Raw genomic sequence first — 54,421 nt, 5'->3', positions numbered from 1 at the left:
GTCTTTGTTGGTGATTTGAATAGAATTACCTTTCTTGACTGAGAGCGTATCAGGTGAATATGCTGGATTGCCTTGAGTAGAGGCACCTTGCAGAATTGTTAACTTGGCTCCTACTGGACCAGAGCTCGAAGATGAAGTGGGGGAGCTACTCGCACTGGTTGCAGCAGGTGTGCTACTCGGAGCGCTTGAACTCACGGCTGAAGCCGTACTTGGAGCACTAGAAGCTGATCCACCGGCCGTTGCAGGTAGCACGAACAGTTGAGCCCGCATGTTGTAGTGCAAGAGTCCGCAATATTCCCTGCATTGTATAAGATACTGGCCCGGCACATCAAACACGTTCCAGACTGTATTGACTCTCCCAGGAACTGCATCGGTCAATACAGCAAAATCGGGAATGTTAAAGGCATGAATGACGTCTTGAGAGACAATTTCGAACCTGTATGGGACTCCCTGTTTTAAATGCAATTGACCTACTTCACGAGTCCCATCTACGTGCTGGAATGTCCAAAACCATTGCTGACCAATTACCTTTATAACTTCGGCATTTGGAGGCACAGCTTCCAACATATGCTCTACATTCCATGAATCAGCCCCTATCCATGCCAATAAAGCAATAACTACGCCCACGTAGATCCACTCATAAATCGCATGAGAAGCCATAACTAGGTACCGCCCTCTGAAGGTCCACGAGTCGGATGAGTTTTCTTATTAGACTCTCTATATCTCCATGAGACATATACTACACTTCCTTGAACAAGAGCCCCAACCACAAAGGCGGCTACCATCCCTCTATAGAAGAGATCCCAAATAGCTACCCTTCTCAGAACGTAGTTTTGAGTAGGAGTAGTTGTTTGACCAAATGCTAGAGACAAAGTCACGCTCAGGATTGAAATAGCTAGAATAGGAAGCAAAATGATAACAACAGTACGCCAAACGTTTGAATTAGGTACCATATCCACACTATCCCTGTTTGTTCATTTAGGTTTCAGTATATAATTTAAGGTTTTTGATATTGGGTATCTATTCTAGCCATAAAACACACTGGATATTGGATCGGATCCATATTGTTATCTAACTTTTGTCATGCCATCGGCATACGGTTCGCATCGGGTTCGTATTAATATATTGAAGGTTAAATTAGCATATTATAAGATTAAATTGTACATCTCTAGAGCATCCTAATTTGGTTTGAGCTTTAGTAGTATTTCTAAAGCGACAGTGTTCTCCATAATCGCTACACATCTTTCACAAGGGTAGAGTACAGCAGCATTACCTAACTTAACTTCAAGAGCCTAGAGGCCCTCAGCATACTAACGAGACATACATATTGACAAAGTCTGGCTAAATTATGATTACGACGTGACATAGGTCGTCCTATAACAGCACCAAGAGCCATATTTGTTTGAAAGCCACATTGTTCGCCCTACGAATATTTCACGATCTGCAAGCAGATCGAATGACAATTCAGAGTTCGAGTATACCTAACTTCTAAGGGATAAAATATTTGCAAGACCTGGTGCTATATAACCATGCTATGTATAGCCAGGTTGGCTATGCAAATCGAGGAGTGGCTAAAAGTGACCATAACTAACTAATCATCTTTATCTTTTATTCAGTCAAGTATCTATGCATACTCATAATGTTAACTCCGGAAAGTGAGAATATCTTGCTTTCATGTTTTAGTATTGTAAGTGCAGCATTCCTTACGTGCCAATGATACAAAGTTTTTGGACTAAGGTCAACCAAGATAGAGATAGCGGCCTTGATTGGATCAAGATGACTTATCAAAAGAACATTTTTATCGTGATCCCTCTCAGCCACCTCATCCATTAAAGCCTTTATTCTCCGCTTTACAGCCGAAAAGCTTTCTACCCCATGCTTTGAGAGAGTTGTCTCAGTTTCTCCATAAAATTTAAGGAATAAATTTCCATACTGATTTATGACGTCGTCGTAGTTCATTCCTACGAGTTTTCCGATCTCGATTTCGTACAACCTTTCGTCTATTACATAAGGAATACCTAATATTTCACTCACAATGTTAGCCGTTTCTACGGTTCGAATAACTGGACTAACATAAATTTTATCAATTGGGATATGTTGTAGGTGCTTTGCCGTATCCTCTACTTGTTGTATTCCGAATGCGGTCAGATGCGATTCTACATGCCGTCCCACTAAGACTCTGTTAACATTATTGTCCGCCTGTCCGTGTCGCATAAAAATTAGCAGCGGCAAGTAAGATGTCAAGAGTCGAGTTGAAATGTAATATTAATTTTCGCTGGCATCAGCTGAGATTTCTGTATTCTGGGAAAGACCAGATAGTCTTAATAACTTTAATAAACAAATCCTTGTGAACCTTCTTCAATGAAAGTAGGACTGATAGGGGGAACTGGAGGCATGGGCGAAGGGTTTGCTTTAAGATGGTCGCCTAAACATGACATTTTAGTTGGGTCTAGAGACGTGCAGAAGGCAAAAGATGCTGCAAACAATTACTTTAGGACTGCTAGAAATTATTACGGAGATAAAATGAGCGGTAACATTATTGGGGATGAGAATTTATCAATAGCAAGAAAGTCTGACGTTCTCTTGCTATCCATCCATTACGAACATATCAAAGATACATGTGAACAGATTTCAAAACATCTAAGGGACGACTGTATAGTGATATCTCCCATTGTTCCTATGAAAAAGACCGAGAGCGGGTTTGTCTACACTCCTATGGAGGACTCGAAAAGATCTGCTGCAGAGGCCGTAGCAGCACATTTAGGAGACAAATTTAAAATCGTAGCGTCGTTTCATACAATTTCCGAAGCCCGCTTGAAAAGCATTCATGAGGGTCTAGATTCAGACACTTTTGTATGCGGAAATGACAAAGATGCGTTAGCAACTGTTAACAATCTTATTTCGGAAATTTCTGGGTTACGCTATATATATCTAGGTCCGCTGTCAATCGCTTATCAGGCAGAAATACTAACTCCTATGTTATTGAATTCGGCGCACAGGAACAAGATTAAGAATCCCGGCATAAGAATAGTCTAAATACATGAGATTTAGAGGAGAGGAACGAAGTAGACGTGGAAAAAATTGGATGTCAGCAATGGGTATCCTTTTTATCGTGATGGCAGTTATCATCGCATTGAGAAACCTATACCTAGTCACAAGCAACCTCTCATTTGGTTTTTACCTTGATAACTATACAAACTCACAAATAACCAACGAGAAGTTTGTGATTGGTATGCTGATTGTAGGGGGATTTTTACTTTATTGGGGTTATTTCAGAAAGAAAGAGGACTATGGTCCGCCTGACGAGCATGAGAGACGTAGGTTCGATTACAGATAACAACTAACCTGCCACCTCAAAAAGAATATGACTAAATGTAGCATACATATACATAGTGTTGCAGCCTACTCGAAATGGAGTATTGTCTGTCCCCAAGAGGATTGTAGCAATCAAGCCTAAGGAGGACATTAGTTCCGTTACGTTTCATAACAAAAATAATAATAATAATAATGGCGTAATAATTGTTGTCTTTTTGTTATCATACTTTATTATAACTACCATCATTTTAGTCTAAATTTTGGAAGAATTGAGTCCGAAATGGACTGAATCCTAGTAAAGTTAATGGCTCAGAAGATGCATAAAGAGATATATGGATATTGTATTAAGGAGTGACAAAAGGCAATCATGAAGGTTGCTAAGCGTAGAACACGGCTTTCAAAATTAGCCTCAAAGATTCAAGACCGTGCAAAAAGAGCAATGGATGGTGGAGCAGTAAATAGGCGCAGCATTAAACGTGCTGGACTCAAAGTTCTCAAAAATAACAAAAAATTTTTGTCCCGAAAAAAAGTCCAACTTAAGCCTCGATTCGCTAGTAGTACACGCACCAAAGTAGGAATTAACATAAAAGGAGTGAGCAGATCATCTGGAAAGAGCCAAATTATTGCGCGACCAGTGAGAAAGACTAGCTTCGAACGCAATAGGATCGTTAGAATTATGGGACATGGTCAATTCACGGTTAGTAGTAGGGTATTAGCTAAACTTAGTAAGGTAGATTGTGATATGGTTAGAATAGTAAGCAATGAGAGACCTAACGATGATGAATTCAGGAAAAGCTTGGCTCAACTAACTGACATAGTAAAGAAATTTGGAAAGCCTCATAATAGCAAGGAAATAGTTAGATCTGATATTATTTTGCCAAGTGTCGATCTTTCTATCGATGAAGCCAAAAGGCTCTTCAAAGGGGAAGGCGTAATACCCGTAACTTAAAGTGGCACGTCCCAAAGTGGGTACCAATTGCTCATGTCCTTCTCGAAACGCAGCTCTTGGTCCACGGCCGATAAGATTTTCATCTCTTGTTCAGTGTCCCGATTCTTTTGGCCCAATGGTACGAAGGGGTAAAAATTATTCCGCTTATAATTATAGATCAAATATTGGGAACCGGGAGTAGCGTCTAATGTGCCACTAATAAATTGAAAGACTGTAGCAAGCAGATTGTCTGCGAACCCACGTTCATAAATAATGTCTCCTACTGCTGTCATACCGGCGAGAATATCCTCCATGTTTTTGCCTTCAATAATTATCCAAAGATATCCATATGTGTCTGTTAGTATGCGATAAGTGAGGTCGAAATCTGTTCTACTGGCGTTCAAAAAATTTCGAATATCCTCCTTCATCGTCAAAAAGTACATACCGTCAACGGCCTTAAGGCTAATTGCTGACCTGCCGGTGCTTTTTAGACCCAGTTTAGTTTCTAGCGTGATATATGCGGAAGATAAAGCAAAAATGGTATCTGAGGCCGACTTTAACAATGGGCTCCTTCTAAACCTATTAAAAAAATTCAACTCATGGAAGCCTCCATCTCCATGAGTTTCTGAACTCTCTTTTCCACTGGGGGATGTGTAGAAAAGAGGTTTCCAATTGTGCTTCCTGATAGCGCAGGCACAATAAAAAACGCATTCAAACCTTCTACTTCTCTTAAATCCTTATTTGGAATGCGCTTCATATTCCCACTGATTTTTAAGAGAGCATTGGCCAACTTTACCGGCCTGCCAGTCATCTGGGCTGAGCCTCGATCCGCAGCAAACTCTCTGTATCTGGATATCGCCCTTATAATCAAAAAGCTGACTATCCAGGTAAGCATAGCTACCAGCAATATGATAAGCATTGCACCGCCACCGTTTCTGTCCCTACCGCTGTATCCATAGCCTCCTCCATAAAGGCCTCCATAAAATCCAAATTGCATAAGATACCAGGCCACCGTTGAAAACAGACTTGCAAGCGTAAGCACAAGTGCATCACGGTTTTTGATATGTGTTAGCTCATGAGCAATAACTCCTTCCAGCTCTTCTTCGTCCAAAATATCTATCAAGCCTCTCGTAACTGCAACCACCGAGCTTTTCTGCCCCCTACCCGTTGCAAAGGCATTTGGCATGGCTGTATTTACAATTGCTATCTTCGGCTTTGGAAGATTATTTCTCGCCACAATTCTTTCGATCATTTCGTGCAAATCCTTCTCTTCTTCCCTTGAAACGATTTTGGCCTTAGCGCTCCACAAAACAATCTTGTCTGAGAAGTACCACTGGGCCAAAATCATAGCCGATGCAATCAGTATGATCGGAATATAACCTATCCCTAAGTAGGATAGTACGCTCAGAAAAACTAAGTACAAGACAGTAAGGATAGCAAAGCTAAAGATCATTCTAACGGTTAGACCTGTGTCCCTCTTCTGCCATGCAGGTTTAAGCGACGACAATTGTGCTATACATTAATACGCTCTAGCCGCTTTTAATTATTTGCATGATTTAGACATAAACGTTTCTAACTTGTTCATGGCCTCTTCGAGGATTGAAATTTGTGGCAGATATACGATTCTAAAATGGCCTGCACCAAACTTCTTTCCAAATCCTGAGCCAGGAACTGTTAAGACCCCAGTAGAATGAAAGTAATTAAGCACAAATTCGTTGTCATCCCTCCACCGGCCGTGTAGGTCAACTTTAGGAAAAACATAGAATGCACCTCTTGGCAAATTACAAAAAACCCCATCTATAGCATTCAATCGCTTCACAACGTAGTCCCTTCGTTTTCGTAGCTTGTGAACCATATCTTGTATATGGTCTTGTGGTCCACGCAATGCTTGTGCAGCGGCTAGTTGAACCGGTAGATTTGAGGAGATACGGACTCGTGCAAGCTTGGCTACATTTTCTCGAAGAGAATCTAGCTTCCTAGATCGGGCATTCAGACAAAGATAACCACAGCGCCAACCCGTCATAAGGTATGCCTTAGAAAAACCATTTAGCAGAATCACTGGTGCGTCCCTGGCCACTCTCCCGATTCCAGTAAATTGCTCGTCAAAGATAATGTTGTCATATATTTCATCACAAATCACGTAAAGGTTATGTTCTGAAGCTAAATCTACAATTTGTTGAAGACCTTTACGGTCAAAAACCTCACCAGTCGGGTTATTTGGACTAATAATGCAAATTGCGCGTGATTTAGAATTGATCTTTGATGCAACATCCTCCACATCAGGACGGCCATCTGGGTATAATTTGAATTCTATGGGTCTACCGCCATAGAACTTGGTATAAGAGGCATATGGCGGATAATGAGGCCCAGGCATGAGTACTTCTGTCCCTGGATCCACAATCGAAGCCAGGATCATGTCTAGACCCTCTGAGACACCATTAGTTACCAACACGTCACCTTCACAAAGACTAAATCCCTTCTGCGATTCTTTTTCTACGATCGCTTCTCTTAATTCTGGAGCTCCTTCCGATTCAGCATAATAATTCTGGTCATTGGTTACTGCAGCTATTAGGGCTTGCTTGATATGAGGAGGTGTATTGAAACCATATCTTACGGGATCTCCAATATTCAGATACGTTATTGGTTTTCCTGTATCCTCATATTTTCGTGCATATGAAATTATATCCCGTATGACATATTCTACCCCAGATGTTCGTTCGGACACTTTCATATGCGAAACAGACAATATTCTATTTTACTCAGATAAATGGTTATGGCTCATTTTGATACAGTCTAGACATTGACTTTGATTGCTACAAGCCTAATTTAGGATAAGATAACTAATTCACTCTCGCGCACAACCATCACGCTCTTGTGCACTCCGAAAGTTAGCCGGGCCCGGAGGGCTTCGATCCCTCGATCTGCGGTTCCGAAGACCGCCGCGATATCCTGACTACGCTACGGGCCCCAGGCAAGGTTTCAGCTTGTTATCCCATATATCAATAGATAAGTCAATAGCAGGTTTACAACACAATAAGTCGGATCGGCCTACGACAAAACCCTAAAACAATTAAGACTATGAATCTGAAAAATGAATGCAGTCTACGCTTTACCTGAAAGGTACCGCCAAACTTAGCATTGTGAAGTTCCTAAAGCAAATTCTGACATTTGAATAGATTCCTAATCGTTGACGATTGCAAGTTCCTTTACTTGTTCGGATGAATGAATGTTGGAACTAGATTTCAAAAACTGTACTTTCAGAATTTGTTTCTGTGGCAGCCTTTTCTGGATTTACCTGATCTACGAGCTTAGCGAGTTCAGCCATTTTCGGATGCGATAGCAATCTATTGATTTCCTCCAGCTCCTTTGAGGATCTCACAACAATGCCTCTTTTTTTAGTGACTGCTCCTGACGCTCCAAGCGGATTTACCTCTATTGCTAGCGCTGCAGATCTTCGCTTAAAAGAGGGCAATTTCAATAAGAAAACTCCTGGTATATTGGTTGCCTTTTTCTCCCAATCTTTAGCGTCCTCCAAAAACTGGACCAGTCTGTTATCGATTGATATTGAACCTGACCTCTCTACCCAGCATGCCAATAAAGTGAAAGCGCTATTTTTAAGTATTGTTATTTGAATTAGGGTCATCTTTTCATGAATCGCTTGGCATTCGCGGGGTTCATTCACAAGTATCAAATCAAGAACCTCAAGTAAGCTGTGTGTGATTTTTGCTTCTATAATGGCAGCATTCAGCTCATAGCTCGTAGGTTTTTTGACGCTACTTCAGTTAACTTACCTGGGCTTTTGGCTCCTGCACATAGTAATGCCGTTATTGGCATGGCCTAGTACAAATACCCATTTCGACAGATACCTATTAACGTCGTTCTGCAGAGTTAGAATAGGCTAAAGCAAAATGATACCCCATCAGTACCTAAGAGTCAAAATTTTTAATAAGGGGAACAATCTGGTCCCTATATTTTGTTCTTCAGATGAAGATCTATCGTTATTCTCCAGTCTCATTAGGGAGTATGAACAGGCAGCACAAAAGCGGGAAAAAAAGGGGTTGCTGATTGATAGGATAAGAATGATTGAAGCTAATTGTGGTGACGCTAGGTTAGTTAGAGGAATTTGTAACCTACTCGACAAAAGGTGTATCTTTGCAAGTAGTCTTGAACAGAATGCAAATAAACTAAACCTAGCGCGGGATATTCCTAACGTTAGCTCCAAATTAATAAGAAAAAAATTATACGAAGAATCAGCCAAGCATCAGTTAGCACTTAGCATCGACAAGAGAGATGAGATTTTACAAACTGTGGCCTCACGCTTGGGGATGGATCGTGATCTATTGGATGAGCTAGTTTGGAATGATCTGGATGAAAATTTAGAGCTGCAGTCATTCTTTCGCCTAGAAGCTACTGACTTAATTGCATGGTATAATCTAGCTGTAGTTCAGACGCTTTTATTTAGTTGTACTAATCTAGAGTTTTCGCTTCGTGGCGGTACGCATTGGAAACGAGTGTTACGTGATGTCAAAAGACAGGGTTTAATGTATAGTATTAGGAGCCAAAAGTCTCAAGGTTATACTAACTCTCAGTACGACAAAATTGTCTGCTCTGTTGAAGGCCCTCTGAGCATTATTAGGATGACAGAGATTTATGGAACAGCTTTAGCGAAATTAGTGCCTAGCATAGTGAAGTCAGACGATTGGTCTATACAAGCATGGATTGTTAGAAAGTCATTGACCCTAGGAAAGAAAATATACGATTTCCGGCTTGATAAAAACGCGGCTCCTTTAATGTCCGTGCCATATTATTGTTCAGCCCTTAACATAGCTGGTCCTGGTTCAGTATTTGACAGCAACTTCGAGCAAAGATTTGCGACTAAATTTGAACAATGTCAATCCGGCTGGACGATGGCCAGGGAACCAGATCCTATCATATTAGAAAGTGGAAAGGTGTTCATCCCAGACTTTCTGTTTGAACGGCACGGTCAACGAGTTTACCTGGAAATAGTTGGCTTTTGGACGATCGACTATCTAAAACGGAAAATAGAGAAGCTAATAAGCATAATCTCTGGCCAAGAAAATGAAAATTGTATCTCCTGCGATATATTTATTGCCATTAATAAAGAATATCTTACAGGCTCAGCGTATAAAGATGCGGAGCCAGAGTTGCGGAGGCTAAGATCATTAATTCGAAACGATCATCTAATCCATTATGAAAGAGGAGAGGTACCATTAAAACAGATTCTATCTTACCTGAAACTTTTAGATAGAGAGTCGTTTGTTAGACTAGCAGACACTTTTTCTAAAGAAATTGTATCGGAGTTTGATCGAATCATTGATACAGAAGATGACAAAGCTGATTTAAGATCGAATGGTGTTATATCGCTCTCGGATTTGGCCGCCCGATATAATGTCCCGATTGAAACCGTGCATCTAGCTCTTCAAAGAAGGAAACCAGGAAATCTAAACAGCACGGACAGTAGCAAAGACGGCTTGCGTAATTATTTGATAGTTGGGCCTTATTTGATACGGAAAGATAAAATCGTGGATTTGCAGGCCTCTTTACTCAAAGTTAACACTTTAAATGAAGCTAATTTGGTCATTGATAAACTCAGGATACCAATATTCTATCATATTGATCTGCTCTCTGAATTAGGATATGATGTGATATGGAGGGGCCTAGATGCAAATAATGCCTCCATAAAACCACACCATGATAAATTAGTCAACTTTCCATAGATGCAATTAGTAATAATTGTTGAATATACTATTGTACAAAAGTACACACAATGAACATTAATAACATCTACGAATATTTTTAATGAAGTCTCAACAATGATTGTTCAAATCGAGGGGTCGTTGTCTAGCTTGGTATGATGCCAGCCTCGGGCGCTGGAGACCGCCGGTTCGAATCCGGCCGGCCCCATGGATAGAGGCCAGAGGCTCTCATCGAAGTCAGCCAAGCCCTAAGTAACAATTTACAAGACTTCAAGCAACTGGTGTTATCGTCCATCGTTATCTTCTTGATTTAAATTATCCCAGACCACTGAAATTGATATGTCGGAAGCACAACCGCAACAAAATCCACAGGCTCACAAAGATGGTCCACGTGACGCAGTGTATATAGGAAAGAAACCTTTAATGGCATATGTCACCTCAACTCTCATCCAACTCGCTAACCAGCCATCAGTAACTATAAAGGCTCGGGGCTTAAGTATTGGCAGGGCAGTAGATGTTTCACAAATCATATTGAAAAGGATGGAAAATGCTGGCTATAGAGTAGGCGATGTGAGGATTGGCTCAGAGACAGTGCAATCAGAAGATGGCAGAACTAGAAATGTCTCGACAATCGAAATAGAAGTAAAACGGGTATCATAAGGTCCTTTCCGACCCTTTTTGTTATCTAAGTGTAGAGTAGAGTTTGGTATAGCCAATGGAGAGAGTGGCTGCCGTCTATCTTGCTCACTTAAATCCTCTAACCATTGCTCATACAAATATTATATCGTCTCTTCTGAACAAAAATTATAATGTTTATATCTACCCTGTCAGATTTTTAAAAAATGATAAAGAGATAAACACTCGTAGCTTCCCTTTTCCTTATGAAATAAGGAAAGCGATGATTGAATCGGCGTTTGGAAGAAACGCATCTATCAACGTTTCCCCAGATTACTCACTAGAATCGCCATTCATTAGATACCTCCCTCCTTTAATTTCCCCTCTTTCATGGTTATTAAGGAATCAAATTCTGAGGAATATCAGAGAGAAAGAATTCGTATCCTACACTGGAGATATTGCAGAAAGAATCACTCTGACGTTTTTTCGGCTCAAACCCCTGAAAGCACGTAGGCAGGCCGGCTCCGCGTCCGATGTAAAAGAGTTGCTGTACAAGCAAGCCATCAATGAATTCGAAGCGTCAAGGAGCGAATTAAAACACATAGAAAACAGTTGGCAGGAGAAGGTACCAAATGGTGTAGTAGATCTCATCGAACGTCATTGGGATATAATAAAAGACTATGCAAAATCTACGGATCACACTCTAAGGGTGCTAGGGATGAAGATTCCGAAAGAAGGATTCATTTGACTTAGATTTTTATAATCGGGGGCCGACTGTGCCATGGATGAGAACAAAAGGCGGCGACTTCATCTGGTTTGATGGGCAATTTGTGAAATGGGAGGAGGCGACTGTGCCTGTTACCACCCACGCTCTGCATTATGGCACATCAGTGTTTGAGGGTATTCGTGCGTATCCATCAAAAAATAATCTCCACATTTTTAGGTTGAGAGAACACATGGAAAGACTTCGTCGATCTGCTTCGATATATTCAATCAGAGTCGATTACACCGCTTCTGAGTTAGAAGACGCAGCAATAGCACTGCTCAAGAAAAATGGAATCAAAGAATCATGCTATATCAGACCCATGGCGTTTGTAGGACAACATGGTATTGACTTAAACGTAACGACTAGATCGCCTACGCATGCAGTGATTCTAGTATTCCCATTTGCCAAATACTTTAGAGAAGAGGGAATTAATGCGTGTATATCTACCTGGAGGAGGATAAATGACTCGTCTACTCCGCCGATGGCGAAAGCGGCCGGAAACTATCTTAACTCAATCCTTGCAACCCAAGAATGCAACAGGAACGGATACCACGAGTCAGTCATGTTGGATTTATATGGCAATGTCAGCGAAGCCCCAGGCGAAAACATATTCGTTGTTAGAGATAATAAAATATACACTCCTCATGTTGGTTGCTCAGCTTTAGATGGAATTACTCGAGATACTGCAATAATTATCGCTAGGAGTTTAGGATATGATGTAATTGAACGTCCCATCTCTAGAACTGAATTATATATGGCAAATGAAATATTTCTCACCGGAACAGCAGCTGAAATCACCGCAATAGTCAATCTTGATGGCCGAGCAGTAGGCAATGGTAAAGAAGGCAATATTACCAATCAAGTTCGAGTGACTTATTCAAAAATTGTAAGTGCAGAGATTACCAAGTACAGTGGCTGGTTAACTCCTGTATGGTAGTAGCTGAAAAAGACCGAAAAATCGCGGTTGTAGGTGTCGGAGGTTGGGGAAAGAATCATGCAAGAGTTCTACACGACATGGGAGCCTTGACGGCCATCTGTGATACAGATGAATCCAAGTCGATAGCACTTGCAAAGCTGTATAATGCAAATCACTATTCCTCTCTTGATAAAATGCTTGAAAGAGAACCTTCGTTAGAGGCAGCAGTCATCTGCACTCCAACTAAAACTCACTTCAACCTAGCAAAAAAAATTATGGAAAAAAAACTTCACGTTTTCGTAGAGAAACCGTTGGCATTCTCATCGAGTGAATGTGAGCATATGATTGAGATTGCCAGGAAAATGAGTGTGATTTTGACTTCTGGTTATATAGAAAGGTTCAATCCGGCAATACAAAACGTCAAGCAGATTATAGATGCCGGTAAATATGGCGACTTGATAATGATGGAATTTCATCGAGAAAATCGAATGCCTTTACATATCCAAGACGTTGGCATAATATATGATACTTCTGTCCACGATATTGATACTGCAATGTACCTTTTTGATAGCACACCTCAAGTCGTTTTTGCGAGATCAGGCACGAAGTTTCACTCATATGAAGATTTTGCGACCATTATGCTCGGCTTCGATGGACAAAGGGTTGCAATAATTGCTTCAAATTGGATCACCCCGAACCGTGTTAGAAAGTTTAGCGCCGTTTGCACAGAGGGCATAATAGAGGGTGATTACATTACGCAAGGTGTAAAGATTGACCACGGAAAGGCAACAATAATACCCCGTCCAGACAAATTTCAAGAACCATTAACCCTCGAAATACAGAGCTTTCTGGATGTAATTTCTGGAAGAACTTTGAAGCTCGTTGTCACTCCAGAGGATGCAACAAATGTTACAAAAGTTGCTGAAGCTGCCCTCCTATCCGCGAGGACAGGTTCGCCAATATACATGGATTTGAAATCCAATTGAAGAAATCCATGATCGATATTTTGGCCTGTCCTGTCGATAAACACTATCCCTTAGAGTTATTTGAACTGGATGTCTTAGCGCAGGACAATCAGATCGACGAAGCAATTATCAATGAAGGACTGCTCTTCTGTAATGAGTGTCTCAGATACTATCCCATAATAGATGAGATCCCAATGATGCTGCCCGATGAATTGCGTGAAAGGCAGACTGATATCAATTTTTTGCAGAAATGGAAAAGTAAGATCCCTGACAAAGTTATAAGGCACGGCAACCCTTGGCACATGTAGATTATTGAGTATGAGCGACAGTCAAAAGCCCATTACTAACTATATTTCTAAAACCGCTAAAATCGGGAAAAATGTCAAGATTTGGCATTTTGCCTATATTGGAGATGATGCCATAATTGGTGATAACGTCATGATTGGATCACTAACTCACATCGATTATAAGGTGACAATCGGTGACCAATGCAGAATTGAAGGATCTGTCTATATTCCTCCCTTAACTACGATTGGGAAAGGTGTTTTTATTGGGCCAGCTGCAACGTTCACAAACGATCCATATCCGATGAGTCCAAAAATGAAAGGGGCTATTGTAGAAGATGGGGCGATTATCGGTAGTAGGGCTGTTGTTAGACCGGGAGTAATTATAGGGAAAGACAGTGTCGTTGCCATGGCGGCGGTGGTCACAAAAGATGTTCCGCCCCGAATGGTCGTAATGGGCCACCCGGCGAGAGTAATTTACACAAGAGAGGAGTATAACAAGAAACAAGCAAAATGGCTATCCTCTAATAATACAGAGTAGCCACATGCTTGATCTCAATTCGGTTAAGACACTAGCCTAACCTATTATCTCGCAGATAGGATTAGCTTTCATAATGATAAAATCCGAGTTCTCCTTACTTCTAGACGTTATTCTCATGTAATCTGTTCTAGAGCAGGCGATTACGATCCTTACTTTTTCGGTGGGGTATAGATCTAACGATGAAGAGGATTGTCTTTCAACGTCCCCAATGTAATCTTTTAATTTGGATTCAAGAGTCGATAAAAGTTCTAACTTGTCACCACGCATCTCATTAGGATCCAAGGTCCACGCAATTGCAACCTTTGTCCTGCTAGCCTTTAAGTCCCGTTTCTTCAAAAGTTCACGAACCCTATCTATTAAGTGCTTAACATAACTTTCCGTTCCTTTAATGCTCCCGTTAACTAGATACATCAATGGCCCAGCCCCCGCCAGAGAAGAGCCTATGACTCTGAGGTCATAAAGGCCATTAGCAATGTTATCGAGGTACAGGTCACTAAATGCTCGACGTATAGGTTCGCTTTTATTATTGGTGTCCCTAAAGTTTTTACAAATTTCCAAAATGCTTGCCATCTGTGCATATTGTCCTAAGATGCGAATGGAATGTAAAAATTCCGCTGATGTGATGTCGATAAAGCTAATTTTAGACTTGAGATCAGGATCGGATAACATTTTAGAGATCTCTAGATCATGCCTAGATTTTGACGATCCGACGATCAATTCTGGAGTCGTGTTTATTTCCTGACTCAATGGTACATAGTAGTAGGAGATATCTTCACCCACACTCATTCCTGTAACATGCTCGATTAGCGCTATGTTTTCACTATTTCCGCCTATGCCTGTTGGAAGAGAGAAAATTATCGACGAACCTTTTTTCATTGGTCTCATGGCATCTTTAAATTTGGATGCGACGTCGGCTTTGACCTCTTGGCCTACCTTTCGAATTTTAGGCGCAAAAAAAATATGGGAAGCCTCCCCTATTGCTACATCAACAGGTTCTAGCGCTAGTAGGGGCTCATCCTCTATTAGAGAGCTAACGTCAGGATATGTTCTGGCGATGTCAGGCTTTAACGATATAGCCATACGAGCTGCCTCATCTATTAATGAAACTTTGAAACCCTTGACTGCCATCATAGAGCCTAAGCGATAGCCCTCAGTACTAAGCCCATACACGACCACCGATACGGTGGTTAGACTTCCAGCCATCTTACCCTAATCCCCCTACTAAGACTACCACAGGAATTTTTTCACCCTCCAGGCCTATCTAAAGTGTGGTTAAAGAAAGGTTTTTCCATCCCCTTTTTACTAAACCTTGCCATATCTTGAGAATTTGGTTCGATATTCTGACACCTAAACAAGTAATGTTCTTTGGATCCGCAGCAACTCTTTTACATGATTACGGCCACGAGTTGCTCTATACTTCTAGGCATTACAGGGAGGCAGAAGGTCTAGCAAAAGTAAAAAGTCTTAAGCTTGAAATAGTTGGTAGGCACGGCGGCGCGAGTCGCTATCAAAAATTGCGAGAAAGTGCCAAGCGAATTTTTGAGCTAGCTGATCTGATAAATAAATTTGAGCCTGATTTGGCGATCACTTTTTGCTCACCTGAAGCATCACGTGTGGCGTTCGGCCTAGGAGTAAGGCATATTGCATTTAATGACTCACCCCATGCTAGCGCTGTCTCAAGGATTTCTTTACCTCTAGTTGATCATCTATTTAGTCCATGGGTCATTCCAGTCCATGAATGGCTACCCTTCGGGATTTCAAAAGCTAAAATTACTCATTACAAGGCTTTGGACCCCGCGGCTTGGCTCAAGCAGGAAAATTGGCAGTCGAAGCTACAACCGAATATCCAAGCGGCGCGAACTGACGTCTGTAGAGAGAAAAAAATTCTGATTAGGCCAGAAGAGACAAACGCCTCCTATATCGCGGACAAGAACTTCAAAAATCGCATTTCTATGATTGATTCCGTTGTAGATCGTTTTCATAAAACAAATCAGATAGTAATATTGGGAAGATACGACGAACAGGTTCGACAATTTGCGAAGCGCTATGTAGGTAAGGCAGAAATCCTAGACGAGGTCATAGACGGTATTACGCTATTATCTTCGTCTGATGTTTTTATTGGCGCAGGAGGAACCATGACTACTGAGGCGTCTCTCCTTGGAATTCCGACGATATCAATTTCACCTTTCAGATTCCATGTGGAAAGGTACCTTGTAAATTCAGGATTAGCTATGAGAGCTACAGATCAATATAATTTGGTCAGGTTAACTAATAAGATGCTCACAGATGAGGATTTCATTGTACGTCATATGAAACTGGCGAAAAGGATTCTTAACAGAATGGAACATCCGCTACATAAAATGATTTCATACCTACGTTTGAACGCGTAACATTCTAAAGATGGGATCATCTATTCAAAATACGCCCGGAAGCCCGGTAGTAGATTGAATTCTGCCGAATGTAGTGGCCAAGCATAGAGGCCTTTGGAGCCTTTGACCCCAGTTCGAATCTGGGCCGGGCTATACCTATTAATTCTCTAATGGTAGGTACAACTAACAGTTTTATTTTTATTCAAATGCTCCTTTGGGTGCTCTCTGGTAGGTAACACAGCTGAAATTGCTTCACCCATCTTACCGGACCGGAATTGCTCGGCAGAGACTTTCGAATTGTCCTTAGACAATATAATGATGAGTTACACTTGTTCCATAAGCTTTACCTTATACCACTCACATCATTTCCAGAATATTTCTTTACACGTAGCGAGAGCATCTGAAACGCTTCACTGACGGAATTTTTTCTGGCTGAAATTTGTTCTTTATACTTAAACACTCTAGCGCGGAGGAGTTTGACTCTAGTCTGTACTTGCTGCGGATTCGGCGAACCTGCTGATTGTCTAGATGAAATAGACAGGTTAGGAGTCATGCCCTTAATGTCGTTTGACACATCTTCTGCATTTACTGTACAACCAGTTTTCTCTAACACCTTTCGTACGTCCTCTTTAGAAAGCATTCTGAGTGGTTGCTTATTCTTTAGGACAGCCCTTTGCACCAGGAGACCCATAATCTTGTGCGCGGTCCTGAATGCAATTCCGTATTTAACAGACAATAATTCCGCTATGTCAAAGGAAAGAGCATAGCTGTTATTCGAAGCTTCCAACATTCTTCCCTTGTTAACAGTGATAGTCTTGACGATATACGTAAGAACTTTCAGGGACTGATTCGTAGTTGAAGCGATATGCCAAATAGTGGGTTTGAGCTCTTGTAAATCTCGACTATACCCTGACGGGATGGATTTGATGATACTTGTCATTGCGAACAGATCACCTAAAACCTGTCCAGCTTTGCCCCTCAAGAGCTCAAGAGGGTCTGGATTTTTCTTTTGAGGCATTGAGCTTGAGGAAGAGCTATATTCATCGGAGATTTCGATAAAGGCAAATTCATCACTAGACCAGATAATGAAATCTTCTGTCATCCTACTTAGGGTTAGCATAATCATGGCCAGATTGCTTGCATACTCAATGACAACATCACGGGAACTTGTAGCATCAATGGAATTTTCGATCACACTGCTAAACCCAAGGAGTTTAGCAGTTTTTACCCTATCAAGCATGATCCTTGATCCACCTACGGCACCGGCCCCCAGCGGGGATCGATTTATTCGGCCGTAACAAGTATAAAGCCTCTCCATATCTCTGAGCAGAGAATCAACGTACGATACTATGAAGTGTGAATATGAGCCAATTTGGGCCTGCCTCAAATGGGTATAAAGAGGCATAACGGTGTTTACATTTTCATCCGCTTTCTCCAGCAGTGATTGCAGTAAGATGATTAGAGAATCGCAAATTACATTAATATCATCACGAACTTTCATGAGTATGTCCAGTATAACTTGATCATTTCTTGAACGTCCGATCTGCATTTTCCCGCCAATTTCCATACCTATTTGCTTTATCACTGTGGATTCAATGGCCTCATGAATATCCTCTGCATTTTGTGTATCCAAAATGTTAGGATGGTGTTTTAATCGATCTAATGTGGTCAGAATTGCTTTTGTTTCATTGTAGGCCATCAATCCAATATCGTTTAACATCAAAACATGCGCTTGGCTACCTAGCAAATCGTATATGAATACTTCCTGATCATCTCCTATTGAAGACAAAAAGTCCAGCATATCTTTGTGCAATGAGCCCTTAGGCCTTGAACGATACATAAACTGCAATTACAGACGGAGAATATTCATATTATAACGGTTTGTGTCAAGGTTTTGTAATATCGACAGTCAATTAATGAGTAAAGCATTATTCAGCTTTTCAAATAGGTATAGTGGTTTAATATAATAGTTATATATGGATAATTACGAAATTCAACAGGGATGAGTCAAGATATTCAAGAGACCCGGAGACAGATATTTGACGAACTCACCAAAGTGGTTGATCCAGAAATAGGGGTTTCCATAATGGAATTGGAGCTCGTTGACAAGGTGGATATTCAAATGGGTAGGGTAAACATAGATTTGCATCTCACTAGTCCATTTTGTCCAGCCGTTTTTGGCTTCAAGATAGCTCAGGATGTTCGTGACAATATCTATATGCTACAAGGTATAGAAGACGTTAAGGTTAATGTTAGTAATCACTTCATGGCAGATGCAATAAATAAACAAGTAAACGACAGCAAACCTCCCATGAAGCAGTGATCTTGTAGTCATTAGTCAGTCTGCGGATTACGCGTGTGCTGCTTTAACTCGGCAATTTTCTTGTGGCGCTTAGTAATGCTCATAATATTGCCTCTAAGTAGCTGAATGCCTAAGGCTGGATCTACGCCTTTTGGACAAACCTTGCTGCATGAGCCTGAAAAATGGCATCTCCATAGGCCGTGCCTACTATCTATAGAAGTCAGACCGTATCGCGATCCTGCATCTCTAGTGTCTGCTGAGTATCGATATGCCTGTGCTAAAGCTTGAGGCCCCGGAAATTTAGTATCAGTTGCCACGGTAGGACAGGCTGAATAACACAGACCACATTTGATACAATACGAGAACTGTAGAAATTTATCTGCGTCTGTGGGGTTCTGCAAGAATTCTGATAACTGGGGGTTATCACGTAAATCGATTTCAGGATTTATTATATATGGCTTCATATTTCTATGGTGGTTTAAGAACTGAGAAAAATCAGTTACGAGGTCCCTGAGGACCGGGAAGTTTGACATTGGTTCGCAGCTGATCTCGCTAGAGTCAAGTTCCAATACATTCGTATAACAGGCAAGCCTCGGCTTGCCATTAATCTTCATCCCGCAAGACCCGCAAGAGGCCATACGGCACGAGTATCTAATTCCGATACTACTGTCTTTATATGCTTTGATGTAGAGTAATGCGTCAAGCACAGTAGTCCAGCGTTGAATAGGGATATCAAAGGAGTCAAACCTACCTTTATTGCCCTCTTCAGTTGACCTGTATATTCTCATCGTCACGCTATTCATCCCGGGACCACTCTTAGACTTGGCCCGTTTTCCATTTGTGCCTAACATGTGTATCCTCCTTATCATATCAACCAAGTAATCTTACTCCAAAAAATTGTAGGACGATTTCATAAGTGCTGATCTGGCTATTAGATTGGACCAAGATAGTACATGCAAGAGTGCATATGTTAAAAATCTGGCAATTCCGCAGCGTGGACCAAACAATTCTGAACCTTTGCAGTAAAACATCGGATGAGAGGGTGAAAAAATCATTTTCTGGCACAACCGAGAAATGACCAGTACTTACATATGAGCTTCGAGTTGAATCAAGAAAGATCTTTTTCGAGGACACTATTCTTTCTTTAGCATTCGAGGCCTTCAGAAATGTGTCTAAGTTTGGATATCGGAAATATATTCGGACCATTACTCCAGCTGTGGACATTTTTTCATACCCTTGCAGAAATTTAGCCTCCAGTGAAAAGCACATTAAAGCCATAAGCCATTGCTACTACTGCCAAGATCAACGCGATCCATATTCCGGACTTTTGCCGGTAATTTAAGGATAAAGCGTCATAAGGGTACTCTGGCCTTCCTGGCTTTCCCACTCCTTTCCCAGTTTCTGTAAAAATCAGCCTAATACCATTTATGGAATGGTATGTACTTGTGCCTATGACTAGGATGAGAAACAGATGCCCCCATGTAGTTTCTGTGAATTTGAGCATCGCATTCCATGATCCAATGCCGCCAGTAAGCGAGCTGGTTTCATATACATGCCCAACAAAATAAACCAACAAAAACAAACCTGTTAATCTCTGTAGCCAATACGATATCCGCTCCCAACCGTAGCCCGTTGGATCAAGCCAGCCTTTCAGGCCCTCACGGTTGTTTCTACTCTCATTCGAAGCACTGTATAGCCCTTTGCGACGTGCACCAATCATCAGTGTTTGGCCTCCATTAAAGAATATTTAAGCGTATTAATTGACTGCCACTCCTATCCAAATCGATTCCCGTCGTGACCCATTGTTTTGTCTTATTTTATTCATATCATAACTTTGGATATTCAGGTCATAGAAGCTATTCTGGCTTTTGAACGCCAAACATAATGTCATCACTTCACTACCGAATTGCCCTACCACCATTAACTATAGCACATTTATAAAATTAGTGTTTTGAAATGCGGAACCTAAGTATCTTAAATTATTGCCCATTCGCTGCAAACTAATGCACTAGTAATGATCGGCTAAGAATAACCTCGATTCGGTTTAGCCTATATGTTTTGGTGCCACTAATTGCTTATTGAGCAGCTCACCAAGGTTATCAATCCGGAATTTCTTTTCTGAGTGATCTCTCACGTCTTTGATGGTCACAAGACCAGTTTCCGCAAATTCTTCCGTTATCATAATTATAAGGATTGATTCCTTTGAATATGCATCCTGTACCTGTCTTCGCATAGGCCTGCCTTGCATGTCATAATCTACACTGATCCCGAATTTTCGCAAGTCTGAAATTAATTCAATAGCATATCTCTTAACATTTGGCGATGAATATGCTACATAGATTAATGGAGATTTATGAGATTGCAGGACACCCTTTTTTTTCAAAGCCAGCAATATCCGCTCAATACCTCCTGCTGCTCCGGCGGCCCCAAGATCGTCTCTCCCAAAGGCATTCATTAGTAGGTCATACCGTCCCCCTCCTACAATCGCCCCAACCTCTGCTCCAGGATCAAACGCCTCAAATACTATCCCAGAATAATAATCTAGTCCACGCACTATCCCTAAATTAATTCTCGTGTCCTTCACTTTTCTTAATCTTAGAGAATCCATTAACTCTTCAAGATTGCGCCAGCATAATTTAGAGGCTTTTTCCAATCTCCCTTTAACCTCCTCTAGTGACCCTTTAGTCCTTGTATCAGATATTAATTGGCGTAGTGCTTCGGGGTCAAGCCGTTCAGAATATTCATCAATCACATCTTCAGAGCTTTTCTTGGAGATCTTGTCCAAGGCTCTAAGCATTTCGCGGATTTTCGGTTTATCAAAAATGCCTAACACTTTCTGGATATACTCCTCTATAAGCCTTAAGTCATTTATCTCAATCACAGCATTCAGGCCGAGCTTGTCAAGAAACCTTGAAACAAATTCTATGACTTCTGCGTCTGATTCAACACTAAAAGAACCGTAAAGCTCAATATCCCATTGATGGAAATATCGGTAACGTGCGGCTTGGGGCTCGTCATATCTCCACACTCCTGCGAAGGAAGCTACTTTCATTGGCATTTTCAGATCTCGTCTAAGACTAATGAACCGCGTCATTCCTACAGTAAGATCAAATCTTAAAGCGATTTTTCTGTCGCCTTTGTCAATAAAGCTGTAAATGTCATTGGATATACTAGGCCCCGCTTTGGCCTCAAGTGTGGCCAACATTTCGATAGGAGAGGGCTCTATAGCAACAAAGTTGAATAGCTTTGCTGTCTCGTCGAACTTGTCTTTTATGAATTTAATGCCGACAAGCTCGTTTGGTTCAATGTCTCTCATTCCCCGCGGGAGCTCTAGCTTCATATTTATGAACGTCATGTGTTCGCATTTAGATTTTCCGATCAATTATTATAATTAAGAGAAAATGAGATCGCATGGTAGATTCAGGATTTCGTTATTTAGATCATGTTACCGACTTGGTGATAGAAGCAACCGGAAGTACTATTGAAAATGCCTTTGAAAACTCTGCCCGTGGCCTTGTCCATGCAATGTTCGACATCCATAGATTTTCGCCCGCCCTGAAGCTCTTGATTGAAGCCACGGGGCATGATATGGAAAATCTCTTGTATAATTGGCTCGAAAAGGTTTTGCTACTAGTGCTAGTAGAGAAAATTGTTGTTTCAAATTTTAAAGTTAAGATAATCGAAAACCAAGGAATATACTCAATTAAAGGGGAAGCAATGGGCGAAAAAATAGACTTGGATAAGCACAGCTATAAAATAGAGATTAAAGGGGTAACGTACCACGAAATGGAAATCAATCGACATTCTGGTGGCGTGACTGTTAAATTTATGTTGGACCTCTGAAGAATATTCAATGACGACATATGACAAAGTCTTAAATAGCAATTCGCTGCTTTAGTTGTCCTGAAAAAAAAATCCTGGTGTACACGCAAGCTCAAATCAAACCTTGATGGAGCTCTCTGAGAAGAACTTTTTTGGAATCGTCAATGGGAGCAAGCCAGTGTTGGTTGATTTTTGGGCTACCTGGTGTGGTCCGTGTCAATTTATGCTACCAATATTCGACAAGCTAGCCAAGAAATATGCAGACAAGGTCACCTTTGCACGCTTAAATGTAGATGACAGTCAAACTGTTGCCATGAAATTCGATGTTTACGCTATTCCTACCTTCATAATGTTCATGAATGGCAAGCCTATAGACAGAGCTGTAGGTGCGGTAGGAGAAAAGGGTCTAGAAGGACTATTACAAAAATACCAGTGACTGTCTATCTAAGACTGGAACGGGCAATAGATGCTAAATATAACCGTAAGCAGAATCCTCACTTCTTTTTAGCGTCAAAATTTTACCAAAGACCTCATCCTCTTCGGGAGTCAAGCGGGCTTTGAAGCGTTCAGCGAGCAGCTTTGCCTCTTTACTGTTTAAATCGGTGTAGAAGATGTCACCCTCATTAATCTGTCTACCGATCACCGGTCCCCTGATCGATACTGCTATCTGCATTCCTTTGGTTGCCTCATCTAGTGATTTACCATTTTCTTGCACTTGATGTATGACTCCTATTTTTTGGCCAACTTCATTCATAATTTTGACCTTCTGTCTCAATCTGCCTACTAATACTTCTGCTCCAAAAACGGCCGGATTGTTTCGCCGAAAAATGAACCCCTTTAAAAATTGAAATTTACAGACCGGCTGGATCTCGTTAAATAAAATAGAATCTTCGTGTTCTTTTTGATACTTGACCCAATCGGTATATCCTCTCACGAGATTGTAGATTATCCGATCCATTATGATCTTGACATTTCTCTCCTGCGATTCCTTGAGTGCATCTTCTAGTATCTTTGTATTGAATCCAAGAACTACTCCAACATACCTGTCCTTTTCCCTCACAGTGGAAGCTGCAATTACATCTCTCCTTGTGATTGGACCAATATCAGCACTTTGAATCGGTATATTTTCGTGTTTAAGAAGATCTGTAAGAGCTTCGACAGACCCTATAGTATCACATTTCAGAATGACACCGATAGAATTAGTGTCGATAAACGCGCTCTTAATCTCTGTCTCCACAATTGATTTGATCCTATCTTCATTATCTCCACTTTTCAATACATATACTGGGCTTCCGGCAAGAACACCATCTAGATCGTGAGCCGTTATCTTTACCCCGGCTGCAGCTATTACCTCACTTACTGGCTTGAATTTATCTCTTGGATCTCTCATCTCATCTAAAGGCCTTGGTATGAGCAAGGACTTGATTCTAGTAACTATCGCAGAATCCCTCTTCGCCAAAACTATGCTATCGCCCTGCTTCAACTCACCGTCTAGTATTATGATATTGGCCGTTGGTCCTAGACCCACCTCTTCGTTGATTTCAAGGATGATTCCCTTCGTGGAGGAAGAATGCCTTTCTAATCTGGTAGCCATAAATTGCTGAGCTAGACCAACTAAAACTGCAAGTAACTCAGGTATACCAACACCTGTTGCAGCACTTACAGGCACTATTGCAAGCTCTTTTGCAAAGTTCTTAACTCGCCAGAATGCTTCAGAGTTGTAACCTAATCTCGAAAGCGCTCCGACTACGTCATAAATTTTTTCGTCCAGCAATTCAGATACAAAGGCGTCCTGGACTTTAATTTCATCTGAAATTAGCGACACCTTATTACCTGTTTGACTACCTTTTTTCCATCCTGATATTGCGTCCACTTTATTAAGAGCTATTAAGAAAGGTACCTTTCTATTAGTAAGTATACCTATGCTTTCTATTGTTTGAGGCTCGAACCCTTTGTTAGCATCAACGACCACGATAGCAAGATCTGCTGCTGATCCTCCACGCATTCTTAGGTTAGCGAAAACTTCGTGGCCTGGAGTATCGATCATCAACAAACCTGGTATCTGCGTCTCAGACTTTTCGAGCCGTTCATATAATCTGCCAGTTATTTCCCTTATAGTTTCTATAGGAAAGATGCTTGCACCAATATGTTGGGTAATGCCACCTACCTCTCGAGCCTGAACAGCAGTTCCTCTTATCCTATCAAGCAGAGAGGTCTTGCCTGAGTCTACATGACCTAAAACCACTACAACTGGTTGCCTGAGCTTCACTTAAATAATACGATCAAAAATGACCCTTGACTCTTTTATGAAGCTTTCATAGGAATCCGAAGAGTGGATAACATTATCGGTTATACCAAGTCCGAGGTCACCTCTAATTGTTCCTGGAGCACTCTCAAAGGATCTAGTTGCACCTATCATTAACCTTATAGTAGTAATGGCGTTTGGTCCATTCAAAATACAGGCTACTACCATGCCAGAGGTAATGAAGGTCACCAGATCATCAAAAAAGGTCTTATCTTTGTGTGGAGCATAAAACTCCTTAGCCTTCTGCGACGTAAAATAAAAAGACTTGATATTATTTATATCAAATCCTTTCTGCTCAAATCGAGAAAGTATCATACCACATAGATGTCGTTTCACCCCATCAGGCTTGATAACAATTAGAGTTTGTTCTGTCATCATAGTTTCATTTTTTGACTCTGACGCCGCCTTTCACGTACTTTTCTGTCCATTTGAATCTCCTTGGGTCGCGTCTTAGCTTACGAAGATTCTTTTTACATTTATTGGAACATGTCCATTGAATAGAGCCATCATTCTTGACAAGCATCGTTCCATGTCCTGTGGGTACGTGTTTACCACAGAAGAAGCAATCACGAATTGAGGCAGTGCTCTTGCTCATATTGCATACTCACACCGATCACAATGATCACTTTATCTTTCGAGCTTCCCTCTCAGTCTCTCTTAACATCAAGATATCGTTCATCCTAATAGAACCCTTGACATTTCTAGTCAATATTCGTCCTTTATCTTTTCCTTCCAACACTCTAACCCTCACCTGAATAACCTCACCGGCTATGCCCGTTCTACCTACGATTTGAATTACTTCAGCAGGAATGACTTTTTCTTCAGATGTTTTGCTCATCTAACGACTAGCCCTTTTTTGTTTTAATGGACTCAATAGAACTCACTACCTGCTCTAGAATATGTTGTCCATCTCCTGCATCCAATATCGTGGCGGCCGCAGATCCTACTTCTATACCCAGAGACGCGCCAAGTTGCTGCTTGCTTGGCACAAATATGTATGCAGCATTTCTTTCCTCACAGAGAATCGGCAAGTGGGCAACAACTTCTGGGGGTTCAACATCCTCTGCTATTACAACCAACCTGCTGCTACCACGTTCAATTGCCTTCGTAGTCTCATTGGTCCCCTTTCTGACTTTACCACTTTGCTTTGCAGTTCGTACCGCTTCATAAACCGCATTAACTAGGTCTTTTGGTGTTTCAAATTTCACATAATAAGGCTTACTCATGTCCTAAATATCACCCATCGGGATCATCTTAGTCCTCTCTATGAGGATTAGAGGAGTATTAAAAATGTTGTCTATTTTCGAAAGGCTGGCATTTTTTGATAGTGGATTCGATCAATCTTCGATATTCTCTCACTTTCGAATCCAAGAGCATCTTATCACTAGACTCTGCGTACATCCTAACCAATGGTTCCGTACCGCTCGGTCTTACCATGATCCAGGTTTCACTATCGATCCATATCTTTGCACCATCAAGTGTTTGAAGTTCGCGGAAGCTGCCATGTTCCATGCATACTCGCACAACCTTTAAAGCAGTAGATTTATCACACTTGAACTTGGCCTTGTACTGGAATACTTTTGGCAGTGAGGCAAGTAAACCGGAGAGTGTTTGGTTCTCGGAGGCCAGCATATCAAGGACCAGGGCAGTTGTCATTACGCCATCTCTGACTTCATTTAGTTTACCATACATGAAACCACCGTTTTCTTCCAATCCAACGATTGTTTTGGTTTTGATCATCTCCCTTGAAACTTCAACACTTCCGATCTTGGTGTGAATAACCTTTGACCCGGCCTCGTCGACAACCTTTGACACAGCCATAGTGGTATTTATAGGACATACTACATTGGCTCCCCTGTGCTTAGTTCTCAATAAATAACCAACGATACTGGCAGCTGTTTTATCACCAGGATGTATCACTCCTTTTTCATCGCAAAAAATACTGCGATCTCCATCGCCATCATATGCGACTCCAATATCTGCTTTTGTACCCTTCACAATGCAGGAAAGAGTGTTGAGATTATCTAGCAAAGGTTCAGATCCCCTAGCTGGGAAGGTGCCATCTATTGTGCTATTCGCGGTGACAACCCTGCACCCTAATCTTTTGGCTAGTACCGGCGCGACAGTCGTCTGTACGCCGTTGCCTGGGTCTATGGCGATAACAAAGCGTCGTTTTTGAATCTTCTCAATATCTATGAGCTCGATGACTTTATCAATGTACGAACTTATTATACGATCATCGTGGAACTCGCTACAGGTACCGTCTATTTTCGAAAATTGCTTTGAGAAATAGATTGACTCGACTGTAGATTCGTCCTCTCTCGAAATTTCTACGCCGTCAGCAGCTGATGGTTTGATCCCATTAAACTCACCGGGGTTGTGAGAAGCAGTTATCATGATCCCTCCGTTGTACCCGAGTCGTTTCGCGGCAAACTGTAGGCAAGGAGTTGGAATAAGACCCGCATTCGCAACTTCCAGGCCCGCTGAATTCAACGATGAAATGACAACTTGTGAAACTATTTGACTAGAATTTCTACCGTCACGTCCCACGACAATAGGTCCAGTCCTATAAAAAGTGGCAAGAGAGTATGAAAGATCAATAACAAGGTCAAGAGTAAGATCCCTTCCGAAAACTCCACGTACACCATTTGTGCCAAATAACTTTGTCCCAGAAATCATAGATTCGAACAGAATATCTGAGCGGATAATTTATTATTATTGTAAATATTTTTCTAGCTTATTTCATTAGCTTCCCTTGCCGAGAAACCAGACTCTTATTTTTTGTAACGTCGGGCACTATTGACTGAAAATATGATACACTCTGAATTAGTAACAAGGTTACCTTTCCATTTGAACAAAGGGAGATTCAGCAAGCATTGGTTTTTTCAATGACTGAGAGCAAGAATAACCCAACTGATAACTGCATTTTTCAGCAGGAAAAATGGAAATTTAACGATATCATAACCATGATAGTTATATATATGAGATTTTTTGAAAAATAAATATGCTCGACAATCAATCCGAGAGGAATCAGCCTCCGAGGATAATGGTTGTCGATGATGAAAGAGACATATTACGGATTATCAAAAGGGATCTAGAAACCGGAGATCACGGAATTACTTTCAGTGTGGATGCATTTTTTGACAGTGAGACAGCTTTGGACAATTTTTGCAGTCATCCGGCTGATTACTATAAACTAGTCCTCACAGACATAAGAATGCCAAAAATGAATGGTTTTGAGTTGTATAGACGAATAAAACAGAAGAATCCATCTATGAAAATTGCATTTATAACTGCATTCGAAATTACCAAAGAAGAATTTAACAAGGTCTTGCCGTCTATTGATGTAAAACACTTCATCAAGAAACCGGTGACAATATCCAACTTAATACCAAAGCTAAGGTCGATTATTGACAATTAATTCTGTAAAGTGCGAAGTTCTCAATATGTTGTCATGGACCAGCGATTCCTAATTTATTTACATGACCGATTCTAAGAGTAAACACGTTTGAATCATGATAGGTTATTAGTATAGTATTACAGACAGACAGACAGACAGAATAATAGATAAATTGCTGGCTGTTTGTGGGGTTATTGTGCGGGGGTTGCCAAGCCTGGCCAACGGCGCAGGACTTAATACTTGAAGTGCGATGCTTAGAATGAGCAGGCTTCAAACCTTGTTCCTAGAACCCTGTTTCTTAGGAATTCGTGGGTTCAACTCCCACCCCCCGCATTTTCTTGAAGGCTCAATGCGACAGATATAATATTCCTACATGTTGATTTATGCATAGCATTCGATTTCAGCCTTACTCATTTTGTGAACAAGGTTGAAATCTGATTAATCATGAACGATACGATTGAAATATTCATTGTATTTTGCATCTCACAAAGGATCAGTCGACATACAAGAAGCCATTTCAGCCACAAACAGATTATAAATGACTAATTTAACGTTCAATCAAAACTACAACCACTCTTACCTTTGTGCGATTGAAAATGAGATTGACAAAAATCATTATTACATTCAGAACAGTGCCATCCAGAAATGGTATAGCAAATGACACATCTGGCAATAGGCTTATTATAATCGTAGTACTTGTTACTTTTTTCCCGCTGCTTCATGTATCAATTGTCCTGCGCTATTCTGAAGACCTGATCAATTTTTCAAAAGACGGTTTGTACATATTAATTAGCAGCTCCAGAAACCTGGCGTCAAATGTCACTTTTTGAGCAGTTAGAAATTTAAAGGTTTGTTTGAGAGAGAAAATTCGAGTCTGAAAATATAGCATGGTTAAACCTAGAACCCTTATCGAAGTTACAGTTGTTGGAAAAGATCGTGGAGGAGTTGTTGCGGATATTACGAATCTCATTTTTAAAACTGGGGGGAACATAGAGCAGGTTAACCAAAATGTAGTTAGAGGACTATTCGGAATGCACCTTGAGGCTTCTTATCAAACGGTTGATCGAAATGAAATTGACGGCGGAATGCGTTCTTTATCAAACAAGTTAGGAATGGAAATAAAGGTGCACTATGATGATCCAAATAGACTAAGGAATGTAGCAATTTTGGTAAGCAAACAACCAAACTGCTTAACCAAGCTTCTAGAAGCCAAAGAGCAAGGCCTAATCAGTTGTAATATTCCGGTAATCATAGGCAGTGATCAGATACTTGAAGACCAAGCAAAAGCAAGGGGAATACCTTTCTATGGTATTGATGACAAGCAAGACCCTCTATCTACCGAAGCCAAGATTTTGAAACTCACCGACCAGTATGATATAGACCTAATTATTCTGGCGCGATATATGCGAGTGCTAAGTCCAAATTTTGTATGGCGGTACCCTCACAGGATTATTAACATCCATCCATCACTTTTGCCTGCCTTCCCTGGCGCATATGCTTATGTTCAGGCTTATGAACGAGGTGCTAAAATAGTTGGATGTACCGCACACTTCGTTACAGAAGATCTGGACCAAGGACCAATCATATATCAGGATTCCTTTAGAGTGAATGAACAAGATACATTGGATACAATACGAGAAAGGGGGCAATCTTTGGAAGCAGAAACGTTGCTCAAAGCGACAAAGTTGTATCTTGAGAGGAGGTTAGAAGTGTATTGGGGTAGAGTACATGTTCTTGACAACAACAATGTGTAAGAGAAGCAACGCCACTTGACCGGTCAAGGAATACAAACATACGGCAATGCGCTTAAAGAGCTGATTCAATACGTAGTGATAGATAATGGCTATTCAAATTTACAATATTACTCACACTAAATTCACAAGCCTAATTAAGAAAATAAATAGGGCCATAGTGCCTGTTGGCTCTCTTGAACAGCACGGCGCACATCTTCCAATATCTACTGATTCTCTAATTTCTGAACGGATTGCTACACTCGTAGCTAATGAGCTTGGATGCTTTGTTTTGCCGGTCATTTCATATGCGGTATCATTTGAACACCAGCCCATGTTCAATGTATCTCTAAAGAATTCAACCCTGTCAAGAGTATTATGTGAGGTTTGCATTTCTTTATCCTCTCAAGGGATAAAAGAAATTGTATTCATAAACGGCCATCACGGGAACACTGGCGTCTTACAGTATATTTCGCAGAATGTCAACAACTCTATGCGTTCTGATACCAACATATTTGCAATTAATTACTGGAACGGAATGCACAAGAAATTGGACCATGCTGGAGAAGTAGAAACATCGTTAGTACTAGCTATATGCCCTGACCTCGTTAAAATGGAAAAGGCAGAGCCAAATTCCAGAAAGCTGTCAAAGTCCAGGATTGCATATTCTACGTTGACTAATGTGCCTGGCTCATTTCCCATATTGACTGGCAACGGAGTATGGGGCCAACCGCGGAGCGCGAGCAAAATCAAAGGTAATAGACTGCTAAGAGAGATAGTCACCAACCTTGTCCAACTAATTTCAGAATTATCCCGGCAATGAAATTTTAATATATGCCTACAATATGCCATACCATTAGGTAGACATTATTCTTGTCGGTAGACATGGCAGTAAAAGTTTTGGATGAAAGTCTTGGTAAAGTCGTGCTTATCAAATTGAAGGGCGGGAAGGTCATCCGAGGAAGCCTTCATGGATTCGATCAGCATATGAATTTGCTACTTGAAGAATCAGTTGAGATACTTGATGGTGGTCAATCCAATGACCTTGGAACGATAGTAGTTAGAGGAGACAATGTTGTAATTATATCCCCTCCTCCAACTTAATGCATTACGGGTGATCGAAGGTGACTAAAGGCACTACCTCTATGGGAAATTTCACAAGAAAAAGGACACATATCCGATGCAGAAGATGTGGTCATAATTCCTTTCATAAGCGTGGAAGGGAATGCGCCAAATGTGGGTTTCCAGATGCCAAGATGAGAAAATACAACTGGATCAAGCGGCGAGTCATATGATCTTTTGTAACTCGCTCTGAATTAGGAAAAGTAAATTTGGAAGGGCTGAATTTTAGAAAAATTTAACTATAAAGTAATTTAGATAGACTTAAGCATTTGTTCGTGGAGATCCTTGTGATAGTTTGCGTCGCTTTGGGCGGTGCAATTTTTACTTTATTTCTGCTGAGCCGTAGACTGACCTATCAAGAACAGCCACAGAATACATCTCCTAAGCAGCTAGAAACAGCCAAATCAGAAATTGAATCTTTGGAATTCGAAAAAAGTATTTTATCTCATTCAATAACGAGCGCTTATGAATTCGCACAGGGCAATGGCAGGAGCCAGGAACGCGATCATTTGGTGACCAAGTATAAATCTCAATTAGATAATATAAATAAAAGAATTGATGAGTTGCAATTATCGGTAGAATTTACTGAGCTCTCAGAGGCCCGAAATAAACTGGTTTCCCTAATTGAAGCCAAGATCACATCGTTGGATGGAAGGCTGAGCGAGATGTCACAAAAGTATGGCTTGTCCATGGATCACTCGGCCGAAGAACGACAGCGTGATTCGATCCCACAATACCAAGAAAAGAAACCCTTTTCAAAACCGATCGAAGCAAGGGACCCTATGGCCGAGTTTACTGAGAATAAATCCGAGGACACGAATGTTAAAGACGTCCAGCAAGAGATCTTACAGGCTTTAAATAGGCTTGAAAATGTGGACATAGATTATGAGCTTTTGAGCCAGTCAAGTCAGCTGGAACCAAAAACCAGTACTGAAGGTGACCGTGTGACGTCATATCCTCTAAAGACTATTCAAGATAACAAAAATGATAATAACATTACAATGGACATTCGCAGGGTTAGCAGAGACGCAGTTTCTTCAATCGTAAGATCCAACCCAAGTTAAATGGTAGAGAGCAAAAACTTAGCACAAATAGCAAGTCCAGGCGCCCAAGAAATATAAATCCATATTGTCAGTTTGTTATGGGATTTAACCTCAACAATGCCATCCAAGCCTACTATGCATGGTTGTTTAACACATGCAATAGCTCGCAATTTATCCCGAGCCAAAATTGTAGGTCTGGGCAGTGGAAGTACTATGGCAGCATTTGTGAAAGAACTAACGAATCTACCATCTAAATCGTCGATCTGTTTTGTAACAACTTCTTTACAGATTGAGATTGAAGCTGAAAATGCAGGACTCGAAACAGTCGATCTAAGCAAACTAAATGCAGTTGATGTCGTCTTCGATGGGGCAGACCAGATTGATTCGAATTTTAATATGATTAAGGGAGGTGGAGGTGCTTTACTCAGAGAGAAGTTGCTGATGTCAGCTGCAAACAAAGTAGTGATCCTAGCTGACTTTACCAAATATGTTGAGCATTTCACCCGATCGATTCCTATCGAAGTTCATAAACTTGCAAGATCAATAATCCAACAGAAATTAGAGATGCTTGGAGGAAGGCCTCTATTGCGCAAAGCAGAAAATGGATATCCCTACATTACTGAAAACGGTAACATCATTTTAGATACTTTATTTGAATCAATTGAAGATCCTATTCATACCGAAATTGAACTTAGGTCGATTCCCGGTATATCCGAAGTTGGGCTGTTCCGTAGAGCTGATGAATACTACAAGGTCAAAGAGGATGGTTCGTTTGAGTTATTCCAACCAGGAAAGAAATGAATCACCCAAATGATTAAGCATAGCATGGTTTAGCAGGCCTGGTGGATAAACTTCCCGTGCCCACAGGCATTTTTGTCTACTTGTCCATTCTCCATAATTACTCTTCCCCTGACTATTGTACAGATCGGCCAGCCTTGAAGCTCCCATCTATCATAAATCGAATAATCGGAGTACGATTGGAGAACTTCAGGCGTAACTTTTTGGGTCAAATTCAGGTCTACTATCACAAGGTCAGCATCAGCCCATCTTTCAATCGTACCCTTTCGCGGGTACAATCCGAAAATTTTCGCAGCATTATAGCTAGTCACCTCAACAACTCTTTCAAGACTTATTCTTCCTTCATTAACGCCTTTACTCAACATCACTGGAAGCAATGTGGCTGTTCCGGGGAATCCCGCTTTCGCTGACCACAAATCTCCACCACCCAGTTTGATCGATAGCTTATTTGCTACGTGATCTGAACCAACTGTATCAATAACACCGTTCACCAAACCAGACCATATAGATTGAGTATCTTCCTTAGTTCTTAGAGGAGGCACTACCTTGCCTATAAGGTGAGGAAACTCATCAGTGTGAGTCAAATAGTGCGGGCAAGTCTCAGTATATATATTCGAGTTGCCTTTTTCCCTTTCTCTCAAAATTGAGTCTAGAGCTAATCTAGATCCGATGTGCACGAAATATAGCTTTGATCCATATTTCCTAGCAAGCATACCTGTCTTATTTATGGCCCTCACTTCAGATCTAGGCGGGCGACATTCTGACCAAATCTTTAGATCAGCTTTTGTTCTGAACGGTCCAGTCAACGTCCTGTTTTTCTTTTCAATTCGAGAACAAACCTCTGGATCCTCAGCATGAATCAGTACAATAGATCCCTGAGTTGAAGCCTCTCTAATAATGTCAGAGACCATTTGATCATCAATATTTACCTGTCTTTCCACCAGGTCATGGGTGCCAGGTTCTAAGTCAACTAATATGCGGCCAACATCTTTATCCAAATTAGTGTAAATTTTAACCGAACCAATCCCAAGTTCCTTTTTTAAATACCGGATATCTTGTATTTGGTCCCTTTTAAGAATAGATGGGTGAATTGAATAATCTACAAAGTGCGAAGATCGTCCCCAATCCATTTGCTCTCTGATGTCGTGGTAAGATGTATACAGCCTGAGCATCCGCATCATAGTTGTTACACCTCCGATAGCAGCAGATCTAGATTCCGTTTTTGCTGCCTCTTCAATGGGTGTGTAAACCCCATAGTGAACATGAGGATCTATAACTCCTGGTAGAACATATTTTCCTTGAGCATTGATCCTTTTGGAGGCTTGTATACTATCGAGTGAACGCTGAAACGCTTTCACTCTCCCGCCCTCGATCATTATATTACTCTCAACTATTCCTACTTTTGGAACTACTATTTTTGCATCAGTTATTAGAAGGTCGCAGGAGTTTTGCTTCATTGTTATTATAGATGGTGGATCAAAACAAGTTCGCTACAGCAACGTCCGCTTGTCTATCTGCCTGGCTGCCTGCCTGCCTATCAGTCTAATTTCTCCATTTTATGGAGCATCCCACTGAAGGATCAAAATCTTTCTCGATCTTCTCGCCATTTAATAGTTTTCTTATATTCTTCTCCATTATATGGTCATTTGGCTGCATCTCAGGCTCAGTTGCATCATTGATTTTGCCGTGAAAAGCAAGTCTTAGCTGAGAGTCAAGAAGAAATGGATCGGGGGTGCAGCTTGCTCCGTACATTCTTGCAACTTCTTGAGTTTCGTCAATCAAATACGGAAAATTTAGCTCATTTTCACTTGCGAAAACAACCATATTGTCGAACCCTTCTCCATCATAATCTGGGTCGTTGCTATTTATTCCAATTATTTGGAGCTGTTTAGATGTAAACTTTTGTCGCAATCCATTGATATCCCTTACGCGTGCCTTTACGTAGGGGCAATGGTTGCACATGAAAACTATCAGAACACAGTCACTTCCCTTTGTCAAAGAATAAAAGTTATTATCAACACCTCTCAGTTTGAAATCTGGAGCTTGTTCTCCGACCTTCAACGTTTGATTTGAAAATGTTCTTGCCATGGGTTCTGTGCGCTCTCATATACTTTTAAAACTATCGAAGCTGCAAAACAAGTAATACTGCCAGTACGTAGTTAGATCAAAATATAATTATATCAAACAATGGTAAAATTTGCCACGTTGAATAATCGTACCTTCCGGCTGCTTCCACGCACGGCGCGCAGATCTCGCAAACCCCTGCAGGAGACCAGAACAAGGGGTCACCCAAAGGGAATCAGGATCAGGTGCAGCTATCAATCGTGCTCTTATGAATGGGAATATTTTGGCGGTCACCGATGGGCTAAGTGTCCAGCTTGTCACAGCACTACGAGAGTGGCGAATGGACGAAGAACCCAATGAAATATCCATTTAATTCATGATATGCTATTGTGTAAATTTCAATTTACGACCCATTCCAGTTGTTCCTTGGCATGATTAAGTATAGATTTTTTATCTCCCAGAGAGTATGTCCATAATCAACCAATGGCTTGACAAACATTAGTGATTGAAAGACAGGGCATCCATTAGAAGGCATGCGGGCAAGAGAGCAAGATTTGAATTGACCAATTCAATTGAGTTTTCCGTCAGATTCTAATCTCGATAATGCTTTGTGCTTCATGTGATATCTTATGACAATTTGACATGCGTTCAGCCACCACCAATTTGGCCGCCAATACTGCCCCAAACACTCTCTTGGTATACATCTATCAACTCGTTCAACAAATCATCGAAATTCAAATCCTTTCTTCTATTATGCATCGCCTCCTCCAACACAGAAGAGAGACGTTTAAACGTATTATCTTCTATCCTTATTATTTGCACTATCTACTTCAATTTAGCGGATCCTAATATTTACTTATTATGAAATGTGGGGTCGGCCGGATTTGAACCGACGGCCTCCAGCGCCCAAGGCTGGAATCATACCAAGCTAGACAACGACCCCAATGGAAAAATGGTCTATTGAAAATGCGGAAGGCTTGACAGTATTTTAACGTTCTTGGTGGCAATAGCTCTATATACCATTTTTCTTATCAACGTTTTGACGCATGACCTATAACGCCTCTTATGAAAAAGCAGGAAAGATAGCGTCCCATGTCCGTGAGAATGCAAGGAAAAAGTACTACGTGGGAACTACGGTTTCACACATATGCGAGTCAATAGAAAGTGAGATTAGCAAGTTAGGAGGAGCTCCTGCTTTTCCAGTCAATGTCAGCTTAAATGAGGTTGCCGCACACTATACTGCTGAACCTAACGATCCAATCGAAGTAAAGGACACAGATGTTTTGAAAATTGACATAGGAGTACAGGTTGAAGGTTATATTGCAGATACTGCCGTTACGATATCATACGATAACAAGTATAATGATTTAGTAAGAGTTGCAGAGTTAGCGCTAAGTGAAGCAATAAAGAAAGCCAATGCCGAATCTAAGGCTAGCGACATAGGAGCTGTTATAGAAAACACGATATTGAAAATGGGTTACAAACCTATCAAGAATCTGAGCGGCCATTCCTTAGAACGATATACTATTCATGCTGGTAAATCAATACCCAATATCAAAACGATCGGTCCTTCCTTCAAGTTGTCAGCAAATCAGGCATATGCAATTGAGCCATTTGCCACTACGAAAGATGGCGACGGAATAGTTTACGAGGGCAAAGTGCGCAATATTTTTGGTATAGCTTCTCGTAAGCCATCAAAGTACCAAGAAGCAGATTTGTTATTGGATCAATTGTGGGCTCGATTTAGAACATTGCCATTTGCTATCAGATGGATTACAGAATTTTATGAAGAACCAAAGGCTCGCACGTTGACTGAAATACTGCTAAGGAGAAGGAATCTTCACGCATATCCAATTCTGGTAGAGGGCAATGGCAAGATCGTAACTCAGGCAGAACATACGTTAATTCCTTTGGACGGCTCTAATTTTGTTACAACAATTTAAGATGTATAGGACCTATTATTATCCTAATCGTAATATTCCACGCCGTTTTAAGAGAGGCTGGTGTGATTGATCTCCTCTGCATGAACCCATGCACAATACTAGACAAAGTTGTAAGCAGCAATTGTGTTGCTAATTGGCGATTCTGAGGACCTTGATTTTATAGTAAAATAAACAAAAGGACATCGATCGCTGGATCCCTCGCAAACATCGAGTTCCCGAAAAAATATATGTATTTATTGAGCAAGATCACTTGAGCCTTTATGGTAGTTGGTCCGATAGCGAATTTCGATACATATGTTTGGATGTCTGTCGGACTTTTTGTGGTAGGCCTAATTGGGGCAATCGTCTACGAAAGGTCTAGCGGCAAATCGAAACGTCAGCAACCTCAAACTCAAAAACAGCCACCAGGGTCAGGAACTAAAACGGACATTGAAACATAATGTTGCAATAGATCGCCTTATAATAGAAAAGTTCAGAAAAGAAGGCTTTGATTCACTTACCAGAATCCAGCAGAAATCAATACCGGTGATAGCAAGGAGAATTAGCTGTCTGCTAGTTGCGCCCACTGGTTCAGGTAAAACGGAATCTGCAGTTATGCCTGTCGTGAGCATGGTATGCAATGAAGCAAGGGTAGAAGGCAAAATCCACGCAGTATACATTACACCATTACGGGCCTTGAACAACGACGTTTTTAGGAGAATTGTCAGTTACGCAGAATCTGATGGATTGAGAGTAGAAATAAGGCATGGTGACACCTCAACCAAGGCCAGGAGAAAGATCCTAGACTCACCACCAGATATCCTAATTACAACGCCGGAATCATTAGGGGTTATTCTCTCCAGTGAAAAAATGCTTCTGGCCCTAGACACATTAGAATGGATAATAATTGATGAGGTTCACGAGCTTGTCTCTAACGAAAGAGGCGCCCATCTGAGCATAGGGCTAGAGAGGTTACAATCAAACAGCTCAAAGCACGTTACTAGGATAGGTTTGTCTGCTACCATCGGAAATTTACCAGAATCTGGAAAATTTATTTCCGGCACCAACAGAAAACACGCCGTCCTGGTAGATAGATCTGGCAGGGATTATGACATCGCCCTGGAGTATGTGAATGGGTCTTTTCCTAAAGTGTCAGAGTTCATTACAAGTTATTTAGTAAAAAACAAGATTGTTGGTTCCATACTGCTGTTTACAAATACTAGAGATGAGGCCGAGTATCTGGCGACTGTACTTCGAAATCAGAGTCTAGTTAACGTTGACGTCCATCATGGATCTCTTTCAAGAGACATGAGACAGGAAACTGAACAAAAACTTAGGATTGGAGAGGCCGGTGTGATTGTTTGCACGTCTTCGTTGGAGCTTGGCCTGGATATTGGTTCTATTGATTTTGTCATACATTATGGCTCTCCTAGACAAGTTTCAAAGCTAGTACAAAGACTTGGTCGAAGCAGACACAAGCAAGCTTCACAAGCCAAAGGATTGATAGTCACAAATAATCCTGATGATTACCTAGAAGCTTTAGCGATAATTCGTAGAATGAAGGGAGGATCCATTGAGGAACAATCGATGCACGCGAATGCTCTAGATGTTATTGCACATCATGTTGTTGGGATGTGTCTTCAAACCAAAGGTGTGATCGGTTTGTCGGATGCATTTAATCTTATCAGAAGGGCTTACCCTTTCAGTCAGACAAGTATTGAAGATGTAGTGAGCTGCCTTGAAATACTCGATAACAGCGGCATCGTCAAATACGACAGAGAAACCCGTACGTTTCGTCGACGTCTAAAAGCTTACCGATACTATTTTGATAACCTCTCAATGATTCCCCATGTCATGAAGTTCGAGGTCACTGACATCATCAGCAAACGGAAAGTAGGGACGTTAGATCAGCAATTTGTCGAAGACTACGCTGAGGTAGGTAACGTTTTCGTTCTCAAGGGTTCACAATGGAGAATTATATCTATTGACGAAAAGAGGATGATTGTAAACGTCGAGCCTCTTAGAGGCGTCGCAATAAACATCCCATATTGGGTAGGGGAGATGATCCCCGTAGATAAAGCGACAGCAAGGGAGGTTGGCGTTTTGAGGCAACAAGTGGCTAAGGGACTATTAAAAATTTCCGGCTCTTCACTTCAAAAGAGCATTTGCCAAATGAGTATTGTACCAGACAGTACCAACATTGTAGTAGAAAGTAACATTGCTAAAAATACTCTAGTGGTTCACTCCATGTTTGGCACCAAGATCAATAGCACCATAGCATATCTTCTGTCCGCTATCCTATCCTCACAACTGGGCTACATCGTCGAAACTAGGTCTGATCCATACCGAATTATGCTAACATCAAACGCGAGAATAGGAAAATTGCATATCGAGAACGCCTTCAAAGACTCTTTTGATTATGAATCGGTCATTATTGCGTCATTCGCTGGCACTCAAATCATGAATTGGAAGGTCTGGGCAGTGGCAAAAAGGTTCGGGATGGTTCCAAAGGATGCGCTTTACGACAAAAGGGTGGCTCGCTTGTTGTACGAAAGGTACTCCAAAACTCCCCTTAGCAAGGAGTCAATCAGAGAACTATTGCACGATAAATTTGACGTTAGAGGCACTGAAGCGGCTTTTCAGAGCATACGGGAAGGGCATTCTAATATTCAGTGGAATGAAGTAACTGATTTCTCCGATTTGGCCCAGCCGATTCTTGAACATAGTACAAAATTCTCCTCAAATCCATTAAGTGTGGAGAAAGGGATCATAGATCTAGTCAAGGAGAGATTGGAGAAAACCAAACATAGGCTAATTTGTATCCGATGCGCAAAATGGGAGAGAACCTTCCAAACTATGGATGTGCCTGAAAAGTTGTTTTGCCCGATTTGCAAATCTCGATTGATCACGGCAACATTTTGGTCAGATAACGAATTGACAACCATTATCTCTAACAAACTCAAGGGCAAAAAATTACGGTCTGAAGAAGAACACCGTTTTGATCGTGCATGGAAAGTTGCTTCACTGATCAATAATTTTGGAAAGACTGCACTAATAGTTTTGTCAGGTTACGGTATTGGCGCAGATGGCGCTGCAAGGATACTGCGGAACTACATCGACGACGAACAAATCTACAAGAGTATATACGAGGCCGAAAGGCAGTACGTAATGACTAGGGGCTTTTGGAATGACTGAAGTAACCCAGTACAAGAGGAACTTTTTGCTACTTAATGGTTATCAACGAAGATTCAGCCCTTAAAGTAAGCTCCGTTTGTCCCGACAACCCCCGAGTTGCTGATGCCCCTAGTATTCTTACTCGATCACCTACAACAAGATTTCTGACCTCTGCGCTGTGTTGTCTCCAGCCTACGAGCCGAATCTCACCTGTATCGTCTCCGATTAGTGTATCGCTAACACTAACTACCTCACCGTTTTTGGTAGTAACGTCAGTAGAATTCGGGGACTGCAACACAATAACCTCTAAAATATAAGGTGAATCAGATATCTTGACATCTTTGATCTTTGACTCAAGCGATGAGCTTTTTGGGAATGATTCGTCATCTTCGATTACTCGAACATAAGAGTCTTCCTTATTAAGAATAAAGGAATTTCCAAATATTCTGCTGGGCACGCATTCTATCATGGTATCTGGATGCAATGGCTCGTTTATCAAGGCGCTATCAACAGCTAGGCGTACAAAATTCCCAGTACTGTCAACTGCCAAAAAAGCAGTGTTGCCCCTGCCTGTTTCGCTGCCTGACGACAGCACTCTCAGACTCTTGATATCAATATCCATTTTGGCGCCCGAGAACTCTAGAATTGTGCCTTCATCCCCGTGTATCTCCAGGTCTCCGCTACTGTATTGTGGATTTCCTTGTTTCACCTTAACCCCTATCAGTCTGACCTTAGAGTCTGACTCGAAGATTTTCGGGATCTTAGTTTCGTCTACGTTCCAGATAACAGTCCTTATTTCTCTATCTCTTGAGTCGTTAGAAAGCTGGAATTGCAGTAACTTTGTATTCTCGCCTCTAGAATTAGTGAACTGAGATATTCTTGGGTTACTAACACAGCCAGCAATTACTGCATTTTGCATAGTTTCATTCAGCTCTTCAACGGATATGGTAATAGAATCAATCTTCGGGATTGAGGAGTTATCCTCCGGAAGGATTTCTATTTGAGAAGTTGACGACAAGTTTATCACAGGCTTATTGTCCAAGCCGGATTTCACATTGCCTCGAGAAATTTTTACCAGGTCTCCAGGAGTTAAGCTTAAATCACCAGCGCTGCTGGGACGGTCGTCCCAAATCCTAACGCGAATAGTTGCCTCGCTGTCGTATATGGTCAATGTTCTGCTTTTAACTTCTTCTTTGGTATCTTTCCTAATGAAGTTGCGTGAAGGATAGACGTTCATAACACGGCCAGAAATGGTCACATCTTTTGCTCCTATATACAGGTTCTTAATTGAACCGTCAGTGTGGCTTGTGCTTCCAAGGGAAACACCCAAATCCGCAGCTACTAGAAATAAAGCACCCTGATCCGTGAGATACCCAGCACCTATCTTACGTTTCTTTTCGTCAATTAAATCCCTCACCTGTTCAAAGCTCACGTCTGGTTTCTGTTTGAGTAATGACTCTATCATTGTTTTGAAATCTACAGACACGGGCAGTCAAAAAAATATGCCATGAACTTGCCTATATTCTTTGATAAGCAACATTATTGGCTATTGCTAAATATGTATTGAATGAATCGAATTACTTTCATCGCAATGAGGCTTTGTCACAAATACTGGTTTGTACGATTATTTTCTCCTTGGAATCTTCAATTTCTCAATTCTGTATCAGCCAATTCGAACACTCAAGCTTTTGATTTCAAATATTTGCAATGTCAATATCATGACAGTCTAATCTGTTTCCAATTCTGCCAAATACTAAATTAATTTTGGCAAATAAAATAGCAACAATGCTCATTTTGGGAAAAACAAGACCCAGCCTAATTATCTACACATACTTTGGCGGCTATTATAATTTTCTACTCAAATATCCTTCAGAATTCCTCTCTAACAATGCCTCTGTCTCCTCGTAGGTCATACCCAAGGCGACTGCTACACAATTAGCCACACTGATCAGGAAAGAAGTCGACATTGAAGGAAAATTATTAAAGCAGCCTCGATACTTTACTGGACCATCAGTTTCTACAAGAATTTTGTCTTTGCGGGTTTTCCTTAACAAGGCCTTCTTTTCCTTGGAATATATCAAAGACGGACCATATGAAACGAACAAATCCATATCATCAGAGATAGCCAGTTGTTTCATACTACCTTCAAACCAATGGAGCATTACACCCATTAAATCGTACGATTTAAGAATTTCCAAAATATGATTAAGTGAACCTCTTGAATGTATTGAGACTGGCTTTCTGATTTTCTCAGCAAGGCAAAGCATCCGATTAAAGACCTCTACCTGCTTAGAATAGATACTTCCACTCCGGTCCTCGTAAGTAGGATCTAAACCAATTTCGCCAATACCGTCAATAGAATTAATATTATTATTAAAAACATCGTAAAAGACATTAAGATCGTCACTTGCAGCATTTTCTGGATGTATACCAGCAAAAAGAAAGACGACGTCACGTGTAGAATCGTCAAAGCATTCAAGGCTTTTTTGTAAGGAATTAGTGTCTACTGTGACTGAACATGCTTTCATTCTTAATTCTCTTAGGCTTCTGAAAATATGTTGCCTATAATCAGAGAATTCATTATCGATCAGATGGATATGAGCGTCAAGCAGGACCATATAGGTTTCTCATTAATCAACCAATCATTCGCTAATATGGTTTGTCATCAAGCATGCAACCGATCTAAAGGCATGTCTGCGATAAACGCTTATGAACTACAGTATCAAATTGTAAGCAATGACTAGACATTTGCTATATTAAATAGCGTTTTGACATTAGAACTTCATTACATTTTTTGAAGCAAGATGGATGTCTTCAGATTTCACCGTTTTTCTACCAGCGTGGGCAGATAATTCAACTGCCTGCCTTGCTATTTTTTCTGCAATCTCTTCAAGAATCCTTCTAAGTTCGGACGCAGCGTCGTCACTCACTCTGTCAGCGCCTGATTTTTTTATGAACCTGTACATGCTGGCAAGCCCTAGTTCTGGAGTAGAAGACATATTGATCTTGACAACTGTTCGTGCATTTTAAAAGTCTTCTTGTCCTAAGAAACAAAAATCACATTAAGCAGTGGCACTAGACATAAAATTCTGATGCATGTGTTGATAGTGTGTTTTTTCTTCTCAATGGAGGGAGGAAGTAGGAGATAAGGAATCGATCTTGCTATTCTATGCCGTTCTGGATGCGGAGCTTTTCTCTATTTTAAAAATAAATTCCAATCAGCAGGACAGTCAGCTACTTCACTTCACCGTGACTGATTTTGCCAGATTTCTAGGATAGTCTGGATCTGCATTCTTTCTCAGGGCCAAATAATATGCCAAGATCTGCAATGGAACTACTTCCAAGAAAGGATAATGTATTCTCCCTACCGTCGGTAATTTAATAAACATATCATACGAGTCATCAGGTTCATCTGATATACCTATAATCATGGCTCCCCTTGCCTTTATCTCATGTGCGCTTGCAACATTATCCTGGAAAGTTGCATCCTTGGGGTTGATTATAATGACAACACTGTTCGTATCTATTAAAGCAAGAGGGCCATGTTTCAATTCTCCCGTTGCTATCCCCTCGGCATGAACATACGCTAACTCCTTTATCTTGAGTGCACCCTCCAGGGCGATAGGATAGTGTATAGATCTTCCCATGATATAGATATCCTTGGAGGCGGTGATACTGTCTGCAATTTTCTCTATTTGTTCTTCTGACGCAAGCACTTCATTTAAGGCGTCTACAAGTTCTAGTTTGCTTAGCTGATAACCCAAACAGCCATTGCATAATTCATCAATTATACTGTAAAGCACTGAAAGTTGTCCAGTAAAACTCTTGGTTGCGGCCACTCCCACCTCAGGGCCACAATCGATTGTGAGAAACGAGTCGCTGATTCTGGCCAGCGACGAAGTAGGAACGTTAACTATCGAAAGGATTTTTGCGCCCATTTGTTTTGCGTCCTTTACAGACTGCAGCACGTCAGCAGTTTCACCACTTTGGGAGATAGCAATCAGAACCGAGCTGCTGTCCATAGGAGCGAGATCATATTGAAACTCGCTTGACACGATAGTTTCTGCTCTAATTTTTGCAAACTTTGAAAGCAAATGTTTAGCTACCAGAGCTGAATGATAGCTCGTCCCACTTCCGGTTAGATATAATGTACTAGAGTTACGAATGATATCACAAAACAGCTTTAACTTTTCTACATTCCGTGACGACGCCTTCATAATTGTAAGCGGCTGTTCATGGATCTCCTTCAGGGTATAGTGGGTAAATTTTCCCTTGTCTATCGATCCCAATTCCCAGGCCACCTGGGTAATCTGCCTAAAAAGGGGGTTTCCATCATAATCATAAAGCTTCAAATCCTTGCCCTCAATAACTGCAATATCCTTGTTATCTAGAAATATGGCCTTGTCGGTATAAGGTAGGAATCCAAGTACATCGCTTGAAATAAAATAGCCCTCGTCTGCTGGACCAATTATAAGGGGCTCATCGAATCTGGAGCCACAAATTGTCCCATTCTCAAAAACGGCTACAAATGCGTAGGAACCCTTTAGCCTCTTGCATGTATTGCTTACGATTTGTGCAATATTCAAATTTTTCCTTGAGTAGCTTTCCAGGAGATGCGCTATCACCTCACTATCAGTGTCACTTTTGAATTTGTGGCCGCTCTTGATAAGATCGTCCCTCAAGTCCTTGTAATTTTCTATAATTCCATTATGAACTACAGCAACGTCGCCGGCGCAATCGTAATGAGGATGAGCATTTTTTTCTGTTACTCCTCCATGAGTAGCCCATCTTGTGTGGCCAATACCGACTTGTCCCTGCATAGTTATTAAGTTAAGCGAGCTATTTACAGCCGACACTCTCCCAACACCTTTACGTGTTAGAATCCTACCATTATCGATCGTGGCTAAGCCCACGCTATCATATCCTCTATATTCCATTCGTTTGAGGCTATCAACCAAAACTGGAGCCACACTTGAACGGCTGGCATAGCCTATTATTGAACACACAGAATTTTATTGAATCTAACTGCTTTTAACATTTTTCAACGGTTTTACGTACCATTCTAAGATTAAACGTACTAGTGGCTAGCGCGAGAATGAATTTATTAACTACTATTCAATAGTACCGCTAAATATAATTATATAATGGTCGGGTTTAATGCTATGTATGCCTGTGGATAAGACACTGATTCATGTCGCTGATGGAAAAACCATTGGTAAAAAGATAACTGTGTTCGAAAACGTGGAACACTTCAGAGTCCTATCGAATCCTTTAGCTTGGCGAATGTTAGGACTGTTATCAAGTAGTCCCATGTATCCAATAGAAGTAGCAAAAAAACTCAAGATCTATGAACAGAGTGCATACTACTACGTACGGAAATTAGTTGATATTGGCGCTTTAACCGAGGTTGGTACCCACCAGGTCAGAGGTGGGACTGCTAGACTTTACCAATCTTCTAGTCCTGCTTTCGGTATCGAGATGGATTGGGGAGAAAGGCAGCTAGAACTCAGAAATCAACAGAATTCCCGTGAACAATATGCTAACAAATTTTTTGATGAATTTATCCTGAATGGCGCATTTAGTGGCTTAATCATAGTGGGAGCCCCAGATCCTCACGGACCGTATAGGTCGTCGTCACGAGATGGACACTATGCAGTACATCTAGCTTTCTTCCTTGGGACAATCAGTAATATCCCTCCTGAATTTATCGTAAAGCTAGATGCCGACGCCAAAGCAGAAAAGGTTATCGAAGAAAACAACCTAATATCCATAGGAGGTCCTGGCACAAATATAGTAACTGCACAGTTTAACAGATATTTGCCAATAAAATTTAACGAGAAGAATTTCTGGTCGGGATTAGTAGACTCGTCTTCTTCAAAATCCTATAGTCTTGATAATCAAGGATTAATAGCTAAAATAAAAAATCCCTATAATGACAAGAAGAAAATTATAGTTCTAGCAGGTGTAAGGTCAATCGGAACAAAATCTGCTGTTTTGGCATTGACTAATTATAGCCAAGAGATATTGAAAAGCTATAAAACTAATGAAGAGTGGGCATTGGTAGTACAAGGATTTGACATGAATGCAGATGGTAAGATAGATCACGTAGACATTGTCTCTGAATTCAAGCCCTGACTTTTAAGTAGCTGATTGGTTTAATGGGCCTGGCAGATTTGTGTGCAAAGTGATCTGGGGCTCCTCTTCAGTTTTAACCAAGTAGCCAGGAAGGTTTACAATCCTGTCGCCTATGCTTACATGTCCATGGACTACAACCTGCCTAGCTTGGTGAGGAGATTTCGTACCTGACTTTTTCATAACGATAGTTTGAAGCCTTCGTTCAAGCAGGTTTTCGATCCTCAAATTTAAAATATCATCAAGAGATGCAGATTCACTTACTAGCCCCATTCTATTCAGCGCCCTTAGTAATCGAGTCTCTTTTTCTGATCTAACCTCGGTAGCCAGGGACAATAGTGCCCTAGCTTGATTCCTAAACCTGGCTATCTCAGTCTGAGCTTTCCAAAGTTCTCTTTTATTTCGTAACCCAAATGAGCCTACAGTGTAAAGTTCAGAATTCAGCTGGTCTGTTGTCCATATCCTCCTAGGTCGATGGAAGCTCTTTTTTGATTTACGAGGATCTCCCATTTTCCATCCCTACTATTTATTTTCAGACTCCTTAGCAGGTGTTTCTTTAGCTTTCGGAGCAGGCGCAGAAACAGCTGATGGAGCTGCTGATGCGGCAGCAGAAGGTGCTCCTGCCGGTCCAGCTGAGACTGGTCTGGCCAATTTCTTTACACCCACCGCGCCACCTTTTCGACCAGTTGTTCTGGTACACTGACCTCGGACCCGAAGTCCAAACATATGCCTGTAGCCCCGCCAACTCATGACAGATTTTTCTCTTTCTACATCATTTGATATCATAAAATCCAAGTCGGAAGTAATTAGATGCCTTGAAGTACCTGTTTCCATGTCCTTCCTTCTATTAAGATACCAATCTGGCATTCCTACCCTAGCTGGATCCCTAATAGCCAATTCGATATCGACTAACTCCTTTTCCGTAAGAAATCCCAACCTTATATTCGGATTTATTCGTAGAGATTGTAATAAAATCTGAGCCATATTCTGACCAATTCCTCGAACTGCACTCAAGGCAACAATTATTTTCCTACTACCATCGATGTCCTTTCCTGCAATTCTGACAATGTGCCTGTATTCAGACGCTGACAAACAAAATCAGCAAGCAATCTCTTAAATAAAAACCATACTAGACTGGTGCCCAAAGTTCCCAAAAGTACAATAGTATCGAAAATAACGTATACCTAAATATGCCCTTGCAAGATCTGAGGGTGTTGGAAATGCCCGCATTTCTGTATATTACTATTTCATACTCAAACAAATCAAAGAGCTTCAACAGGAAACTGCTCTTCTAATCGTGATCTAAATAGCCATGCGCATAGTAATGAAATTTGGTGGAACTGGCGTGAACTCGGCGAACAAGGTCCGGGAAGTCGCCCAGCTCATTAAAACCCACCGGACTATGGGGAACGAGGTTGTCGCTGTAGTGTCAGCTATCCGAGGAATGACTGACGACACACTTTCAGTTGCTGGAAGTATACGAAATGGCCAAAGAGTTTCTATTGAAGAATTTATGAAAAGCACTCGTGATTCACATATGGCCATTCTTCGCGATGCGATAATTAGTAAGACCATTATGAAAAATGCAGAGTCTCTAATCACACAAGTACTAGATGAATTGGACAAAGTTCTAAGAGGTATCGTTCTTTTGGCGGAGGTAACCCCTAAAACATTAGATTATTTACTGTCTTTTGGAGAGCGTCTTTCCACTCCCATTGTATCATACGCTCTTCAAGATATTGGCATCCCATCCGAGTATCTGACTGGGAAAGAGGCGGGCATTTTGACAGACTCAAACTTTGGAGATGCTCGACCTTTGATGGATACCACTAAGCTACGAGTTGGATTGAAAATCACACCATTGTTAGCCAACAACGTGGTCCCTATAGTGACAGGGTTTATCGGAGCAGATCAGCATGGCGTCACCACTACTATAGGAAGAGGAGGATCAGACTACACTGCCACGTTAATAGCGTCGAGCGTTCAGGCCGACGAGGTTTGGCTGTGGAGCGATGTGGACGGGCTAATGACAGCTGATCCTAAAATTGTTCACGATGCACAAGTTCTAAAAGAAGTTTCATTCGCTGAGGCATTAGAGATGGCCCTTTTCGGTGCCAAGTATATTCACCCAAGGTCCTTTTATCCAGTGATTGAGTCGAACATACCAATCAGGATTCGCAATGCACTTAATGTTAATCAGGAGGGCTCAATCATTACTACGACCCCCACAAAGTCATCTCAAAAAATCGTCAAGTCAATAAATGCGATACGTAAAACGTCGCTAATCGATGTAAGCGGCGGAGATATGGCCGGTTCTCCTGGGACCGCTTCTCGTATCTTTGAGATCCTTGCGCGAAACAAGGTAAACATCATAATGATCTCTCAGAGTCCCTCTGAATCTAGTATCTCAATGGTAGTAAGAAAAAGCGATCTCGAGAGGGCAACCACTGCATTAGAGCTCAACCTCCTTGGAAAAATAATCAAGAAGGTAAATGTTATGGAAAATGCTGCCATAATTGCGGTCGTAGGATCAGGAATGAGGGGAATAAAAGGGGTAGCTTCAAAGATATTCAGCGCTGTAGCACGCAGCGACGTAAATGTCATAATGATTGCGCAGGGTTCTTCCGAACTAAACCTTGCTTTTGTTGTCAATGATGATGATTGCGAAAAGACTGTGAGAGCGTTGCATTCAGAATTCAAGCTCGGTCTTGCCAATTAGATTGAATTCCAACAGACAGGTCGGTAGGTAAGTGTGAAGGACGGAGCGGATAGATAATTGAGTGGGTGGGCAGGTGGACATATAGATAGATAGATAGACAGGTTGGCGTAGCAAGGTAAGAAAAGGATAAATTATATTTTGTTGTAACTGCTAGAATTGACCGTAAGTAAAGGTAAATTATATGTTGTTGGGGTTGGTCCTGGCAACCATGAACATATGACTCAAAGGGCCAGAGCAGTAATAGAAGAGAGCCAGATTATAGTGGGATATGAAACTTACGTTTCACTCGTAGAAGATTTGATCGATGGTAAGCAGGTCTATCGATATGCTATGACCCAAGAAGTTGAAAGGGCTAATCAGGCGATAGAATTTGCAGAAGCTGGTGGAGTAGTAGCATTAGTGTCATCTGGTGATCCTGGCATTTACGGTATGATAGGGCTTATTTATGAAATTCTATCTGAAAAAGGATGGGATAGGCAAAACGGAATACTTGTTGAATGTGTGCCAGGTGTTTCTTCATTGAACTCTTGCGCCGCGCTTGTCGGCTCTCCACTGATGACTGACTTTGCTGTTGTCAGTATGAGCGATCTACTAGTCCCATGGGAGATAATTGTAAAGCGTGTGGAAGCTGCTGCGGCAGGAGACTATGTCACTGTGATATACAACCCAGCTAGCAAGAAGCGCATTCATCAACTAAGAGATACAAGAGAAATCTTCTTAAAATATCGAAAGCCAGAGACACCAGTCGCGATAGTTAAAGGTGCCTACAGAGAAAGCCAGACTATCGCCATCACCACCCTTGAAAAAATGCTTGAGCATTCTGAGCTTCTTGGAATGATCACGACAGTAATTGTTGGCAACTCTTCTACATTTGATTACAATGGCATGATGATAAACCCAAGAGGCTATAGATCAAAGTACGAATTAGTCAAAAAGGCTGTATAAATCTCCATTTGGCTTTCGAATTCGGTAGTGATGTTGTCTGAGAAGTGTAGTACATATGATTAGTGGTACTTAATTTCCAAATCGGACCCCGCAGCACCTGAAGCTATTTTGTTATACTATGATAATTTTGGTTCCCTGCCTTTAAAATGCTCACGTACTGGTCCAATAATTCTGTTAATATATCCTGCCGTTGCTTTTTTCAGATCTATTGGATGAACCTTATTCTCGATGTAACTTCTTTCAAGCTCCTTGAAGTTAGAATAAATCACAGTGCCCCCATATTTTTCAGGTCGTTCTACTACAAACTCCCTATAGTCATGGAATACAACATACCTTATTAATTCCAATATGGGGTTATTTTCAACTACTGCAGGTGGGCAATATCCTTTCATGATTTTCTGTGTGATGGTATTTTCGTCATCATGAATTAGAATACTAGAAGAGGGATTGCTCTTGCTCATCTTACTGAAGATTTCTGCGTTATCATGGTCATTATCATTGCTTGAAGCCGTCATTGAAGGCTCTGAAAGTCCAGGTAGTAGATGATGATGTACAGAGACCGGAATCTTCCAACCAAATTTGGGAAAGACTTCTCTTACCAGCATATGTATTTTTCTCTGATCCATTCCTGCATGAACAATGTCCAAATCAAGGGCTTTAATATCAACTGATTGCATAGGCGGATACAGCAGCTGTGCAAGATCTAGTTTTTCGTTTCCTGTTCTGCCCATAATGGTCAGTGACCTGATCGTCCTAGAGAGACTAATCTGTTTACTAAACCTCACAAAGTCGTTCCAATAGTTATTGGTCCTCTGATATAGATCACTTCCGAGTTCTATAGACACGCCTGGACAAAAGAATCTGAATGCATCAGCATAGTATTGCGAAAACTCTTGGATCTTTTCCCAGTTTCCTTGAAGCTTATTGTTAATGTAGGTATGCCAGTCAGCTAAAAAAAAACGGTGCATTTAACTTGAGCCTTTATTAGATCGTTAATCTTAAAGCCTGTCAGAATCAAGCTGCCGAGATGTAGTATGCCAGAAATTTCTAGGCCGATATAGTGTTTAGGACGAACCACCGTTTCTAGAAGTGTCCTTAATTCTTGTCCGGTAACCACTTCTTCCGTTGGTTCTCTTACAATTAGCGATAGTCGCTCCTCTAAATCCATTACAAAATTCGAACGTGTAAACAATACCTATTAAATTTTGCACCAATCCCAGACAGGACCATAGGCATAATATTGTAGACAAAAGGTTATGGAATTGCATAAACAAGCTAATTGTTGCATTAACTGAAGAGTTAATGTCGGGACTAATGAAATATCGATTGGAGTTCCATCCTTAAACAAGTGAATATAATTCAATAAATCAACCAATCAGCCAATCAACCTTTGCGACGAGACATAAACACATAAAAAGTTAAATTGAGTTCGCGAAACACTTCATGGGTTGAAGACCAAAGCCAGTGTAGAAGTTGCCAGTGCAGTGCAAACCAAGCCCGCCAGCCGTGGTGCCGGCCTTGCAATCGTTACCCATCCTAGCAATGGAAAAGGCAAGGTCAAGTACGACAAAAAGGCCGAATCTGAATTTTTTGTCGACAACTCTGCCCTAGCAGGGTTCACCGGCGAACGAATTCTCTATATGGCTGTGAGAGAATTGATCGAGAATTCATTGGATTCTTGCGAAGTGCACCGTATCCTACCTAACATTAACCTTACCTTAAAGGTGTTGGATCAAACAAATGATTTGTGGCTTATATCGTGTGAAGACAACGGTATAGGTATCCCTGCCGATAAAGTCCCAGTGGCCGTATGCTCTTTCTTGACGTCAGCCAAGTATGTGGAAAAACAGCAGCGAGGACTGTTCGGTGTAGGATTAAAGATGATTGCTGCCTTTTCAACCAAGGATACTGATCACCCGCTTAAAGCTTGGTCTAAGCCCGTTGACGAAAGAATAGAATATTATTTTGAGCTCAGAACTGACATTGGAACAAACAAGCCAATTGTCCTTACTAAGAGAGTTGCGAAAGATGGGGAGGCCCAAATCAAGGGTGATACAGGCTTCAAAGTTGAGGCCGTATTACGTGCAAGACTCTCCCCAATAACTAAGAATAAGATCTATGATTATGTCAGCAATACAAGTATTGTAAATCCGTATGCAAGTTTAAAATTTTTTACAGATGATGGAGAATTAACATTTGATAGAAGAACTACGATAATGCCTGAGCCTGCTAAAGAGGTTTTGCCGCATCCTGCAGATATGGATCTGAAAACACTAAAGAAGGCGATAGTTAATTCTATGCAACAAAAGACAACACTTCACGGGATACTTTGTAACTCCTTTCAAAAGCTATCAAGTGGCAAGGCGAAGGAGATAATTTCAAAAGCCAATATCCCATTAAAACCTGCGGATAAATACGATGAGCATGAATTGATCAAAGTTGTAAACGTGTGTAAGCAAACTCGATTCCACTCCCCTAATACCGACCATCTTAGCCCAATAGGAGAGGAAATTTTAACCGCAGGTATGACATCAGAATATACTATAGTCACAAATAAGAATGAAAATGAGTCCCAGCTTCAAACAAAATTGGCCGTTAAAATACTAAAGCCTACGCTAACAGCATACTCTTTTCGAACATGCGTGGTGAACAATCGTCCTACAATAGTAGAAAGTGGGATAGCATATGGGGGAGACATAACGTCTTTTAAATTATTTAGATTTGCAAACAAGATTCCCTTACTATATGATGAAGGCTCTGATGTTGCCAGAGATGTTGTATCTGACGTAGAAATTAACAAAATGGGAATCTCAAAGAAGGAAGTCAAAGACAAATTTGCAAATGGCGAGAGCAAGTCAGGCAAGGCTATAGAACTGCTGCCGACGCATATTTTCTTCCATATATGTTCGACCAAAATACCCTACAAAACTGCAGGCAAGGAAAGCATTGCTTCTGAAGGTGATTTAAAAAAGTATATGAAGGCTTGTCTAGCAGATTTGTATAGAAAGGTAAGCGCTCAGATTCGAAAGGAGCTAAAAATGAAAGAGGCTGAAAGCCGGTTGCGTCTCTACAAACACTACATTCCATTGATTGTATCTGCTATATCAGAATCAATCAAGGTTGACACTAGAAGGCTGTCTGAGGCTTTTTCACATCTTGCCGAGAAACATGTCAGAGGCGAAATTGCTGGTGCCAGTATCACCGAAAAACAAGATAAAATCACAGGTCAGAGGATAGAGAAAGAAGCCGACAACTCAGATACACGGGTCGAGAAAAAACCTAAACCAGGTTCCAGTTTGGGAAATATGGACAGTTTAGAGCAGCATGACAAAACTCATTTGAAGGGGTCAGCAAAATCTAGCGCTCCAAAAAAAGATCAAACCACCATGGATGTCTTCTATAAACCAAAAGGAAAAAGAAGGTAAATGACTGTAAAAGACAAGCGTCATAGAGAGGTTATTAAAAAAATAAAGCTACTCATGGCAGATGTGGCAAATGACCTTATGGTTGATAAAACAATGCCTGTTCTTGACGTTCCAAAAGTAGGATATGACAATACCATCTGGTCTAAGGATAAAAGGATGCTAACGATAGGCGATAAAACAGTTCAAGTAAGTCCAGATAGCAAAAAAAATTCCAACCTTCTCCCAATATCTCGTCATGGCAAACGCAATCCGAAAGTTGCTCGATGAAGAGATGGAAAGCACCATTCGAGGGATGTACTATGCAACATTAACATCCATAGGTGACGACGAAAAAAACAAACAAAAATTTTGGAACAGCCAGGAAAATTCAGATGACGCAATAAAGGCTATAGAATTATTGACAGCAGTTCCTCGTGAAGAATTCTCGGTTACTTCAAAGCCAAAAGGTATGATCTCCGGTCCGATCACTTTACGTGTCGGTGGTGATATTATTGATTGCAATTTAGGAAGTCGGGCAACTTCTCAATTGATACCGACCAATATCCGAGATGTTGAAATCGTAAACGTCAATGCCGACTTTGTAATGGTAGTTGAGAAGGACACTGTGTTGAACAATATTCGAAAGTCGGGATTTATTCAGAAGTATAATTCAATTTTAATGACTGGATCAGGAGAGCCAGACAGGGCTACGAGAATGATGGTCAAAACTCTTAACGAAGAATGGAAAAAACCTGTGGTCATCTTTGCAGATGCTGATCCATGGGGGTTAGGTATTGGGTTGCGTTATAAAATCGGCAGCGAGTCTCTAAGCTATGATAGTGATAGATTGGTTGCTCCTGACTGTAAAGTATTAGGAATGATGTTCTCCGATATCTACGATTACAACATCCCGGAAGTTGCACGATTGCAGGCCTCAGAAGAAGATATCAATAGAGCAAATGATATGAAGAAAAAACCTTGGTTGAATGACAAACGATGGCAAAAAGAGTTGAATCTCTTTATACAACGCAGAGAAAAGTGTGAGCTAGACGCGTTCTTTAAACATGGATTTAGGTTTTTGGCAGAAACTTATCTACCTCAAAAACTTCGCGAAGTTGGTTTG

The 54,421-nt window shown here is 41.0% G+C and carries 57 protein-coding genes and 5 tRNA genes; 32 read left to right on the top strand and 30 right to left on the bottom strand.

Features of this window, described 5'->3' with window-relative positions:
- The 3 genes from DYY65_RS00490 to DYY65_RS00480 form a co-directional block, all read right to left on the bottom strand.
- Positions 1 to 660, bottom strand: a 660-nt coding sequence (locus DYY65_RS00490; RefSeq protein ID WP_162476037.1) for a hypothetical protein, incomplete at its 3' end; no start/stop codon positions are given.
- Positions 661 to 662: 2 nt separating this feature from the next.
- Positions 663 to 953 (bottom strand): heme transporter CcmC, encoded by a 291-nt coding sequence (locus DYY65_RS00485; RefSeq protein WP_162476036.1) that lies wholly within the window; start codon positions 951 to 953, stop codon positions 663 to 665.
- Between the two features lie 655 nt (positions 954 to 1,608).
- A complete protein-coding gene (locus DYY65_RS00480; RefSeq protein ID WP_162476035.1) occupies positions 1,609 to 2,214 on the bottom strand; it encodes a histidine phosphatase family protein in 606 nt (201 codons plus the stop codon).
- A gap of 147 nt (positions 2,215 to 2,361) precedes the next feature.
- Between DYY65_RS00480 and npdG the strand changes: the two genes are divergently transcribed.
- The 3 genes from npdG (at position 2,362) to pspAA (ending at position 4,264) form a co-directional block, all read left to right on the top strand.
- Positions 2,362 to 3,036 (top strand): NADPH-dependent F420 reductase, encoded by a 675-nt coding sequence (gene npdG / locus DYY65_RS00475; protein ID WP_162476034.1) that lies wholly within the window; start codon positions 2,362 to 2,364, stop codon positions 3,034 to 3,036.
- Positions 3,037 to 3,040: 4 nt separating this feature from the next.
- On the top strand, positions 3,041 to 3,337 hold the full coding sequence (locus DYY65_RS00470) for a hypothetical protein (protein WP_162476033.1): 297 nt from the start codon (positions 3,041 to 3,043) through the stop codon (positions 3,335 to 3,337).
- Positions 3,338 to 3,682: 345 nt separating this feature from the next.
- Positions 3,683 to 4,264 (top strand): PspA-associated protein PspAA, encoded by a 582-nt coding sequence (pspAA, locus tag DYY65_RS00465; RefSeq protein ID WP_162476032.1) that lies wholly within the window; start codon positions 3,683 to 3,685, stop codon positions 4,262 to 4,264.
- Here pspAA and pspAB read toward each other — a convergent pair.
- The 5 genes from pspAB to DYY65_RS00440 all read right to left on the bottom strand — a co-directional run bounded on the left by pspAB (position 4,261) and on the right by DYY65_RS00440 (position 7,934).
- Positions 4,261 to 4,839 carry a PspA-associated protein PspAB gene (gene pspAB, locus DYY65_RS00460; protein WP_162476031.1) on the bottom strand — a complete coding sequence of 193 codons (579 nt, stop codon included), beginning with the start codon at positions 4,837 to 4,839 and terminating at the stop codon, positions 4,261 to 4,263. The two genes, pspAA and pspAB, sit on opposite strands and share 4 nt — an antisense overlap.
- The gene (htpX, locus tag DYY65_RS00455) at positions 4,836 to 5,750 is read right to left on the bottom strand and encodes a zinc metalloprotease HtpX (RefSeq protein ID WP_236561563.1); all 915 of its coding nucleotides are present in this window, start codon (positions 5,748 to 5,750) and stop codon (positions 4,836 to 4,838) included. Before htpX ends, pspAB begins: the two co-directional genes overlap by 4 nt.
- Before the next feature lie 36 nt (positions 5,751 to 5,786).
- Entirely contained in the window at positions 5,787 to 6,974 is a 1,188-nt protein-coding gene (locus DYY65_RS00450; RefSeq protein ID WP_162476030.1) for an aminotransferase class I/II-fold pyridoxal phosphate-dependent enzyme, read from the bottom strand.
- 162 nt (positions 6,975 to 7,136) lie between these two features.
- Positions 7,137 to 7,211 (bottom strand) — tRNA-Arg (locus DYY65_RS00445).
- 267 nt (positions 7,212 to 7,478) lie between these two features.
- Positions 7,479 to 7,934: a hypothetical protein gene (locus DYY65_RS00440; RefSeq protein ID WP_162476029.1), complete on the bottom strand. Its 456-nt coding sequence runs from the start codon at positions 7,932 to 7,934 to the stop codon at positions 7,479 to 7,481.
- A gap of 217 nt (positions 7,935 to 8,151) precedes the next feature.
- Here DYY65_RS00440 and DYY65_RS00435 point away from each other — a divergent pair, with 217 nt between their 5' ends.
- The 8 genes from DYY65_RS00435 (at position 8,152) to DYY65_RS00400 (ending at position 14,047) form a co-directional block, all read left to right on the top strand.
- On the top strand, positions 8,152 to 9,981 hold the full coding sequence (locus tag DYY65_RS00435; RefSeq protein ID WP_162476028.1) for a DUF790 family protein: 1,830 nt from the start codon (positions 8,152 to 8,154) through the stop codon (positions 9,979 to 9,981).
- A 113-nt stretch (positions 9,982 to 10,094) separates the two neighbouring features.
- Positions 10,095 to 10,168: transfer RNA gene (locus tag DYY65_RS00430), tRNA-Pro, on the top strand.
- Positions 10,169 to 10,299: 131 nt separating this feature from the next.
- Entirely contained in the window at positions 10,300 to 10,620 is a 321-nt protein-coding gene (locus DYY65_RS00425) for a DNA-binding protein (protein ID WP_162476027.1), read from the top strand.
- Positions 10,621 to 10,675: 55 nt separating this feature from the next.
- Complete coding sequence (locus DYY65_RS00420; protein ID WP_162476026.1) at positions 10,676 to 11,323, top strand: hypothetical protein; 648 nt, start codon at positions 10,676 to 10,678, stop codon at positions 11,321 to 11,323.
- A 37-nt stretch (positions 11,324 to 11,360) separates the two neighbouring features.
- Positions 11,361 to 12,278 (top strand): branched-chain amino acid transaminase, encoded by a 918-nt coding sequence (locus tag DYY65_RS00415; RefSeq protein ID WP_162476025.1) that lies wholly within the window; start codon positions 11,361 to 11,363, stop codon positions 12,276 to 12,278.
- Entirely contained in the window at positions 12,272 to 13,243 is a 972-nt protein-coding gene (locus DYY65_RS00410; RefSeq protein ID WP_162476024.1) for a Gfo/Idh/MocA family protein, read from the top strand. Before DYY65_RS00415 ends, DYY65_RS00410 begins: the two co-directional genes overlap by 7 nt.
- The gene (locus DYY65_RS00405) at positions 13,240 to 13,530 is read left to right on the top strand and encodes a Trm112 family protein (protein WP_162476023.1); all 291 of its coding nucleotides are present in this window, start codon (positions 13,240 to 13,242) and stop codon (positions 13,528 to 13,530) included. The genes DYY65_RS00410 and DYY65_RS00405 overlap by 4 nt, the downstream gene beginning before the upstream one ends.
- A 10-nt stretch (positions 13,531 to 13,540) precedes the next feature.
- On the top strand, positions 13,541 to 14,047 hold the full coding sequence (locus DYY65_RS00400; RefSeq protein ID WP_162476022.1) for an acyltransferase: 507 nt from the start codon (positions 13,541 to 13,543) through the stop codon (positions 14,045 to 14,047).
- 36 nt (positions 14,048 to 14,083) lie between these two features.
- Here the strand turns inward: DYY65_RS00400 and DYY65_RS00395 are convergent, their stop codons facing one another.
- A complete protein-coding gene (locus DYY65_RS00395; protein ID WP_162476021.1) occupies positions 14,084 to 15,250 on the bottom strand; it encodes a hypothetical protein in 1,167 nt (388 codons plus the stop codon).
- A 65-nt stretch (positions 15,251 to 15,315) separates the two neighbouring features.
- Here DYY65_RS00395 and DYY65_RS00390 point away from each other — a divergent pair, with 65 nt between their 5' ends.
- Positions 15,316 to 16,437: a DUF354 domain-containing protein gene (locus tag DYY65_RS00390; RefSeq protein ID WP_370519247.1), complete on the top strand. Its 1,122-nt coding sequence runs from the start codon at positions 15,316 to 15,318 to the stop codon at positions 16,435 to 16,437.
- 40 nt (positions 16,438 to 16,477) lie between these two features.
- Positions 16,478 to 16,569: transfer RNA gene (locus DYY65_RS00385), tRNA-Gln, on the top strand.
- A 190-nt stretch (positions 16,570 to 16,759) separates the two neighbouring features.
- Here DYY65_RS00385 and argH read toward each other — a convergent pair.
- Positions 16,760 to 18,256, bottom strand: a complete 1,497-nt coding sequence (gene argH, locus DYY65_RS00380; RefSeq protein ID WP_201449231.1) for an argininosuccinate lyase — start codon at positions 18,254 to 18,256, stop codon at positions 16,760 to 16,762.
- A gap of 162 nt (positions 18,257 to 18,418) precedes the next feature.
- Here argH and DYY65_RS00375 point away from each other — a divergent pair, with 162 nt between their 5' ends.
- On the top strand, positions 18,419 to 18,739 hold the full coding sequence (locus tag DYY65_RS00375; RefSeq protein ID WP_162476018.1) for a metal-sulfur cluster assembly factor: 321 nt from the start codon (positions 18,419 to 18,421) through the stop codon (positions 18,737 to 18,739).
- A gap of 11 nt (positions 18,740 to 18,750) precedes the next feature.
- On the opposite strand, the gene DYY65_RS00370 is transcribed toward DYY65_RS00375, so the two are convergent.
- The 3 genes from DYY65_RS00370 to hisS all read right to left on the bottom strand — a co-directional run bounded on the left by DYY65_RS00370 (position 18,751) and on the right by hisS (position 22,073).
- Positions 18,751 to 19,569, bottom strand: a complete 819-nt coding sequence (locus DYY65_RS00370; RefSeq protein ID WP_236561561.1) for a succinate dehydrogenase/fumarate reductase iron-sulfur subunit — start codon at positions 19,567 to 19,569, stop codon at positions 18,751 to 18,753.
- Positions 19,570 to 19,964: 395 nt separating this feature from the next.
- Positions 19,965 to 20,438, bottom strand: coding sequence for a succinate dehydrogenase (locus tag DYY65_RS00365; protein WP_162476017.1), 474 nt, complete (start codon positions 20,436 to 20,438; stop codon positions 19,965 to 19,967).
- A 324-nt stretch (positions 20,439 to 20,762) separates the two neighbouring features.
- Positions 20,763 to 22,073, bottom strand: coding sequence for a histidine--tRNA ligase (hisS, locus tag DYY65_RS00360; protein ID WP_162476016.1), 1,311 nt, complete (start codon positions 22,071 to 22,073; stop codon positions 20,763 to 20,765).
- A gap of 56 nt (positions 22,074 to 22,129) precedes the next feature.
- On the opposite strand from hisS, the gene DYY65_RS00355 reads away from it, so the two are divergent.
- Positions 22,130 to 22,561 (top strand): archease, encoded by a 432-nt coding sequence (locus DYY65_RS00355; protein ID WP_162476015.1) that lies wholly within the window; start codon positions 22,130 to 22,132, stop codon positions 22,559 to 22,561.
- 106 nt (positions 22,562 to 22,667) lie between these two features.
- Positions 22,668 to 22,976: a thioredoxin gene (trxA, locus tag DYY65_RS00350; protein WP_162476041.1), complete on the top strand. Its 309-nt coding sequence runs from the start codon at positions 22,668 to 22,670 to the stop codon at positions 22,974 to 22,976.
- A gap of 33 nt (positions 22,977 to 23,009) precedes the next feature.
- Here the strand turns inward: trxA and infB are convergent, their stop codons facing one another.
- From infB to glmM, 6 genes are read right to left on the bottom strand one after another with little or no spacing between them, the layout of a single operon-like run.
- Complete coding sequence (gene infB, locus DYY65_RS00345) at positions 23,010 to 24,809, bottom strand: translation initiation factor IF-2 (RefSeq protein ID WP_370519246.1); 1,800 nt, start codon at positions 24,807 to 24,809, stop codon at positions 23,010 to 23,012.
- Entirely contained in the window at positions 24,810 to 25,223 is a 414-nt protein-coding gene (gene ndk / locus DYY65_RS00340) for a nucleoside-diphosphate kinase (RefSeq protein WP_201449229.1), read from the bottom strand.
- A gap of 4 nt (positions 25,224 to 25,227) precedes the next feature.
- A complete protein-coding gene (locus DYY65_RS00335) occupies positions 25,228 to 25,440 on the bottom strand; it encodes a 50S ribosomal protein L24e (RefSeq protein ID WP_162476014.1) in 213 nt (70 codons plus the stop codon).
- A gap of 27 nt (positions 25,441 to 25,467) precedes the next feature.
- Positions 25,468 to 25,683: a 30S ribosomal protein S28e gene (locus DYY65_RS00330; protein ID WP_162476013.1), complete on the bottom strand. Its 216-nt coding sequence runs from the start codon at positions 25,681 to 25,683 to the stop codon at positions 25,468 to 25,470.
- 7 nt (positions 25,684 to 25,690) lie between these two features.
- Entirely contained in the window at positions 25,691 to 26,071 is a 381-nt protein-coding gene (gene rpl7ae / locus DYY65_RS00325) for a 50S ribosomal protein L7Ae (RefSeq protein WP_162476012.1), read from the bottom strand.
- A gap of 58 nt (positions 26,072 to 26,129) precedes the next feature.
- Positions 26,130 to 27,524, bottom strand: a complete 1,395-nt coding sequence (gene glmM / locus DYY65_RS00320; RefSeq protein WP_162476011.1) for a phosphoglucosamine mutase — start codon at positions 27,522 to 27,524, stop codon at positions 26,130 to 26,132.
- A 325-nt stretch (positions 27,525 to 27,849) separates the two neighbouring features.
- On the opposite strand from glmM, the gene DYY65_RS00315 reads away from it, so the two are divergent.
- The 8 genes from DYY65_RS00315 to rpiA all read left to right on the top strand — a co-directional run bounded on the left by DYY65_RS00315 (position 27,850) and on the right by rpiA (position 32,941).
- Positions 27,850 to 28,266 (top strand): response regulator, encoded by a 417-nt coding sequence (locus tag DYY65_RS00315; RefSeq protein WP_162476010.1) that lies wholly within the window; start codon positions 27,850 to 27,852, stop codon positions 28,264 to 28,266.
- A 177-nt stretch (positions 28,267 to 28,443) separates the two neighbouring features.
- Positions 28,444 to 28,578, top strand: a tRNA-Leu gene (locus DYY65_RS00310).
- 554 nt (positions 28,579 to 29,132) lie between these two features.
- The gene (locus tag DYY65_RS00305) at positions 29,133 to 29,999 is read left to right on the top strand and encodes a formyltetrahydrofolate deformylase (RefSeq protein WP_162476009.1); all 867 of its coding nucleotides are present in this window, start codon (positions 29,133 to 29,135) and stop codon (positions 29,997 to 29,999) included.
- Between the two features lie 85 nt (positions 30,000 to 30,084).
- Positions 30,085 to 30,798: a creatininase family protein gene (locus DYY65_RS00300; RefSeq protein WP_162476008.1), complete on the top strand. Its 714-nt coding sequence runs from the start codon at positions 30,085 to 30,087 to the stop codon at positions 30,796 to 30,798.
- A gap of 50 nt (positions 30,799 to 30,848) precedes the next feature.
- Positions 30,849 to 31,079 carry an LSM domain-containing protein gene (locus DYY65_RS00295; protein ID WP_162476007.1) on the top strand — a complete coding sequence of 77 codons (231 nt, stop codon included), beginning with the start codon at positions 30,849 to 30,851 and terminating at the stop codon, positions 31,077 to 31,079.
- Positions 31,080 to 31,099: 20 nt separating this feature from the next.
- Positions 31,100 to 31,270, top strand: a complete 171-nt coding sequence (locus DYY65_RS00290; protein ID WP_370519245.1) for a 50S ribosomal protein L37e — start codon at positions 31,100 to 31,102, stop codon at positions 31,268 to 31,270.
- A 114-nt stretch (positions 31,271 to 31,384) separates the two neighbouring features.
- Positions 31,385 to 32,161 carry a hypothetical protein gene (locus DYY65_RS00285; protein WP_162476005.1) on the top strand — a complete coding sequence of 259 codons (777 nt, stop codon included), beginning with the start codon at positions 31,385 to 31,387 and terminating at the stop codon, positions 32,159 to 32,161.
- Between the two features lie 96 nt (positions 32,162 to 32,257).
- The gene (gene rpiA / locus DYY65_RS00280) at positions 32,258 to 32,941 is read left to right on the top strand and encodes a ribose 5-phosphate isomerase A (protein ID WP_236561560.1); all 684 of its coding nucleotides are present in this window, start codon (positions 32,258 to 32,260) and stop codon (positions 32,939 to 32,941) included.
- Positions 32,942 to 32,970: 29 nt separating this feature from the next.
- On the opposite strand, the gene DYY65_RS00275 is transcribed toward rpiA, so the two are convergent.
- From DYY65_RS00275 to DYY65_RS00260, 4 genes are all read right to left on the bottom strand, one after another.
- Entirely contained in the window at positions 32,971 to 34,395 is a 1,425-nt protein-coding gene (locus tag DYY65_RS00275) for a dihydroorotase (protein ID WP_162476004.1), read from the bottom strand.
- 85 nt (positions 34,396 to 34,480) lie between these two features.
- Complete coding sequence (locus DYY65_RS00270) at positions 34,481 to 35,026, bottom strand: thioredoxin family protein (RefSeq protein WP_162476003.1); 546 nt, start codon at positions 35,024 to 35,026, stop codon at positions 34,481 to 34,483.
- A 624-nt stretch (positions 35,027 to 35,650) separates the two neighbouring features.
- Positions 35,651 to 35,824, bottom strand: coding sequence for a hypothetical protein (locus DYY65_RS00265; protein WP_162476002.1), 174 nt, complete (start codon positions 35,822 to 35,824; stop codon positions 35,651 to 35,653).
- A 47-nt stretch (positions 35,825 to 35,871) separates the two neighbouring features.
- Positions 35,872 to 35,945: transfer RNA gene (locus DYY65_RS00260), tRNA-Pro, on the bottom strand.
- A 103-nt stretch (positions 35,946 to 36,048) separates the two neighbouring features.
- On the opposite strand from DYY65_RS00260, the gene map reads away from it, so the two are divergent.
- Both map and DYY65_RS00250 read left to right on the top strand, forming a co-directional pair.
- The gene (map, locus tag DYY65_RS00255; protein ID WP_162476001.1) at positions 36,049 to 36,945 is read left to right on the top strand and encodes a type II methionyl aminopeptidase; all 897 of its coding nucleotides are present in this window, start codon (positions 36,049 to 36,051) and stop codon (positions 36,943 to 36,945) included.
- A 333-nt stretch (positions 36,946 to 37,278) separates the two neighbouring features.
- Positions 37,279 to 40,119, top strand: coding sequence for a DEAD/DEAH box helicase (locus tag DYY65_RS00250; RefSeq protein WP_162476000.1), 2,841 nt, complete (start codon positions 37,279 to 37,281; stop codon positions 40,117 to 40,119).
- 28 nt (positions 40,120 to 40,147) lie between these two features.
- On the opposite strand, the gene DYY65_RS00245 is transcribed toward DYY65_RS00250, so the two are convergent.
- The 4 genes from DYY65_RS00245 to glmS form a co-directional block, all read right to left on the bottom strand.
- A complete protein-coding gene (locus tag DYY65_RS00245) occupies positions 40,148 to 41,563 on the bottom strand; it encodes an OB-fold nucleic acid binding domain-containing protein (protein WP_162475999.1) in 1,416 nt (471 codons plus the stop codon).
- Positions 41,564 to 41,942: 379 nt separating this feature from the next.
- Positions 41,943 to 42,716, bottom strand: a complete 774-nt coding sequence (locus tag DYY65_RS00240) for a TatD family hydrolase (protein WP_162475998.1) — start codon at positions 42,714 to 42,716, stop codon at positions 41,943 to 41,945.
- Positions 42,717 to 42,872: 156 nt separating this feature from the next.
- A complete protein-coding gene (locus tag DYY65_RS00235; RefSeq protein WP_162475997.1) occupies positions 42,873 to 43,097 on the bottom strand; it encodes a histone family protein in 225 nt (74 codons plus the stop codon).
- Positions 43,098 to 43,337: 240 nt separating this feature from the next.
- A complete protein-coding gene (glmS, locus tag DYY65_RS00230) occupies positions 43,338 to 45,104 on the bottom strand; it encodes a glutamine--fructose-6-phosphate transaminase (isomerizing) (RefSeq protein WP_370519244.1) in 1,767 nt (588 codons plus the stop codon).
- A gap of 160 nt (positions 45,105 to 45,264) precedes the next feature.
- On the opposite strand from glmS, the gene DYY65_RS00225 reads away from it, so the two are divergent.
- Entirely contained in the window at positions 45,265 to 46,233 is a 969-nt protein-coding gene (locus DYY65_RS00225) for a hypothetical protein (protein WP_162475996.1), read from the top strand.
- A gap of 3 nt (positions 46,234 to 46,236) precedes the next feature.
- Here DYY65_RS00225 and DYY65_RS00220 read toward each other — a convergent pair whose 3' ends face one another.
- Together DYY65_RS00220 and DYY65_RS00215 are read right to left on the bottom strand one after the other, a co-directional pair.
- Positions 46,237 to 46,740 carry a 30S ribosomal protein S4 gene (locus DYY65_RS00220; protein WP_162475995.1) on the bottom strand — a complete coding sequence of 168 codons (504 nt, stop codon included), beginning with the start codon at positions 46,738 to 46,740 and terminating at the stop codon, positions 46,237 to 46,239.
- Between the two features lie 12 nt (positions 46,741 to 46,752).
- Positions 46,753 to 47,322, bottom strand: coding sequence for a 30S ribosomal protein S13 (locus DYY65_RS00215; protein ID WP_162475994.1), 570 nt, complete (start codon positions 47,320 to 47,322; stop codon positions 46,753 to 46,755).
- Positions 47,323 to 47,554: 232 nt separating this feature from the next.
- On the opposite strand from DYY65_RS00215, the gene DYY65_RS00210 reads away from it, so the two are divergent.
- On the top strand, positions 47,555 to 48,949 hold the full coding sequence (locus tag DYY65_RS00210; RefSeq protein WP_201449228.1) for an aspartate kinase: 1,395 nt from the start codon (positions 47,555 to 47,557) through the stop codon (positions 48,947 to 48,949).
- Positions 48,950 to 49,105: 156 nt separating this feature from the next.
- Positions 49,106 to 49,894 (top strand): precorrin-3B C(17)-methyltransferase, encoded by a 789-nt coding sequence (gene cobJ, locus DYY65_RS00205; protein WP_236561559.1) that lies wholly within the window; start codon positions 49,106 to 49,108, stop codon positions 49,892 to 49,894.
- 116 nt (positions 49,895 to 50,010) lie between these two features.
- Here cobJ and DYY65_RS00200 read toward each other — a convergent pair whose 3' ends face one another.
- A complete protein-coding gene (locus tag DYY65_RS00200; protein ID WP_201449227.1) occupies positions 50,011 to 50,862 on the bottom strand; it encodes a tyrosine--tRNA ligase in 852 nt (283 codons plus the stop codon).
- A gap of 480 nt (positions 50,863 to 51,342) precedes the next feature.
- Here DYY65_RS00200 and DYY65_RS00195 point away from each other — a divergent pair, with 480 nt between their 5' ends.
- The 3 genes from DYY65_RS00195 to DYY65_RS00185 all read left to right on the top strand — a co-directional run.
- Positions 51,343 to 53,319, top strand: coding sequence for a DNA topoisomerase VI subunit B (locus tag DYY65_RS00195; protein WP_162475992.1), 1,977 nt, complete (start codon positions 51,343 to 51,345; stop codon positions 53,317 to 53,319).
- Positions 53,320 to 53,586: a hypothetical protein gene (locus tag DYY65_RS00190; RefSeq protein WP_162475991.1), complete on the top strand. Its 267-nt coding sequence runs from the start codon at positions 53,320 to 53,322 to the stop codon at positions 53,584 to 53,586. It begins immediately after the preceding gene.
- The coding region (locus tag DYY65_RS00185; protein WP_162475990.1) for a DNA topoisomerase VI at positions 53,555 to 54,421 on the top strand (867 nt) is incomplete at its 3' end. The genes DYY65_RS00190 and DYY65_RS00185, both read left to right, overlap by 32 nt.

Origin of the sequence: Nitrososphaera sp. AFS (assembly GCF_009898475.1) — an archaeon.
Taxonomy (GTDB): Archaea; Thermoproteota; Nitrososphaeria; order Nitrososphaerales; family Nitrososphaeraceae; genus Nitrosopolaris.
The sequence above is the reverse complement of the archived record's forward strand: the minus strand, read 5'-3'. Positions and strand labels throughout refer to the sequence as shown.

Coding starts and splice junctions, on each gene's coding strand:
- DYY65_RS00485 (WP_162476036.1), bottom strand. CDS start 953: ATGGTACCTAATTCAAACGTTTGGCGTACTGTTGTTATCATTTTGCTT.
- DYY65_RS00480 (WP_162476035.1), bottom strand. CDS start 2,214: ATGCGACACGGACAGGCGGACAATAATGTTAACAGAGTCTTAGTGGGA.
- npdG (WP_162476034.1), top strand. CDS start 2,362: ATGAAAGTAGGACTGATAGGGGGAACTGGAGGCATGGGCGAAGGGTTT.
- DYY65_RS00470 (WP_162476033.1), top strand. CDS start 3,041: ATGAGATTTAGAGGAGAGGAACGAAGTAGACGTGGAAAAAATTGGATG.
- pspAA (WP_162476032.1), top strand. CDS start 3,683: ATGAAGGTTGCTAAGCGTAGAACACGGCTTTCAAAATTAGCCTCAAAG.
- DYY65_RS00450 (WP_162476030.1), bottom strand. CDS start 6,974: ATGAAAGTGTCCGAACGAACATCTGGGGTAGAATATGTCATACGGGAT.
- DYY65_RS00435 (WP_162476028.1), top strand. CDS start 8,152: ATGATACCCCATCAGTACCTAAGAGTCAAAATTTTTAATAAGGGGAAC.
- DYY65_RS00425 (WP_162476027.1), top strand. CDS start 10,300: ATGTCGGAAGCACAACCGCAACAAAATCCACAGGCTCACAAAGATGGT.
- DYY65_RS00420 (WP_162476026.1), top strand. CDS start 10,676: ATGGAGAGAGTGGCTGCCGTCTATCTTGCTCACTTAAATCCTCTAACC.
- DYY65_RS00415 (WP_162476025.1), top strand. CDS start 11,361: ATGAGAACAAAAGGCGGCGACTTCATCTGGTTTGATGGGCAATTTGTG.
- DYY65_RS00410 (WP_162476024.1), top strand. CDS start 12,272: ATGGTAGTAGCTGAAAAAGACCGAAAAATCGCGGTTGTAGGTGTCGGA.
- DYY65_RS00400 (WP_162476022.1), top strand. CDS start 13,541: ATGAGCGACAGTCAAAAGCCCATTACTAACTATATTTCTAAAACCGCT.
- DYY65_RS00395 (WP_162476021.1), bottom strand. CDS start 15,250: ATGGCTGGAAGTCTAACCACCGTATCGGTGGTCGTGTATGGGCTTAGT.
- argH (WP_201449231.1), bottom strand. CDS start 18,256: ATGTATCGTTCAAGGCCTAAGGGCTCATTGCACAAAGATATGCTGGAC.
- DYY65_RS00375 (WP_162476018.1), top strand. CDS start 18,419: ATGAGTCAAGATATTCAAGAGACCCGGAGACAGATATTTGACGAACTC.
- DYY65_RS00370 (WP_236561561.1), bottom strand. CDS start 19,569: ATGTTAGGCACAAATGGAAAACGGGCCAAGTCTAAGAGTGGTCCCGGG.
- DYY65_RS00365 (WP_162476017.1), bottom strand. CDS start 20,438: ATGATTGGTGCACGTCGCAAAGGGCTATACAGTGCTTCGAATGAGAGT.
- hisS (WP_162476016.1), bottom strand. CDS start 22,073: ATGACGTTCATAAATATGAAGCTAGAGCTCCCGCGGGGAATGAGAGAC.
- DYY65_RS00355 (WP_162476015.1), top strand. CDS start 22,130: ATGGTAGATTCAGGATTTCGTTATTTAGATCATGTTACCGACTTGGTG.
- trxA (WP_162476041.1), top strand. CDS start 22,668: ATGGAGCTCTCTGAGAAGAACTTTTTTGGAATCGTCAATGGGAGCAAG.
- ndk (WP_201449229.1), bottom strand. CDS start 25,223: ATGATGACAGAACAAACTCTAATTGTTATCAAGCCTGATGGGGTGAAA.
- DYY65_RS00335 (WP_162476014.1), bottom strand. CDS start 25,440: ATGAGCAAGAGCACTGCCTCAATTCGTGATTGCTTCTTCTGTGGTAAA.
- DYY65_RS00330 (WP_162476013.1), bottom strand. CDS start 25,683: ATGAGCAAAACATCTGAAGAAAAAGTCATTCCTGCTGAAGTAATTCAA.
- rpl7ae (WP_162476012.1), bottom strand. CDS start 26,071: ATGAGTAAGCCTTATTATGTGAAATTTGAAACACCAAAAGACCTAGTT.
- glmM (WP_162476011.1), bottom strand. CDS start 27,524: ATGATTTCTGGGACAAAGTTATTTGGCACAAATGGTGTACGTGGAGTT.
- DYY65_RS00315 (WP_162476010.1), top strand. CDS start 27,850: ATGCTCGACAATCAATCCGAGAGGAATCAGCCTCCGAGGATAATGGTT.
- DYY65_RS00305 (WP_162476009.1), top strand. CDS start 29,133: ATGGTTAAACCTAGAACCCTTATCGAAGTTACAGTTGTTGGAAAAGAT.
- DYY65_RS00300 (WP_162476008.1), top strand. CDS start 30,085: ATGGCTATTCAAATTTACAATATTACTCACACTAAATTCACAAGCCTA.
- rpiA (WP_236561560.1), top strand. CDS start 32,258: ATGCCATCCAAGCCTACTATGCATGGTTGTTTAACACATGCAATAGCT.
- DYY65_RS00275 (WP_162476004.1), bottom strand. CDS start 34,395: ATGAAGCAAAACTCCTGCGACCTTCTAATAACTGATGCAAAAATAGTA.
- DYY65_RS00270 (WP_162476003.1), bottom strand. CDS start 35,026: ATGGCAAGAACATTTTCAAATCAAACGTTGAAGGTCGGAGAACAAGCT.
- map (WP_162476001.1), top strand. CDS start 36,049: ATGACCTATAACGCCTCTTATGAAAAAGCAGGAAAGATAGCGTCCCAT.
- DYY65_RS00245 (WP_162475999.1), bottom strand. CDS start 41,563: ATGATAGAGTCATTACTCAAACAGAAACCAGACGTGAGCTTTGAACAG.
- DYY65_RS00240 (WP_162475998.1), bottom strand. CDS start 42,716: ATGGTCCTGCTTGACGCTCATATCCATCTGATCGATAATGAATTCTCT.
- DYY65_RS00235 (WP_162475997.1), bottom strand. CDS start 43,097: ATGTCTTCTACTCCAGAACTAGGGCTTGCCAGCATGTACAGGTTCATA.
- DYY65_RS00225 (WP_162475996.1), top strand. CDS start 45,265: ATGCCTGTGGATAAGACACTGATTCATGTCGCTGATGGAAAAACCATT.
- DYY65_RS00220 (WP_162475995.1), bottom strand. CDS start 46,740: ATGGGAGATCCTCGTAAATCAAAAAAGAGCTTCCATCGACCTAGGAGG.
- DYY65_RS00210 (WP_201449228.1), top strand. CDS start 47,555: ATGAAATTTGGTGGAACTGGCGTGAACTCGGCGAACAAGGTCCGGGAA.
- DYY65_RS00200 (WP_201449227.1), bottom strand. CDS start 50,862: ATGCACCGTTTTTTTTTAGCTGACTGGCATACCTACATTAACAATAAG.
- DYY65_RS00190 (WP_162475991.1), top strand. CDS start 53,320: ATGACTGTAAAAGACAAGCGTCATAGAGAGGTTATTAAAAAAATAAAG.